This window comes from Lacisediminihabitans profunda (assembly GCF_008040105.1).
In the GTDB taxonomy this organism is placed as follows: Bacteria; Actinomycetota; Actinomycetes; order Actinomycetales; family Microbacteriaceae; genus Lacisediminihabitans; species Lacisediminihabitans profunda.
The window spans coordinates 344244-401914 of record NZ_VRMG01000004.1 but is presented as its reverse complement, the minus strand read 5'-3'; the positions used below and the strand labels follow the sequence as shown (position 1 = coordinate 401914).

The window sequence follows — 57671 nt, the reverse complement described above, 5'->3', positions numbered from 1 at the left end:
GGGCTGCGCACAACCTCCACCCTTGCCGCCCTCGACGTCGCACGCCGGGAGGGCTTCCTGACGGATGCCGAGGCCGACAAGCTGCGGGACGCGTGGGTGCTCGCCTCCCGGGTGCGCTCAGCGATGACGCTGTGGACCGCACGCACGGCGGATGTGCTGCCCACCGACCGCAGACAACTCGACGGGGTCGCGCGCCTGCTCGAATACCCGCCGGGCTCGGCGTCGGCCCTCGAGGAGGACTACCTCCGGGTGACCCGGCTGGCACGGGCAGTCTTCGAGCGGCGCTTCTACGGCGTGGAGGCGCGCCAAGAACCCACCACCGGCTAGACCGGTTCCGGAAGTGACTCCCGGCATCGGGCAGGGACTTGGCCTTCGCGATGTGGTCCGCCGGGCCCTGGCCGGCCACGAACTTGATGTACGACTCCGTGGCGTCCCGGGGACGCCCACGCGTGGCGCTCGGGCCGGCTGGAAGCTCACCGGTCTGGGCACGTCACCCGCGCCGCTCCTGGCCTACCCGGCCTCTCTCGTGCTTCGCAACTGGGGCACGCTCGTCGGAGCCTGACCACTGGGCGGACGACAAAGGGCCGCACCCCCGAGGGGATGCGGCCCGTGTCTACGCCGAACGACTACACGCTGTAGTACAGCTCGTACTCGAACGGGGTGGGGCGCTGGGCGGCCGGGATGATTTCCTTGTCGCGCTTGTACGAGATCCAGGTCTGGATCAGGTCGGGCGTGAACACGTTTCCTGCGGTGAGGAAGTCGTGGTCGGCCTCGAGGGCGCGCAGGGCCTCCTCGAGAGACGCGGGAACCTGCGGGATGTTCTTCGCCTCCTCTGGCGGGAGCTCGTACAGGTCCTTGTCGACCGGCTCGTGCGGCTCGATGCGGTTCTTGATTCCGTCGAGGCCGGCCATGAGCTGCGCGGCGAAGGCGAGGTACGGGTTACCCGAGGCGTCCGGCGCGCGGAACTCGATGCGCTTCGCCTTGGGGTTGGTGCCTGTGATCGGGATGCGGATCGACGCCGACCGGTTGCCGGCCGAGTAGACCAGGTTGACCGGGGCCTCGAAGCCGGGGATCAGTCGACGGTACGAGTTGAGCGTCGGGTTGGTGAACGCGAGCACTGCCGGGGCGTGCTTGAGCAGGCCTCCGATGTACCAGCGCGCGATGTCGCTGAGCCCGCCGTAGCCCTTCTCGTCATAGAACAGCGGCACGCCGTCGTTCCAGAGGGACTGGTGGGTGTGCATGCCCGATCCGTTGTCGCCGAAGAGCGGCTTCGGCATGAACGTCGCGGTCTTGCCCCACTGCTCCGCGGTGTTCTTGATGATGTATTTGAACTTGAGCAGGTCGTCCGCCGCGTTCACCATGGTGTTGAAGCGGTAGTTGATCTCCGCCTGGCCGCCGGTGCCGACCTCGTGGTGGGCGCGCTCGAGGATGAGGCCGGCGTCGATGAGCTTGAGGCTCATGTCGTCGCGAAGGTCGGCCTGCTTGTCGATCGGGCTCACCGGGAAGTAGCCGCCCTTGTATGGCGTCTTGTTGGCGAGGTTTCCGCCGTCTTCCTCGCGGCCGGAGTTCCAGGCGCCCTCGTCGGAGTCGACCTTCCAGAACGAACCGTTCTGCTTGACCTCGTAGCGCACGTCGTCGAAGACGTAGAACTCGGCCTCGGGGGCGAAGAAGGCGGTGTCGGCGATGCCCGTGGAGGCGAGGTACTTCTCCGCCTTTTTGGCCACCTGGCGCGGGTCGCGGCCGTAGATCTCGCCGTTGCGCGGGTTGTAGATGTCGAAGACCATGATCAGCGTGCGCTCGACGCGGAACGGGTCGATGTAGGCCGTGGTCACGTCGGGGATGAGCTGCATGTCCGACTCGTGGATGGATGCGAATCCACGGATGGATGAACCATCGAACATCTGCCCGACCGAGAAGAACTCCTCATCGACGGTCGAGGCGGGGATATTGAAATGCTGCTGCACACCGGGGAGATCGGTGAAACGAAGATCAAGGAACTTGACGTCAGTGTCCTTGATGAACTTGAGCACTTCTGAAGAATCACTGAACATGTGAAGGACTCCAATGAGCTTGGTACGGGTCGGCGGCAAATACAGCCATAGCGAGGCTAGGCCGACGGGGTTTCGCCATGGTGTCGCTATTGTTTCCGGCATGTTACGGCTGGGCGCTGGCCGTAGGATTAAGCCATGGCATCCCCCCTTTCGCCCGATTCGAAAAGCGCCGATCGGGAAGCGGGGGACTGGCCGGGACGTCGCCTCGGTCTACCGGAATCCGGGCCGAGATCCGTCGCCCGGCTCGGCCGCCGCGTCGCCGCCCTGGTGATCGACTGGGGTCTCGCCTATCTGCTCGCGTGGGTGTTCTTCAGCACGCCGGGAGCCTCGCCGGACCCCTTCACGATCCTGGCGATCTTCGCGATTCTGCAGATCGTGTTCCTCGCGCTGCTCGGCGGAAGCGTCGGACACCTCCTGCTCGGGATGCGGCTGGTTCCGCTGGTGCCCGGCTGGATCGGGGTGTGGAGGCCGGCCGTGCGCACGGTCTTCCTGTGCATCGGCATCCCCGCGCTCATCTGGGACCGAGACCAGCGTGGATTCCACGACCGCCTCGCCGGAACGGTGCTCGTTCGCCGCTAGTTGGCGCTGCCCACCGCACCGTCGCACGCGATGCCCTTTGTCGCGATTGTGGCGCGGCGACCGGGCACGATCGCGTCGAACGGGCACAATTGCGGCTGCCCGCCGCGGTGCGCCCGGCGAACAGAGGCTAGCGCGGGCGGGGAGCCCTGGCGCGCATCGGGTCGACGCCCTTGGGAATCGGAAGCTGGTTCTTGCCGAGCGAGCTCAGTCGGTTGCTCACGGCGTAGATCTCGGCCTTGTTGAGCGTCCGCTTGAACCTTGCCATCCGGCCGGCGAGCTTGTGCAGCGGCACCGCGTCTTCATCGGGGCCGACATGCAGGAAATTGACCGCGACGTTCGGCAGGATGCGGGTGATGCGGCGCCGTTCCTCGTCGAGCATCTTCTGGGTGCGCGACTTCGGACCCTCTCCGATCAGCACCACCCCGCCGTTGCCGACGGCGCGATAGACCGCGTCCTGGGTCTTCGGGCTCACCGCGACCGGCATTTCGCTCGCGGTCCAGCCGCGCCGCAGCGAGCTCTTCAGCACGGCGCCCACGGCTCCTGGCTGGCCCTCGATCTGTGAGTACGCGGCCTTCTCGGCGCGACGGCCGAGCACGATCAGGAAGAGCAGCACGCCGCCGAGCACCCCGGCCACGATCCACAGCACGAAGCCGAACGTGGAGTCGGGGGAGAGGATGAAGCCGGCCACGATTCCGACGAGGATCGGCGCGAGCACGGCGAGGGCCATCCACCAGACCGCGTTCGAGTCGTACCGTCGGGTCATCTGGAAGACCTGGTACATCTGCTTCAGACGGCCGGGCTCTTTCGCCGGCTTGGGAGCGGAGTCTTTCGTGCGTGCCATGTTCCTAGGATACGGCCTGAGCAAAGCCAAGGGACGCATCGGAAAGGTGACGCAGCTGCTCCGGCACCTCGCGGCCCTTGCTCCGCATCGACTGGGCCCACAGGCGGCCGGCGCGGTAGGACGAGCGCACGAGCGGCCCGGCGAGCACGCCGAGGAATCCGATGGCCTCGGCCTCTTCCTTCATCTCCACGAATTCCTCCGGCCGCACCCAGCGGGCAACCGGAAGGTGTCTGGGAGAGGGCCGTAGGTACTGGGTGATGGTGATGATGTCGGTGCCGGCGTCGTGAAGATCCTGCAGCGCCTGGCTGACTTCGGCGCGCTCCTCGCCCATGCCGAGAATGAGGTTCGACTTGGTGATGAGACCGGCCGCGCGGCCCTGGGTGAGCACGTCGAGCGATCGCTCGTAGCGGAATGCCGGGCGGATGCGCTTGAAGATCCTGGGCACCGTCTCCACGTTGTGCGCGAAGACCTCCGGGCGGGAGGAGAACACCTCGCCGAGCAGGTCGGGGTTGCCGGAGAAGTCGGTCGCGAGGATCTCGACCCCGGTTCCCGGCGACTGGGAGTGGATCTGTCGCACCGTCTCGGCGTGCAGCCACGCGCCCTCGTCTGGCAGGTCATCCCGGGCCACGCCCGTGACGGTGGCGTATCGGAGGTTCATCGCGACGACCGACTCGGCCACTCGTCGCGGCTCGTCGGTGTCGTAGTCGGCCGGCTTTCCGGTGTCGATCTGGCAGAAGTCGCAGCGACGCGTGCACTGCGAGCCTCCGATCAGGAACGTGGCCTCACGGTCTTCCCAGCACTCGAAGATGTTGGGGCAGCCGGCCTCCTGGCACACGGTGTGCAGGTTCTCGCTCTTCACCAGCTGCTGCAGCTGCAGGTATTCGGGGCCCATCCTGGCGCGGGTCTTGATCCACTCCGGCTTGCGCTCGATCGGGGTCTCGGCGTTTCGCACCTCGAGGCGCAGAAGCTTGCGGCCCTCGGTCGGCGCGCTCACGCGGTCACTCCGGCCACGATCGAGAAGTGGCGCTGGATGATCGGAACAACGTCGGCGGGGTCGACCCGGCGACCGAGGATGCGGGAAATCGAGGTGACCCCGGCGTCGGCGAGACCGCACGCGACGATCGAATCGTAGGCGGCGAAGTCGTTGCTGCAGTTGAGCGAGAAGCCGTGCATCGTCACGCCCTCGGCGACCCGGATGCCGATCGCGGCGATCTTGTCGTTGCCGTCGATCCACACCCCGGAGCGACCCTCGACCCGGCCCGACTCGACGCCGAGTTCGGCCAGCACATCGATGAGCATCGCCTCGAGGCGGCGCACGTAGCCGACGACGTCGATCGGGTTGGGCAGCCGGAGGATGGGATACCCGACGAGCTGTCCTGGCCCGTGCCAGGTGATCTTGCCTCCCCGGTCCACGTCGATCACCGGAGTGCCGTCTGACGGCCGCTCGGAGTCCTCGGTGCGCTTGCCGGCCGTGTAGACCGACGGATGCTCCAGGAAGATGACCGTGTCTGGGGATGTCCCGTCGACGACGGAACGATGGGTTGCGCGTTGAAGCTCGAGGGCTTCCAAGTACGGCACGGAGTTGGCGCTTAGCCCCGCGACGACATAGTCGATCACGCGACAAGCCTATCCCGCGATCGGGCACCGCTCCTCTCCCGGCACCTTCCTCCTCCGGTTGTCCACCTCGCGCGCGCCACCGGCCGTCTCGCTCGGCCCCGCGATCATCATTGCAGCGTGGAATCCGTCGGCGGCTATCGGCTCGTGCGCAAGCTCGGTGAGGGCGAGCGCGCCGAGGTGTTCCTCGGCCACGCGGGGTCGGATGCCGCGCCGCGTCCCGACCGCACGGCCGCGATCAAGCTCTACCGGTCCACGACGCCGCTGCAGAGCATCGACACCGAGATCGAGGCTCTCGCGCGAGTCTCGGCGCGCCACATCGTCGAGCTGAGGGATCTGGCCATCGTCGGCGACGGCAGGCCGTGCCTGATTCTCCCGCGCCTCGGGGCGTCGAGCCTGGGCCGGGTGCTCGCCGAGCGGTCGACGATTGACGAGGGCGAGGCCGTGACGGCCCTCGTGCCCGTGGTCGAGGCGGTGGGGGAACTCCACCGCCTCGGGGTGGCGCACGGGGCGCTGCGACTCTCGTCGGTGCTGCTCGACCACGTGGGCGCCCCGGTCGTGGCGGGATTCGGCAGCGCGCACCTCATCGGTTCGCTGCCCGCCGACCCGCGCGGGCGCAGCCTGACCCCGGCACAACTCTCCGACGATCCGTGGGTGGCGCGAGACCTCGACGCCCTCGTCGATCTGGTGCACACCGTGCTCGCCCGGGTCGCACCGGCCGGCCACCGCCCGGCACACGTCGCCCTGCTCGACTGGCTGCAGTCCTTCGACCGCGTCGAGAACGCCCATGACTTTCCGCGGCAACTCGCCGAACGGGTCTTCGCCGTCGCCCCGGCGCTCCCGCTCGACCTCGACGGCCCGGCCGCCGAGCGCCGTCCACCGCGCCTTCCCGGGCGGCTGGACGCCGTGCAGGGGGATGCCTGGCGGCAATCCCGACCGGACGACGGAGCGGGGGCACCGAGCTCGTTCCCCCCGGCGACCTCGAGGTCGGCGACCATCCGGCGACGGGTGCACCGGTCGTCGGCGGGGAACGGGAGTGAAGGCGCGCGAGATCAGCCGAACCTCGGGTTCCCGGCCGGCGATCTCGAGCGACTCCGGGAGCGGCTACGGCGCTCCCTTGCCGGGGTCCGTCGACCGGTCTGGGTGGGCGGAGCGGCCGGGCTGGTCGCACTCGTGCTGGCGGTAGCGCTTCTCGCACCCGCCGGTTCGGCGACCCCGGCGCGGGGACGGGTAGCCGAGCCGTCGGGCGCCGCGACGCCGGCCAGGAGCGGGGCGGCCGGCACCTCCGCGTCGCCGTCGGCGGGTGACTCGGCGGCGATCGGGTCGGATGACCCGGCGGCGGCCTCGATGGCTCTCCTGGCCGCGCGTGCCGCGTGCATCGAGGGTCTGTCTGTGCAGTGTCTCGACTCGGTGGACCAGGCCGGCTCAGCGGCCATCGAGGCGGACGAGAATCTGATTCGCACCGCCCAGCAGGACCGGCGGACGCCGGCGCCGATGGCGGCCGACCACGCCGAACTCGTCCAGCGCTTGGGGGACTCGGCGATGGTCAGGATCGTTGGTTCGAGCGGATCGCCCCCGGCGTCGCTGCTGCTGGTGCGGGGCTCCGCCGGCTGGCGGATACGCGACATCGCCCCCGGCTAGCCTTTCGGCCGGTCGGGGGCGACGGTCAGGTCACACGATCGAAGAGTGCCTAGACGCCGAGGTTTCCGGCGAAGTCGCCGCCCTCGAGTCTGTTCTTCACCGCGACAAGGAAGCGGGCGGCATCCGCGCCATCCACGATCCGGTGATCGTAGGAGAGGGCCAGATAGACCGTCGACCGGATGGCGATCGCGTCGAGTCCACCGCTCGTCACCACGACGGGCTTCTTGGCCACGATGCCCGTGCCGAGGATCGCGGACTGCGGCAGGAACACGATCGGCGTGTCGAACAGGGCACCACGCGATCCGGTGTTCGTGAGCGTGAAGGTGCCTCCGGCGAGCTCGTCCGGCTTCAGCTTGTTGTCGCGCGTGCGGGCCGCCAGGTCGGCGATCTGGGCGGCGAGGCCGGCCAGATCGAGGGCGCCCGCGTCACGGATCACCGGTGTGAGAAGGCCGCGCTCGGTGTCGACGGCGATGGAGATGTTCTCCTGCGCCGGGTAGACGATGGTGTCGCCATCGATCGTCGCGTTGATGATCGGGTATGCCTTGAGCGCCTCGGCCGCGGCGAGTGCGAAGAACGGCAGGAAGGTGAGCTTGAGGCCCGTCTTCTGCTGGAACTCGGCCTTCACTCGGTCGCGATAGTTGGCGACGAGCGTCACGTCGACCTCGACGACCGAGGTGAGCTGGGCTGACGACTGCATCGAGATGACCGCGCGCTCGGCGATCACCTTGCGGAGCCGCGACATGGGGACGCTCGTGCCACGAAGCGGGGACGTCTCGAGCGCGGCGGGCGCGACCGGCGTCGGTGCCGCCTCGGGCGCGGGAGCCGCAGCCACGACGAGGTCCTCCTTGCGGATACGACCGCCGACACCCGTGCCGGACACCGTGGCGAGGTCGATTCCCTTTTCGTTGGCGAGCTTGCGAACGAGCGGGGTGACGTAGCCGGAGTTCGACACGGTGGAGACCGACGGCGTGGTCTCGGCGGCGGGAGCCGGCGCGGCCTCGACCGGCGCGGCCTCGACCGGCGCGGCCTCGACCGGCGCGGCCTCAACCGGTGCTGTCTCGACCGGTGCTGTCTCGACCGGCGCTGTCTCGACCGGCGCGGCGACGGGAGCGGGCTGGACCGGCGCGGCCGGCTGCGCGACCGGCGCCTGGGGGGCGGCGGGCGCCTCCACGGGGGCGGGGGCCTCCGTCGACGGCACCTCGGCAATGGGCGCCTCGGCCGGCACGGCCGGTGCGGCGACCGAGGCCGCGTTCGGAGCGTACGCCGGCGCCGGCGCGAAGGCCGGGGTCGGCGCGGGGGCGTAGGCGGGCGTGGGCTCCGGTGCGAAGGCCGGGGCGGGGGATTCGGCTGCCGGTGCCGCGGCGGGCGCGGCGACCGGGGCGGCCTCCGCCGGCACTGGCTCCTGCGCGGGGGCGGCGGGCGCCTCCGCTGCCGGGGCGGTTCCGTCTCCGATGGTCACGAGCGGGGTGCCGACCTCCACCGTCTCATCCTCCGCGACGAGGATCGCTTCGATCACTCCGGCGATGGGTGAGGGGATCTCGGTGTCGACCTTGTCGGTCGACACTTCGAGCAGCGGCTCGTCGACCTCCACGCGGTCGCCCACGTTCTTCAACCAGCGGGTAACCGTACCCTCGGTGACACTCTCACCGAGTGCCGGGAGGTTGACGGATTCGCTCATCAGTGATGCTCCTTTAGACCAGTTCTGTTGTTCTAGCTTAGTTTGGTGACGCGAACTCAGACGTGCAATGGCTTGCCGGCGAGGGCCATGAAGGCCTCACCCAGCGCTTCGTTCTGTGTCGGGTGGGCGTGGAGCAGAGGGGCGATGTCCTCGGGGTATGCCTCCCAGTTGACCACGAGCTGCGCCTCACCGATGAGCTCGCCGACGCGGGCACCGATCATGTGCACTCCGACGACAGGGCCGTCATTGACGCGAATGACCTTGACGATACCGGAGGTGCCGATGATGTGGCTCTTGCCGTTTCCGGCGAGGTTGTAGTCGTAGCTGGTCACCTTGTCGGCGCCGTACTTCTCCTGCGCCCTGACCTCGGAGAGGCCGATGGAAGCGACCTCGGGGTCGGAGTAGGTGACCTTGGGGATGTTCAGGTCGTCGATCACGATCGGGTTGAGCCCGGCGATCTCCTCGGCGACGAAGATTCCCTGCTGGAATCCGCGGTGCGCGAGTTGGAGACCGGGCACGATGTCGCCGACCGCGTACACGCCGGGGATGTTGGTGAGCAGTCGCTCGTTGGTGAGCACGAAGCCGCGATCCATGGCCACTCCCACCTCCTCGAAGCCGAGGCCGGCCGTCGACGGGCCGCGACCGACGGCGACGAGCAGAAGCTCGGCCTCCACGGTCTCGCCGGTTTCGAGGGTCACGACGACACCGTTCTCGTCCTGGGTCACCGACTGGAAGCGGGTGCCGAGTTTGAACTGGATGCCGCGGCGGCGGAAGGCGCGCTCGAACTGCTTGCTGATCGTCTCGTCCTCGTTGGGCACGAGGTGGGGGAGTGCCTCGATGATCGTGACCTCGGCTCCCCAGGAGCGCCAGACGCTCGAGAATTCGACTCCGATGACTCCGCCGCCGAGAACGACGACCTTCTTCGGCACGAAGTCGAGCTCGAGGGCCTGCTCGGACGCGATGATGCGGCCGCCGAGTTCGAGCCCCGGCAGTGAGCGTGAGTACGAGCCGGTGGCGAGGATCACGTTCTTGCCGACGAGGGTGTCCTCGCCGACCTTGACGGTGTTGGCGGCGACGAGGCGGCCCTCGCCCTCGATCACGGTGATGCCGCGGGCCTTGATGTGCCCGACGAGTCCCTTGAACTTGCCGGCGACGATCCCCTCGCGGTACGCGGTCACGGCGGCGATGTCGATCCCGCCGAAGGTGGAGGTCACGCCGTACTTGGCAGACTCACGAGTGACGTCCGCGACCTCGGCCGAATGGAGCAGTGCCTTGGTCGGAATGCAACCGATGTGGAGACACGTACCGCCGATCTTGCCCTTCTCCACGAGCGCCACCGAGAAACCCAGTTGGCTCGCTCGCAGGGCTGCGGCGTAGCCGCCGCTCCCTGCTCCGAGGATCACAATGTCAAAAGTCTGCTCAGACAACCAGGGGCTCCCTTGGATCTCAGGATTAGTGCTTGAGCCCGATCAGCCGTGTCGGCCGGCGGGCAGCATTGGCTCGATTTTTGCAGCCATAAAGACCTTACTACGCATGGGAAAACTCCTCGGCCAGTGCGAGCAGGGTGCGCACGCTCATGCCGGTCGGGCCCTTGGCGTTGAAGCCGAACCCTCCGCCCGGGTTGGTACCGGATCCGGCGATGTCGAGGTGCGCCCAGGGGATGCGGCCCTCGGCCGGCTCCCGGCGCGTGCCCACGAACTCCTGCAGGAACACTCCGGCGATGAGCATGCCGGCCGCGGTGTTACCGATGCGGGCGTTCGCGATGTCGGCGACATCCGAGTTCAGCGCAGAGCGCAACTCCGCCGGCAGCGGCATCGGCCAGAACGATTCGCCGGCGATGGCCGCCGCGGCGATGATCGCCGCCACGAAGTCGTCGTCGCCCATGATCCCGGCGTAACGGTCGCCGAGCGCCACCCGCGCGGCGCCGGTGAGGGTGGCCACGTCCACGATTGCGTCCGGAAACTCCTCGCTCGCCGCCACGAGGCCGTCCGCCATCACGAGTCGGCCCTCCGCGTCGGTGTTGAGTACCTCCACGGTCTTGCCTCCGCGCATCCGCAGGACGTCGTTCGGCCGGATCGCCGACCCGGACGGCATGTTCTCGGCGATGCAGAGCCAGGCGGTGATGCGCACGTCGATGCCGAGTTCGGCGGCGGCAAGCACGACGGCCATCACGGTCGCCGCACCGGCCATGTCGTACTTCATGCCCACCATGGAGGCAGCCGGCTTGATCGAGAGGCCGCCGGTGTCGAAGGTGATTCCCTTGCCGACCAGGGCGAGATGTTTTGTCGCTCCGTGCGGCGCGTAGCTGATCTTGACCAGGCGCGGCGAGCGGGTCGACCCGGCTCCGACGCCCACGATGCCGCCGAAACCACCGGCGGCGAGCTCCTCGTCGGCGAGGATCGTCACCTCCACGGGGAGACCGTCGGCGAATTCGGTGACAGCGTTGGCGAAGGACTCCGGGTAGAGGTCGGACGGCGGCGCGTTGACGAGGTCGCGCACGCGGTGGATGGCGGTCGCGACGATGGCGGCCCGCTTCGCGAGGTCTGTCTCGGGCGCGGTGGCCGTCACGACGGTGACGTCGCTCGCGGGTCGCTTGGTGGACTCGAGGGAGCTGGACCGGTATTCGGTGTACGAGTAGGCGCCGATCGCCGCACCCTCGAGCACGGCGAGCACCTCGGCATCCGTCGTTGCCGGCAGGTCGATCACGATCGACTCGACGCCGATCAGCCGACGGGCCGCCGTGCCGGCCGCGTAGCGCAGCGCGTGGGCATCCGGTTGCCCGCTTCCGAGCCCGACGAGGGCGATGCTGCGCGCCTCCCCGGCCGCGACGGGCACCCGCACCAGTTCGTCCTTGCCGCCGGTCATGCCGATCGCCGCGAGGTTCGACACCAGGGCGGGAAAGGCGGCGGCGTTGGCGTGCAGCACGGGTCCGTCATCCGACGATCCGACCCCGATCACGAGCACGTCGGAGCTGAGCGAATGGGCGATGTCGGTGCTGACGCGCACGGCGGGGACTGTCATGCCGCAATGCTAGCCGGATGGCCCGACCGGCCCGCTCGGCCCGATTCGGCCTGTTCGCTCACGGCATGAAGCCTCTCGGCCAGATCTCGAGTTCGCGGTCCGGTGCCGCGGTTAGAGTGAAACTATGCGCGACCCAGAAGGCCTCTACGAATTGACCCCGGACGTCATCGACGTGCCGGAAGGCCTGCATTTGGTGGCCGGACTCACCGGTTTCGCCGACGCCGGGGCCGCCGTCACCCAGTTGGGTGAGTATCTCGTCGACTCGATAGACCAGCGGCTCATCGCGAGCTTCGATGCGGACGAACTGCTCGACTTCCGTGCCCGCCGCCCGGTGATCTACTTCGACCAGGACCACCTCACCGACTACCGGCCGCCGAGACTCGGGCTCTACCTCGGCACCGACGAGATAGGCCAGCGGTTCCTCTTCCTCACCGGTTTCGAGCCGGACTTCCAGTGGGAGAGGTTCTCCGCCGCGGTGCTTCAACTCATCACTCGGTTCAAGGTGAAGACCACGACGTGGGTGCACGCCATCCCGATGCCGACGCCGCACACCCGCCCGATCGGCGTGACCGTCAGCGGCAACCGCGTCGAACTGATCGATGCCATGTCGGTGTGGAAGCCGCGCACCCAGGTGCCAGCCAACGCCCTTCACCTGGTGGAGTACCGACTGCAGCAACTCGACCATCCCACGGTCGGTTTCGTGCTCCTCGTGCCCCACTACCTCGCGGACACCGAGTACCCGGATGCCGCGGTGAAGGCACTCGAGAGCATCAGCGCCGCGACCGGACTGATCTTCCCCACCGACCGGCTGCGCGACGAGGGGCGGGACTTCCTCTCCAAGATCGACAGCCAGATCGAGACGAACCAGGAGCTCGCGAAGCTCGTGGGGGCGCTCGAGGAGCGTCACGACTCCTACATGGAAGGCAACCCCCTGCGGTCGCCGCTCACCGACCAGGACGGCGAGCTCCCGTCGGCCGACGAAATCGCCGCCGAGCTCGAGAATTTCCTCGCGACGCGCCGCAAGGGCGAGAGCGATCCGCCGACCCTCGCCTGATCGCCACTGACCGAATCGCCACTGCCTGACGCGGGTCGGATGTCGATGGCGTTCCGCCGGTCTACTGTTGACTAGTGAATTCTCGGCGATCCTGGCTCATCTGGGCGATCGCCATCTTCGCCTATATCGTCGGCGTGCTGCAGCGGTCGTCGCTCGGTGTCTCGGGCATCGAGGCCGCCCATCGCTTCGAGGTGTCGGCGTCGGTGCTCTCCAGCCTCGCCGTCGTGCAGATCATCGTCTACGCGGCGCTGCAGATTCCGGTGGGGGTCGTGCTCGACAGGGTCGGCCCGAAGGCGCTCGTCGCCGCCGGGGCCCTCCTCATGCTCGTGGGACAGGTCGTGCTGGCACTGGCTCCGTCGATCGGCATCGCGATCGTCGGCCGCGTGCTCGTCGGTGCCGGCGATGCGATGACCTTCATCTCGGTGATCCGGCTCCTGGCGTCCTGGTTCAACGGGCGGCTCCTTCCGCAGGTCTCGCAGTGGACGGGCAACCTCGGCCAACTCGGCCAGGTGCTGTCCGCCCTCCCGCTCTCCTTCCTGCTCCATACCTATGGGTGGACTCCGGCCTTCCTCTCCGCCGCGTCGATGTCCGCCCTCGCCCTCGTGCTGGTGCTCGTGCTCCTTTCCAACGGAGCGGCGGATGCCGCGCGGGCGGACCGGGTCACGACCTGGCGCCACGCGATGCACCAGTTGCGGGAGGCGCTCGCCCGGCCGGGAACCCGGCTCGGCTTCTGGTCTCACTTCACCACCCAGTCGTCTGGCACCGTCTTCAGTCTGCTCTGGGGGTTTCCGATGCTCACCGCCGGGCTCGGCTACAGCCCCGCGACGGCCTCCGGGCTGCTCACCCTGATCGTGGGCGCCGGCGTTGTGAGCGGACCGATCCTTGGCCTGCTCACCGCCCGCTTCCCCCTGCGCCGGTCGAATCTCGTGCTGGCGATCGTGACCATGATCGGGATCGCGTGGACGGTGCTGCTGCTCTGGCCGGGGCGTCCGCCGTTCGTCGTCGTGGTCATCCTGATCATCGTGCTCGGAATCGGAGGCCCCGGGTCGCTCATCAGCTTCGACTTCGCCCGCACCTTCAACCCGATGCGCAGCCTCGGCTCGGCGAACGGGGTCGTGAACGTGGGGGGCTTTCTCGCGAGCTTCGTGATGATGTACCTCATCGGACTGGTTCTCGACGTGCTCAACCGGCTTCGTATGGACAGCGGGGCGGCGAGCGACGTCTTCGCCTGGGAGTCGTTCCGCGTCGCCCTCACTGTGCAGTACGCGGTGGTGGGAGCCGGCGTGATCTTCCTGCTGCTGGCACGGAGGAGCACCCGCCGACGCCTGCACGAAGACGAGGGAATACGGGTGGCACCGCTCTGGGTTGCACTCTCCAGAGCGCTACGACGGCACAAGATATAGCGAATGCGCCGAATTGGCAAGGGGTGCCGGCAAAGCGTGCAATAATTGACGTAAGACCCGTTCTAGTTGACGGGGCGTATTTGCTCATTCGTTGTGCAACGGCCCAGGACTTGACATGGGTCTTAGTGCTGCCCACAATTCGTGCGACATCGCGTAGCGTGCTCAACCGCACAGCGTGCCAAGCGTGCGTGCTGCTCGATCCGGTCGGCACTACACACACAGCAGTTTGTTCTCGATCCGATGCGAAAGGTGTCCGAATGGCCACCACCACCAAATCCACCACTCTCGCCGACACGGCGGCAGTAGAAGAGGTCACTGCCGACCAGACCGCGACGGCGCCGAAGACCACGGCCAAGAAGGCCACGACAAAGACCCCGGCGAAGGCTCCGGCGAAGGCTGCCGCGGCCAAGAAGGCCCCGGCCAAGAAATCCACCAAGTCGAAGTCCGACGACGCCGAGGAGGCGATCGACGTCGAGGAGATCGACGAGGACGTCGACGTCGACGTGGTCGTCGTGGTCGAAGACGTGAAGGATGTCGAGGACGTCAAGGAAGACGCCACCGACGATTCAGACGACGACAAGGATGAGAAGGACGAGAAGGAAGAGTCGCTGCCCAGCGGCGCGCTCGTGCTGTCGCTCGTCGACGACGAAGACGAGGTCCCGGTCTACTCGTCGGCCATCACCGGCGCCACGGCAGACCCGGTCAAGGACTACCTGAAGCAGATCGGCAAGGTCGCGCTGCTCAACGCCGCAGAAGAGGTCGAGCTCGCGATGCGCATCGAGGCCGGCCTGTTCGCGGAGGACAAGCTCTCGCAGATGACTCCCGCCGAGCTCAAGTCCCAGCTGGGCCGCGAGCTCTCCTGGGTGGCGAAGGACGGGCAGCGGGCCAAGAGCCACCTGCTCGGAGCGAACCTCCGACTCGTCGTCTCCCTTGCCAAGCGCTACACGGGTCGCGGGATGCAGTTTCTCGACCTGATCCAGGAAGGAAACCTGGGCCTCATCCGTGCGGTCGAGAAGTTCGACTACACCAAGGGTTTCAAGTTCTCCACCTATGCCACCTGGTGGATCCGCCAGGCGATCACGCGCGCCATGGCCGACCAGGCCCGCACCATCCGCATCCCGGTGCACATGGTCGAGGTCATCAACAAGCTCGCCCGCGTGCAGCGACAGATGCTGCAGGACCTCGGTCGCGAACCGACTCCGGAGGAGCTGAGCCGCGAGCTCGACATGACGCCGGAGAAGGTCATCGAGGTGCAGAAGTACGGCCGAGAGCCGATTTCGCTGCACACGCCCCTCGGTGAGGACGGCGACAGCGAGTTCGGCGACCTCATCGAAGACACCGAGGCCGTCGTCCCCGCGGATGCGGTGGGCTTCACGATGCTGCAGAAGCAGCTCGAGTCGCTTCTCGACTCCCTGTCCGAGCGCGAGGCCGGAGTGATCCGGATGAGGTTCGGCCTGGGCGACGGAATGCCGAAGACCCTCGACCAGATCGGCGACACCTTCGGCGTGACGCGCGAGCGCATCCGCCAGATCGAGTCCAAGACGATGGCGAAGCTTCGTCACCCGTCCCGGTCGCAGTCGCTGCGCGACTATCTTGAGTAAACCGACCGGCAGGGGTAAGCCCAGCGGTCTGAAGTACTTCGTGCCCGTGGTGCTGGGCAAGACCGTGCGCGCCTTCGCGAAGCTTCGCGGCGGCGGCTCGGCCTTCCCGGGCTACGTCACCACGAAGCTCGCGCCCGGTTTTCTCGAAGACGTCACCGGGCAGTTCGAGTATGGAATCGTGTACGTTCTCGGCTCCAACGGCAAGTCGACGACCACGCACATGCTTACCGAGGTGCTGCGCGGCCACGGCCTCCGGGTGTTCACCAACCCGTCGGGTGCCAACCTTCCGCAGGGGATCGCCTCGTCGATCCTCGCCGAGTCGAGCGTTCTCGGACGCCTCGATGCCGACATCGGGGTGCTCGAGGTGGATGAGGCGTTCGCGCTCGAGTTCGCGGCGACCGTGCCGCCCTCGACCGTCCTCGTGCTCAACACCCAGGTCGACCAGCTCTACCGTTTCTACGAGACGGAGCGGGTCGCGGACATGATGCTCGACACCGCGCAACAGGCGCGACAGCACATCGTGACCAACCGCGAGGACCCGTACCTCTCGAAGATCGCTCGACGCTACCCGGACGGGGACGCGACGACGGCTCCGGACATCAGCTACTTCGGGGCCTCCGCCGAGCTCATCGCGGGCGCACCGCACGGTCTGTTCAACGCGAAGGACTATCGAGACGCGGCGATCGAGCCCGAGCACCACGACGCCCTCGCCGAGCTCGTCGCGACGGATCGCGCCGGCGCGACGATCGACGTCGCGGGCGCGACGATCGACGTCACCCTGCCGGCGAAGGGCCTGCACTACGCCATCGACGCCGCGGCGGCGCTCGCGACCGCGGCCGTCATCCTCGGCGACCGGTTCGATGCGGCATCCTCGGCGGCCGCCTTCGCCGCCATGAAGCCCGCCTATGGTCGAGGCGAGCTGCTCGACTTCGGAAACGAACAGGTCGAGTTCGTCATGTTCAAGAACGCGGCGAGCCTCCAACTCAACCTCGACGCGCTCCCCGAGCCTCCGGAGCAGGTGCTGCTCGCGATCGACGAGGGCACCCCGGACATCTCCTGGATCTACGACATCGACTTCGCCGCCCTCGACCACGTGGACGTCGTCACCGGTGCCAAGGCCTGGCAGATCGCCCTGCGGCTCGAGCACGAGGGGATCGCCATCGGCGCCGTCGAGCCCGACCTGAAGAAGGCGATCGAGCTCATGCGCGCCCTCCCGAAGCCGTCCACCGGCCTCAAGACCTGGATCGTCAACTACGAGATCATGATGCTCGCGCGAAAGCAGATCGGCTTCCTCGAGCTGGAGAACCAGCGATGAACACCACGGTCACGATCGTTCAGTTGTATCCCGACGAGCTCGGTGTCGCCGGCGACCGCGGAAACGTGATGGCGCTTCGCGCCCGCCTCGAGCACGCCGGCCTGACCGTGTCCGTGGTGGAACACCACATCGGCAACGAGCTTCCGACCGACGTCGACCTCGTCGTGGTCGGGAACGGCCCGCTCTCGGCGATGCGCAACGTCTACGACGATCTCGTGTCCCTCGGCGACCGACTCCGGGCCTACCGCGCGGCCGACGTTCCCGTGTTCGCCTACGGGTCCGGGGCCGAACTGCTCGGCCGCTCGATCACGCTGCTGGACGGCAGCACGCTCGACGGCCTCGGGATCCTGCCGTTCCGGGCCACCCGCATCCCGGAGCGTTCGGTCGGCTATGTGATCGTCGACACCCCCTTCGGACAGGTCGTCGGTTTCGAGGACAACGCCTCGCGCTGGTCGCTCGACTCGAAGGCCAAACCGCTCGGGATCCTCGAGGCGGGCACCGGCAACAGCGAGGGAGCGGTCGAGGGGGTTCTCGACGGCACGAGCATCGGCACGCAGGTCGGTGGTCCGGTGCTTCCCCTCAACCCGCTGCTCACGGATGCGATCATCGCCTCGATCGCGGCGCGTCGCGGCTTCGACTACGCGCCGGCGCAGACCAACGCCGACCTCGATCGTTTCGCCGCGCGGGCGCGTGAAGTGATCGCGGCGAACGCGAAGCACGTATTCTCGAGGATCTAGGCTCTCCAGGCCTTTCGAAGACCACGAGGTGATGACGGTGAGCGACGCCCGGATGCCCGGTTCCGCCGTGTGCAGCGCGCAGGTCGACCTCTCCGCCATCAGCGACAACGCCGCGGTGCTGGCCGCCCGGGTCTGGCCGCGCCTGCTCGCCGCGGATCTCGCGGCGGACGGCTACGGTCACGGTGCCGTCGAGTCCGCCCTGGCCGCCCTCCGGGGTGGCGCTGCCACCCTCGCGGTGAGCGAACTCGACGACGCGCGCGCGCTGAGGGACGCGGGCATCACCGTGGACATCGTCGCGCGGCGCGGGCTCCCGAGCACGGGGGTGCCCCTCGCCGGGCAGGACCACGAGGTGTACTCCGCGGGCGCGGCGCTCTACGGCCTCGTCGAGGACGCCGAACTGCGCCCGGCGATGCGGGTGAGCGCGCTCGTGGTGGGGACGAAGACGATCGAGGCGGGGGAGGGCGTGTCGTATGGCTACACCTACCGCGCCACGACGCGCACCAACCTCGCCCTCGTCGGCATCGGCTACGCGGACGGCCTCGACCGCATAGCCAGCAACATCGGAACCCTCTTGCTCGGCGGAAGGGCCCGCACGATCGCCGGCCGCGTGGCCATGAACGCGCTCGTGCTCGACCTCGGGGGAGACACGGTGCGCGTGGGGGACGAGGCGGTCGTGTTCGGCGACGAAAGCCAGGGTGAGCCGACGGCGGCGGCGTGGGCGGCGGCGATCGGCAGGTCGGCGGCCGAGGTGGCCTCGGTCTTCGGGCGACACCTGCCGAGGGTGACGTCGTGACCGGGGCCGAGGTGACGGTCGACCTCGCGGCGTACCGCCGAAACCTCGACCGCATCCGCACCCGTGTGGCCCCCGCGGGCCTCATGGCCATCGTCAAGGCGGACGCCTACGGGCACGGGTTGCTCCCCATCGCGCGGGTTGCCGTGGAGGCGGGAGTCGGCTGGATCGGCAGCCTCGATATCGCCACGGGGCTGCGCCTGCGGGAGGCGGGCATCCACGACGATGTCGCGATCTTCGCCTGGCTGCTCGGGCCGGTCGAGGACTACGCCGCCGCGATCGGGGCCGGAATCGACCTCGGAGTCTCGACCGCCGACCAGCTCGACCAGCTTGCGACGGCCGGCGCGGCGGGCCGGGCGCGCGTGCATCTCAAGATCGACACCGGGCTGCACCGCAACGGGGCTGACGCCGCGGAGTGGCCGTCGCTGGTGCGGCGGGCCCTCGAGCTCGAAGACCGCGTGGAACTCGTGGGGGTGTGGACCCACATCGCTGAGGCGTCGGACGCCGAAGACAGCGAGGCCATCGAGCAGTTTCACGCTGCCATAGCGATGGCCCAGGGGCTCGGGGCGGCATTCTCGGTGCGACACCTTGCCGCGAGTGCCGCGTCGTTCGCCCGCGCCGACGCCCGCTTCGACCTCGTACGGGTGGGCGCCTTCTCCTACGGCATCTCGCCGGGCGGGGGAGTGACCGCGGCCTCGCTCGGCTTGGAGCCGGTGCTGACCCTCGCCGCGCCGGTGATCGCCGTGAACGACGGCCTCGCCACGGTGGCCACCGGATTCGGCGACGGGATTCCGGGGTCGGCGGCAGGGGCCATGGAGCTCGCGATCGGCGGAGAGCGTTATCTCATCGTGTCGGTCGACGTTGACAGCCTCGAGGTGGCGGTCGGCGCCGCGCCGGTGGGAACCGGAGACATCGCCGTGCTGGTGGGCCCAGGCACGCGTGGTGAGCCCACCCTGCAGGAGTGGGGGGACGCGCTCGGCACCATCGGCGAGGAGATCGTCACTCGGTTGAGTCCGCGCATCCCGCGGCGCTACGTCGGGGTCTAACGAGGGCGCTTAACCACGCAGCGCCCCCGGCACGAGGCCGGAGGCGCTGGGGTGAAGCGTCGTTGGCTTAGGAGCGGTGGTCCTGCAGCAGGCGAGCCGACTCGTCGTGCCAGTCACTCGCGACCGCGGCGAGCTTCTCCTGGTACTTCTTGCCGTGGTGGGCACAGAAGAACAGTTCGCTCGAACCGATGGCCACTCGAATGTACGCCTGGGCGCCGCAGCTGTCGCAGCGGTCGGACGCGGTGAGCTGGTGGCTGGAGTCGACCTCGTCCAGTGCAGTTGTTTCGGGTGCAATCTGTGACATGAGATGCTCCTCCAGTTCCCTAATCGAAAAATTTCTTACCCCTATACAAACACGCCCATGTTACAAAGGGGCGACAAAAGGCCTGTATTTCGCTGAACGCGTAGACCCAGTTCTAGGGGGGTGTCGTGCGGCGGCGGTGTCATCCGCTGTCGTTAAGCTAGAACACGGTCCGGCTCCCATCCATTCCTTGATGCCCTGGAGACGGGCCGGGCGTGAGGAGACATTCGTGGCGAGTTCCGATTACTCGGCGAGGCACCTGTCGGTGTTGGAGGGCCTCGAGGCCGTACGCAAGCGGCCCGGAATGTACATCGGCTCCACGGACTCTCGCGGTCTCATGCACTGCCTCTGGGAGATCATCGACAACTCCGTCGACGAGGCACTCGGCGGGCACGGCGGAGAGATTTCCGTGATCCTGCACAAGGACAACAGCGTCGAGGTTCGGGACACGGCCCGCGGGATCCCGGTGGACATCGAGCCGAAGACCGGCCTCTCCGGCGTGGAAGTGGTCTTCACCAAGCTGCACGCCGGCGGAAAGTTCGGCAGCGGATCGTATGCCGCCTCCGGGGGACTGCACGGCGTGGGCGCCTCCGTCGTCAACGCCCTCTCCGAGCGGCTCGACGTCGAGGTCGACCGGGACGGCAAGACCTGGGCGATGTCGTTTCACCGGGGAGAGCCCGGCATCTTCACCGACCTCGGCGAGCCGACGCCGAGCGCGGTCTTCACCCCGTTCGAGAGTCGTAGCGAGCTGCGGGTCGTCGGCAAGGTGGCGAAGGGGGTCACCGGCACGCGCGTTCGGTACTGGGCCGATCCGCAGATCTTCAGCCGCGGCACCACCTTCCAGACCGAGGAGCTGGTCACCCGGGCGCGGCAGACCGCCTTCCTCGTGCGCGGCCTGGGGATCGACATCCGAGACGAGCGCGGCGATGAGCCGACGCGGGAGACCTTCCGCTTCGAGGGTGGCATCGCCGAATACGTCGACTTCCTCGCCCCGGACACGGCCCTCACCGACACCTGGCGCATGAGCGGTGCCGGCACCTTCACCGAGACGGTCCCCGTGCTCGACGACAAGGGCCACATGGTTGCGACCGAGCTCTCGCGCGAGTGCGAGGTGGACATCGCGCTGCGCTGGGGCACCGGCTACGACACGGTTTTCCGCAGCTACGTCAACATCATCGCCACCCCGAAGGGCGGAACGCACCAGGCCGGTTTCGAGGCGGGAATGCTCAAGTTCCTGCGTTCCCAGGTCGAGCAGAACGCCCGCCGGTTGAAGGTCGGCACTGGAGCGAACAGCGTCGAGAAGATCGAGAAGGACGACATCCTGGCCGGCCTCACCGCGGTGCTGACGGTTCGGCTTCCCGAACCGCAGTTCGAGGGCCAGACCAAGGAGATCCTCGGCACCCCGGCGGTACGCAATATCGTGGCGAACGTGGTCGCGAAGACGATGGCCGAACGGTTCGGATCGAGCAAGCGCGACGACAAGACCCAGTCCGCCCTCGTGCTCGACAAGATCGTCGCCGAGATGAAGTCGCGCATCTCCGCTCGTGCCCACAAGGAGACCCAGCGCCGCAAGAACGCGCTCGAGAACTCGTCGCTGCCCGCGAAGCTCGTGGACTGCCGATCGAACGACGTCGCCAACAGCGAGCTGTTCATCGTGGAGGGCGACTCCGCCCTCGGCACCGCCAAGCTCGCGCGGGACAGCGAGTACCAGGCGCTGCTGCCGATCCGCGGCAAGATCCTCAACGTGCAGAAGGCCTCCGTTTCGGACATGCTGTCGAACTCGGAGTGCGCGTCGATCATCCAGGTGATCGGAGCCGGGTCCGGCCGCAGCTTCGACCTCTCCTCCGCCCGCTACGGCAAGGTCATCATCATGAGCGACGCGGATGTCGACGGCGCGCACATCCGCACCCTCCTGCTCACGCTGTTCTTCCGCTACATGCCGGACATGATCCGCGACGGGCGGGTCTACGCGGCCGTGCCGCCGTTGCACCGGGTGATCGTGATGAACCCTGGCACCAAGCCGAACGAGACCATCTACACGTACTCCGAGGCGGAACTGAACGGGGTGCTGGCCGGGCTCAAGCGCAGCAACAAGCGCTACCAGGACCCCATCCAGCGCTACAAGGGCCTCGGCGAGATGGATGCCGACCAGCTCGCGAACACCACGATGGACCGCAGACACCGCACCCTCCGTCGAGTGCAGATCACGGATGCCGTCAACGCCGAGCGGGTCTTCGAGCTGCTCATGGGCAACGACGTGGCCCCGCGCAAGGACTTCATCATCGCCGGCTCGGACGCGCTCTCCCGCGAGCGTATCGACGTCTAGGGTTACGCCGGCACGGTGGCCAAGGCATCGCCGTGCCGCCAGGGATCCGTCACGCCATCATGCTCTTCGCCGGTTCGCTCGGCGAGAGAGGAGGCGGTAGGCCACCCCGGCGAGGATCACGATCACGCCGACGACGATGCCCGCGGCCGGCAGGGTGACGACCAGGGTCAGGCAGGCGAGGGCGCCGACCACCTGAACTGCGCGGGGGTAGCGTCTCTGCTCTCGCGGCTGGCTGAGGGCCGCGACGTTGGCCACGAAATAGTAGAGCAGTACCCCGAACGAGGAGAAGCCGATGGCCCCGCGGAGGTCGATGGTGAGTACGAGCGTGACGACCACGACCGCGATCGCCACCTCGGCGCGGTGCGGCACCCGGTAGCGCGGATGCACGGCCGCGAGCCAGCGGGGCAGGTCGCCCTCGCGCGCCATGGCCAGGGTCGTGCGGCCGATCCCGGCGATGAGGGCGAGCAGGGCGCCGAGCGAGGCCGCCGCGGCGCCGACCCGCACCACGAGGCCGGCCCACGCCCATCCGCTGGCCCGCACGGTGTCGGCGAGCGGGGTGGTCGACGCGGCGACGCCCGGAGCGCCGAGGGCACCCAGGGTGGTCACCGCGATCGCTCCGTAGACGACGACGGTGATGGCGAGGGCGATGGTGATGGCCAGCGGGATCGTCCGCGACGGGTCGCGCACCTCCTCGCCCATGGTCGCGATGCGCGCGTAGCCGGCGAAGGCGAAGAAGAGAAGACCGGCCGACTGCAGGATGCCGTACCAGCCGTGCGAGACGAGGGCTCCGCCGGTCCAGGCGCCGGCGCCCGGCCCCTCGGTCGCCCCGGCCGCGACGACGACCGCGAGGGCGAGCAGGGAGATCACGACGATGACCCTCGTGACGAGGGCGGTGCGGGTGACGCCGACGTAGTTGACCGCGGCGAGTCCCACGACGGCGGCGACGGCGACGGGGCGTTCCCAGCCGGCCGGCGCGGCGTACGCGGCGAAGGTGAGCGCCATGGCGGCACAGCTCGCGATCTTGCCGATGACGAAGCTCCACCCGGCGAGAAAACCCCACCACGGTCCGAGCCGCTCCCGGCCGTAGACGTAGGTGCCGCCGGAGGAGGGATACACGGCGGCAAGCTGAGCCGAGGAGGTCGCGTTGCAGAAGGCCACGATCGCGGCTACGACCAGTCCGATGAGGAGGCCGTTGCCCGCCGCGCGGGCCGCCGGGGTGAAGGCGGCGAAGACTCCGGCGCCGATCATCGACCCGAGCCCGATGAAGACCGCGTCGGACAGGCCGAGGCGACGGGACAGGGCTGGCTGGGAGGTCACTCGCGAAGCCTAGGACACCCGCGTGGCTAGATGGTGACGCCTAGGCTCGGGGCGTGACCATCTTCCACATCGCCCACGCCGCCGACTGGGCCGCCGCACTGCGGGATGGCGCGTACCGCGTGTCGAGCCGCGGCGCGACTCTCGAGTCGACCGGGTTCATCCACGCCTCGACCGCGGCGCAGCTCGGCGCCGTCGCGACACGGTTCTACGCCGACGACTCCGAGCCCCTCGTCGTGCTCGAGATCGACGAGGCCGCCGCCAGCGAGTCCGGCGTCGAGGTCAGGCTCGAGGACGGCGGCGGCGAACTTTTCCCGCATCTCTACGGGCCGATCCTGCCGGTCTTCGTCACGCGGGTCTCCGCAGCCCGCTTCGACGCCGACGGGCGGTTCACCGTCGAGGGTGCCATGGTCTGAGCGGTCAGGCTAGAGCTTCGCATGCCGGAACGCGAGCGTAGGCCGTCACCGCTCCGCCGAAAGAGTTCGCAAGCCTGCTGATGTTGGACACTTCCTCATGTTACTAGGTCACTCATCCCTGTGGAGGTGCCTCACCCGCGGAGGGAGTCGTGCGCGCTCACGGCGGGGATATATTGTCGCGGCGGGACTTGTAACCCCCGCCCCGACAACTCATCTCCCGCCGCGAGAAGTGGCAACGCCTCCCGCGGCCGGGAACTCAGGACGGTGCTGCCACCGGTTCGAGCACCACCACCGCGGTCTCGGCCGGGCGCCGGCGGGCATACCCGTCGAGATCCTTGTCGAGCGCGCGCCAGCGATCCCACAGCCGCACACGTTCCTCTCCGATGGCCGCGTGAGCGACGACCTCACGGGTGCCCTCGGCCAGTCGTACCCGCGCCCGTGGGTTCGCCTGAAGGTTCAGCCACCAGGCGGGCTCTGCCTCGCCCCACCCGTTCATCGCCATGGTCACGAGGTTCGGGCCATCCTCGAGGTAGCCGACGATCACCGACCTTTCCTGGCCGCTTCGGCGTCCCGTCGTGGTCAGCCACAGGGTTCCCCAGCGTTCGGGCCTGGCCGCCCACAGGCCACGACGGCCCCCGGTGATCCGGAACGCGGCTCGGTGCGCCTTCCAGAAGAGCTTGATGAACCATCGTGGCTGAAGCCGTGGGGTGCTCGCCGTCACTTGCGGTGTGCCGCCGGGGATCGTCATGAGTGCATCCTTTCGCCGCGGAGGCGTCCGTCTCCAGACGCACGCACTCACAAATGAAGCTGCTGTGCGCGACTGTACAACCGTCGCCAGCACCCCGACGTGACCTTCGTCCCGGCGGCGAAGGCCGCCGGATCATCCCCGGGTCGGTCACGCCCCGGATCGCCTGGGCAGCTTAAGCTGACCTCGTGCTCCACCCGAACAGTCGCGCTGCCAAGGCGGCCCGTCGCCGCAAACGGCGTATGGCCCTGGTCGAGCACGATCTCACCCCGGCCCAATGGTCGACGCTGCAACGGCTGTGGGGAGGCTGTGCATACTGCGGGGCGAGCGATCGTCCGTTGCAGCGCGACTGCGTGCAGCCCATCTCTCGAGGCGGTCGCTACACGCTCGACAACATCGTTCCGGCCTGCGGGGCGTGCAATGCGAGCAAGAGCAACGACGAGGTGACGAGCTGGATGCGGCGGAAGAAGCTGGACGAGCGCCGCTTCCTCGTGCGGTTCGTCGAGGTGCGCGCCGCGCTCGCGACGCCCGATGAGATCGTCGTCGACGACATTCGGGGGTAGGGCGGCGCCGGCACCTCGCGGCGGGACTTGCGTCCGGCCTCGGCGGGGAGAAGTGCTGGCGGAGGGAGTCGTAACCCCCGCCGCCGAGGCGCCTCTCCCGCCGCGAGTCGGGCAGCCGCTCCCGTTCGGCTATTCGACGGCTTCCGCGTCGGGCGCGATGGAGGTGCCGATGGAGCCGATGACGCCGTCGAGTGGCGTGCCGGACGCATCCCGCTTCGCCCCGGCATCCGGGAGCGCGCGCACCGACCCGTCCGGGCCGACCGCGAGGGCGGGGGATGGACCGGCCCACGCGACCGAGAGCACGTCCTCGCCCTTGAGGAAGGAGTGCGCCCGCACGCCGCCGGTCGCCCGACCCTTGCCGGGGAACTCGGAGAGCAGCGACACCTTCGCTCGCCCGGGGTCGGTGCCGGCGATTGTCGACGTGCTGCCCGACACGGTGGCGACGACGGGATCGGCGGCCGGATCGATCGCACCGAAGAAGACCACCTCGGCCTTGGCGGAGAGGTTGATGCCCGCCATGCCCCCCGCGGTGCGGCCCTGCGGGCGCACGGCGGAGGCGGGGAAGTGCAGCAGCTGGGCGTCCGAGGTGATGAAGAGCAGTTCATCCGACTCGCCGGACTGCCTGACCCCCACGACCTGGTCGCCCGGTTTGAGGGCGATGACCTCGAAGTCCGGTCGGTTCGGGTGGTCGCCGGGCGCGAGACGCTTCACCACGCCCTGGCGGGTTCCGATCGCGATCGGCTGCTCGGAGGTGAGCGAGACGAGGGAGAGCACCCGCTCCCGCTTGCCGTCGATGGCGAGGTAGTCCGCGATGCGCACCCCGGCGGCGAGCTGCACGGAGTTCTCCGGCACCACCGGCAGGTCCACGGGGGTGAGGCGGATGAGCCGGCCGAGCGAGGTGATCGCCCCGATCTCTGCGCGGCTCGTCGTGACGATGGAGGAGAGGATCGCGTCGTGCTTGCTGCGCCTCGCGGCCCGGGGCGGGGCATCCGACGGGCTCTCCGGCAGGTCGACCCGGATGGCGCGGCCGGTCGTGGAGAGCAGGACCAGGCACGGAGTGTCCGCGATTTCGAGCACGGGGGCCGACCGCGAACTGGACGATGTCGCGACGCTGGGGCGGGCCTCGGTGAGCAGCGTGCGCCTCGGGGTGCCGAACTGCTCGGCCACCTGCTCCAGCTCATCGGACACGAGCTGCCGCACCCGTTGCGGCACCGAGAGCAGCTCCTCCAGCACGGCGATGGCGGCCATCAGCTCGTCACGCTCGGCCTCGAGCTCGATCCGGGAGAACTTGGTCAGTCGGCGAAGCCGGAGCTCGAGGATGTATTCGGCCTGGATCTGGCTGAGGTCGAACACGTCGATGAGGCGGGTGCGGGCCTCCTCCGAGTCGTCGCTCGTGCGGATGACCTGGATCACCTCGTCGATGTCGAGGATCGCGACGAGGAGGCCCTCCACGAGGTGCAGGCGGTCCTTCTTGCGCGCGAGGCGGAACTGGCTGCGGCGGGTGACGACCGAGATGCGATGGTCGATGTACACCTGCAGCAGCTCGCGCAGGCCGAGCGTCTTCGGGCCGCCGTTGACGAGCGCCACGTTGTTGATGTTGAACGAGTCCTCGAGCGGCGTGTAGCGGTACAGCTGCTCGAGCACGGCAGCCGGACTGAACCCCGTCTTGATGCCGACGACGAGCCGCGTGCCGTGCAGTCGGTCGGTGAGGTCGGTGACGTCGGAGATGCCGCTGAGCTTCTTCGAGTTGACGCCGTCCTTGATCTTCTCGATCACCTTCTCCGCGCCGACCATGTACGGCAGCTCGGTGATCACGAGGCCCACCTTGCGCGCCGTGAGGTTCTCCACCGAGACCCTGGCGCGGGTGCGGAAGCTGCCCCGGCCGGTCTCGTAGGCGTCACGGATTCCGGCGAGCCCGATGATGGTGCCGCCGGTGGGGAGGTCGGGGCCCGGCACGAACGACATGAGGTCGTCGAGCGAGGCGTTCGGGTTGTCGATGAGGTGCCGGGCGGCGCCCACGACCTCGATCAGGTTGTGCGGCGCCATGTTCGTGGCCATGCCGACCGCGATACCGGCCGCGCCGTTCACCAGCAGGTTGGGGAAGGCGGAGGGGAGAACCTCCGGCTGGGTCAGCTGGTTGTCGTAGTTGGGAACGAAGTCGACGACGTCCTCGTCGAGGTTCTCGGTCATCGCCATCGCGGCCGGGGCGAGCCTCGCCTCGGTGTAGCGGGCGGCGGCCGGACCGTCGTCGAGGGATCCGAAGTTGCCGTGCCCGTCGATCAGGGGCACCCGCAGGATGAAACTCTGGGCGAGGCGCACCATCGCGTCGTAGATCGAGGAGTCGCCGTGCGGGTGGAGCTTGCCCATCACCTCGCCGGTGACGCGCGCGGACTTCACGTGTCCGCGATCCGGGCGCAGGCCCATTTCGGTCATCTGGTAGAGGATGCGGCGCTGCACCGGCTTGAGGCCGTCCCGGGCGTCAGGAAGGGCCCGGGAGTAGATGACCGAGTATGCGTACTCGAGGAACGAGCCTTCCATCTCGGCGGAGACGTCGACATTGTCGATTCGTTCGCCGGCGGGCTGTGCGGTGGGGATTTCGGGAGTAGTCATAGGATTGCCCCCATGTTACCGGCCACGAAATCGCACCGGTTTAGCCTTGCCGATGTCGTGCCAAGTTGCATGAAATCCCTCGCGGGCGAACCGAACGTGCTCGACCTCCCGGGGGTCGACTCCGCGATCGTGCTGCTCGTGGACGGTCTCGGGGCATCGGTTCTCAAGGCCCGTGCCGGTCACTCGCGCACCCTCGCCCCGCTGCTCTCGCCGTCGAGCACCATCGGCGCCCGCTTTCCGACCACGACGGCGTCGGCCCTCGCCACCCTCACGACGGGGGAGCCACCCGGTGTTCACGGGCTCGTCGGCTATACGGTGCTCGACGCGGCGAACGACCGCGTCGTCAACCAGCTCAGCGGCTGGGACGACCGCCTCGATCCGGAGACCTGGCAGCGAGTGCCCACCCTTTTCGAACGGGCTCGGGATCGCGGCGTGCGGTCGTTCGCGATCGGCACGGAACGCTACCGCTCGTCCGGTTTCACCCGGGCGGTGCTGCGGGGCGCGGAATACCGCGGCGGCGCGACGATGACGGATCGCTTCGAGGAGGCCAGGCGCGTTCTCGACTCCGTGGACCGGGCACTGCTCTACGTCTACGTTCCCGAGCTCGACCAGGCCGCGCACTCGCACGGCTGGCAGTCGCCGCTGTGGACCTCGGTGCTCGAGGAGCTCGACTCCACAGTGCGTGCCTTCGCCGCCGACCTCGGCGCCCGGGAGGGCCTCGTGCTCACGGCGGACCACGGCGTGCTCGACGTGCCGCAGAGCTCCCACATCCTGTTCGACACCGATCCGGGGCTCGTGGACGGCATCCGCTTCGTCGCCGGTGAGCCTCGGGCGCTGCAACTGCACTTCGAACCGGACGCGAGCCTCGGCCACCGTCAGGCCGTGCTCGAGCGGTGGCGCGCGGCGGAGGGGAGCCGGTCGTGGATAGTCTCCCGCGACGAGGCGATCGAGTCCGGCTGGTTCGGGCCGCGCGTCGACCGGGAGGTCGTGCCGCGGATCGGGGACATCATCGTCGCCGCCCGCAAGGGCATCGCCTACTACGACTCGCGGCCGGTCGCCCAGCATGGCCGGTCCATGGTCGGCCAGCACGGGTCATGGTCGCCGGAGGAGACGGCAATTCCGCTGTTGCGGTTCGGGGCCTTCGCAATTCGGGACTAGGTGTGCTGCCCAGGGACGTTGGTTAACCGGCTGATGGGTGGGCGGGCTCCGATCGCGGTGTGGGGCCCGCCTGTCCCCGCCGCTGTGCGGCACTCCCTTGCCCCTGGCACGAGTTGTGCGGGACGGCTCGGGCGTCCACGGGTGCCCGCCCCGCAGACTCCAGTTGTGCAGGACGGGTTGTGCAGGACGGCAGGACGGGTTGTGCAGGACGGCAGGACGGGTTGTGCAGGACGGCTCGGGCGGATGGCGAGGACGATTGGTGCAGAACCGACGGGAGCGTCCTGCAGACCGGGACCGTTCGGGTCGCCACACCCCAACCGTGTCCTGCACAAGCTGTCCTGCATAACCAGATTCTGTGGGGTAGGCATCCGCGCCTCCGGGGCCCGTCCTGCAGAACACGGCCCGACCGACGCGGGCGGCACCGCCAGAGGGCCGAGAAGGTTCAGCCTGCCTGGGCAGTAAAACTAGCGGCGGCTAAGGCGCCGGATCAGTGGTCTTCGTCCGAGCGGGCGCCGAACACGATCTCGTCCCAGCTCGGCATCGTGGCCCGGCCCTTCTTCGCGGACTTCGGATGCAGCACCGTCGGCTGCGGTGCCGTGTCTCGTGACGAATCGTCGTCGTCGAAGTCAAGCGGGATGTCGACGAGGCGGATTCCGCCGGACGGATGCGAGGCCTTGACGTCGTCCTCTTCCGGGAAATTGGCGAGCTCGCGCTCTCCACGCCGTCGCCGGAGCGCCTCGAGGAGATCGGCGGTCTGGTTCGACTCTGACTCTTCGGCCGCCGGCGCGCGGTTGATCGCGGCATCCGACACGGCGGTCGGCGCGTCGTCCAGGCGCCCGTACGACACCGGCTCGAGGTACGCGACGGGCTCGGGTCGGCCGAGGTCGTTGTCGGTGAAGGCGCCGCTATCGAAGCGGGACTGGTCGGGCCGGCGTTCCTCGTCGTTCACGGCGCGAAGGCGCGGCACGAGGGGGCTCACCATCTCGCCCTGCTGGGACAGCGCGACGGCCTCGCTGTTGAGCGGGGCCAGGGCGGCCTTCTTGGGGTCGAAGCGCCAGCGGGCGTCGTGGTCGATCTGCTCGGCGGTGAAGGCGAGCTTCACGACCCAGCCGCTGCCCACCTCTTTCCAGCTCGCCCAGCGTTCGTTGATTGCGCCCAGGTCGTAGAGGCGTTCGCGGATGACGGTGCCGAAGGTCGAACCTTCGCCGAGCGGGTCGGTCTCCATGGCGGTGTGCACGGGCACCGCGAGGGCCGAGGTGACGACATATTCGCGTTCGGCGAGCACCGGACCCTCGAACTTCTGGATGTAGTCGAGCGGCACGCCGGTGATGGATGCCACGTCCTGGGCGGACATCCCGGACCGGATGTGGGCCTGGATCTCCTTCGGCGCGAGCTTGCGCCCGACGCCGGGCTCGTGAATTGTCTGGCGGAGCTTCGACTGCAGCACCTCGTCGATCGCTACCCGAAAACGGGTCCCCTCATGGGACGCGACGAGGAGTGCGCCGTTCTCCACTCCGATAACTTTCAGGTCTTGCATGCTGAACGCCTCTCGCGGTCACTGGTTCTCATAGGGTGTCACGCCCGACCCTGATTTCGCGGGAATATACCGGGCGTGCCGGAAGTTCAACAGGCGTCGGATTCACGGTCTTTTTGCAGTGGTTTGCTATTCGCGAGCCGATGATGCAAACTGTGGCCGCCGATTGAGATCAATTGACGCATAAAGAAGTGGATGGGCATGGCAACCGACTACGACGCACCTCGTAAGACCGACGACGACTCCGAGTCGATCGAGGCTCTTAAAGAGCGCGTTCCGGACAAAATGTCAGGTGTCGTTGACGTCGATGACGCCGACAACCCTGGCGGGTTCGAGCTCCCAGGAGCCGACCTTTCAGACCTCGACCTCGACGTCGTCGTGCTGCCGCCCCAGGCAGATGAGTTCACCTGTGTGAACTGCTTCCTCGTGAAGCACCGCTCGCAACTCGATCATGAAGAGAAGCTCGGTCCGATCTGCCAGGAGTGCGCGGCCTAGGGCAGTAACTGCTCAGGGCAGCAATTGTTTAGGAACGTAACTGTTGGGCCTTGGCTTCGGCCAGGGCCCTTATCAGTTCCCCCGGTCGGCGAGTCGAGACCAGCCAATACGGCGTCGGATCGTTCGCGTCGGTCACCTGCACGGTGACCACGGAGGAGACCCAGCCTCGGATCAGGAGCCAGGCCCGGGCATCCAGTCTCTGGCCGCGCTCGAGCGTGGCCTCCTCGCCCTCGAAGCCCTTGGCCTCTCCCGCGAAGGCCAGAGGAAGGGTCGCGCTTCCGGCCGAGAGGTGGTCGCTCGTGACCTCGATCAACGGAGAGGTCGCCACGAGAACGACCACACAGGCGGCGTACAGCGCGATGGAGACGACCACCCCGACGAAGAAGTTGATCGGCAGGAAGACCAGCAGACTCGCCGGGATCACCAGTGCGGTCGAAATGAACACCCAGGGTGAGGCCCAGAGGCGTTCTCGGTAAATCGTCATGGTGCTATTCGATCAGACTTTGCTGTGCCCGCCCGCCCTGCTGGCCCCGGCGCGTTCTGCACTACCCTCGTGACGTGGCAGAAACTGTGGAGATACTCATCGTCGCCGACACCGTTCCGGGATACGCACACCCGGGAGATGCCGGCGCCGATCTGTCGGCGGCGGAGGCAGTGTCCCTCGAACCCGGCGAGAGGGCGACCGTGGGCACCGGAGTCTCCATCGCGCTGCCCGACGGCTATGTCGCCTTCGTCGTGCCGCGCAGTGGGCTCGCGTCAAAACACGGCATCACCATCGTCAACAGCCCCGGGACCGTCGATGCCGGATATCGCGGCGAGATCCGGGTCACCCTGCTGAACACTGACAGATCGGTGCCGTATTCTGTCGCAGTCGGTGACCGGATCGCGCAACTCGTCATCATGCCGGTGACCAAGGCCCGTTTCGTGCCGGTCGATGAGCTTCCCGGAAGCCATCGAGGAGATTCGGGCTTCGGCTCGACCGGTTACCGCGTCAAGACCCAAGGAGACGGCTCGTGAGCGACACCAGTTCAGCAGAAATCGATGGCGGCGAGGAGCAGCCCAAGTCTGCGCCTGCCGATCGCGCGACCGAAGGTCCTCTGGACGAGGCCGAGGCCAACCCGGTGCGTCCCTACGTCGACCTCGGCGGGGTGAAGATCCTTCCCCGCGAGGGACTCCAGCTCCGCCTCGAGGTGGAGGAGGGAAGCCAGCGCGTCGTCGCCGTCGGACTGGACTTCGCCGGCTCCACGCTGCAGGTGCAGCCGTTCGCCGCGCCCCGCACCACGGGACTCTGGCACGAGATCCGCGAGCAGATCACCGAGCAGATCGCCAAGCAGGGGGGCAAGACCACCCTCACGGTCGGTCCGTTCGGCCCGGAACTGCTTGCCGAGATCCCGGCCGCGACGGCCGGCCAGCCCAACTCCACCAGGCTCGCGCGCTTCATCGGCGTTGACGGACCGCGTTGGTTCCTGCGCGGGGTGATCGCCGGCGAGGGTGCAGTGGATGCCGAGGCGGCCGCCAAGATCGAGGAACTGTTCCGCAGCGTCGTGGTGGTGCGCGGCAAGACGCCGATGCCGCCCCGCGACCTGATTCCCCTGCACATGCCCAAGAGTGCGGGGACGGCAGAGGACAACGAGGCGTCGACGCTCTGATGTCCGCCCGGGCCGACGACGAGAACGACAGGGACACCGAGCTCCCGAGCTTTCGGCAGAGTCTCGGCGACGCCCTCCGCAAGAGCGGCCTCGGCCAGGTGACGCCGGGGGAGGTGCCGACCGCCCGATCGCTCCTCGCGGCGATCGGCGGGGTTCGCGGGCTCGTCGAGTCGATCCTGCCGGGCCTCGGCTTTCTCGTCATCTACACCCTGACCAGGGACGTGACCCTCGCGGTGCTGGCTCCAGTAGCACTCGCCGTGGTCTTCGTCGTCGTGCGCCTTGTTACTCGCAGCCCGGTCTCGCAGGCCCTCGCTGGCATCATCGGCATCGGTGTTTCGGCCGCGCTGGCGCTGCTGTCCGGGCGCGCGGAGCAGAATTTCCTGCCGGGCATCGTCATCAACGTCGCAAGCGTCAGCGTGCTCCTCGTGAGCATCGCGGTGCGCTGGCCGCTCATCGGCGTGATCGTCGGCTTCCTCACCAACGAGGGATTCGAGTGGCGGCAGAACCGGTCGAAGCGGCGCGTGCTTTACCTCGCCACGTGGCTCTGGGCCGGCCTCTTCGCCCTGCGCCTCGTCGTGGAGCTTCCGCTCTACTGGGCGCGCAACGTGGAGTGGCTCGCGGCGATGAAGCTCCTGCTGGGGGTTCCGCTCTACGCCGGCCTGCTCTGGGTCACCTGGCTCCTCGTCCGGGCCGTCTACGCGAAGGCCGGCGAGCGAAGCGCCGAGTGAGCCGAGCGAAGGGTCGCTGCGGCCCGCGGCGTCCATTCCGTGTACTATTTATCTTGACATCAAGATAGTTTTGCACCGAACGCCCTCGCTGAACTGACCGACGAGACTTAGGCTTGCCTTGCTGGCAGGCGGTCTGGTCGAAAGCAAGGATTGGCACCGGTAGCAGGCAGGGCTCAGTAAGGGAGACGCGCAATGTCGCAGGTCAACAGCTTCGGTTCGAAAGACACCCTCGCGGTCGGTTCGACCGAGTATCAGGTGTTCCGCGTCGATCGGGTTCCCGGTTACGAGAAACTGCCGTTCAGCCTCAAGGTGCTGCTCGAGAACCTCCTTCGCACGGAGGACGGCGCGAACGTCACGCGATCCCAGATCGAGGCCCTCGGGTCCTGGGTTCCCACCGCGGAGCCCGACACCGAGATCCAGTTCACGCCGGCTCGTGTCGTGATGCAGGACTTCACCGGTGTCCCGTGCATCGTCGACCTCGCCACGATGCGCGAGGCCGTCGCCGCGCTCGGCGGCGATCCGAAGAAGATCAACCCGCTCGCCCCCGCCGAGATGGTGATCGACCACTCCGTGATCGCCGACCTCTTCGGCACCGAGAACGCCTTCGAGCGCAACGTCGAGATCGAGTACGAGCGCAACGGCGAGCGCTACCAGTTCCTGCGCTGGGGCCAGACGGCCTTCGACGACTTCAAGGTCGTTCCGCCCGGAACCGGCATCGTGCACCAGGTCAACATCGAGTACCTCGCCCGCGTCACCATGACCCGGGAGGTCGACGGCGTGCTGCAGGCCTACCCGGACACCTGCGTCGGGACCGACTCGCACACCACCATGGTCAACGGCCTGGGTGTGCTCGGCTGGGGCGTCGGCGGCATCGAGGCCGAGGCGGCCATGCTCGGCCAGCCCGTCTCCATGCTCATCCCCAAGGTGGTCGGCTTCAAGCTCGCCGGCACCATCCCGACCGGCGTCACGGCCACCGACGTCGTGCTCACCATCACGCAGATGTTGCGCAAGCACGGTGTCGTCGGCAAGTTCGTGGAATTCTACGGCGCGGGAGTGGCGGCGGTCCCGCTCGCCAACCGCGCGACCATCGGCAACATGAGCCCCGAGTTCGGCTCCACGGCCGCGATGTTCCCGATCGACGACGTCACCCTCGACTACCTGCGCCTCACCGGCCGCAGCGAGGAGCAGGTCGCCCTCGTCGAGGCCTACGCGAAGCTGCAGACCCTGTGGCACGATGCAGACTCCGAGCCCGTGTTCAGCGAGTACCTCGAACTCGACCTCGGCACGGTCGTACCCTCGATCGCCGGACCGAAGCGCCCCCAGGACCGCGTCGAACTCAGCCGCGCGAAGACCCAGTTCGAGCTCGACCTCGGTGCGTACGCCGAGACCAGCCACTCGGAGATGGACGCCGCCCTGGAGGGCACGTTCCCGGCATCCGATCCGGTCGGATTCACCTCGCAGGATGAGGAGACGGCGCACCGCCAGGCCGGCAACGGCCACACCAGCCCGAGCCCGTCGCACGCGTCGAAGCCCTCGGAGGTCACGCTGCACAACGGTGACCACTTCACCCTCGACCACGGCGCGGTCGCCATCGCGGCGATCACCTCGTGCACCAACACCTCGAACCCGTCGGTGATGCTCGCGGCGGGCCTCCTCGCCCGCAACGCCAGCAAGAAGGGCCTCAAGTCCAAGCCGTGGGTCAAGACCACCCTCGCACCGGGCTCGAAGGTCGTCACCGACTACTACGAGAAGGCGGGCCTCAATGGTTATCTCGAGGACCTCGGCTTCTACCTCGTCGGCTACGGCTGCACCACCTGCATCGGCAACTCCGGCCCGCTCGAGGAGGAGATCTCCAAGGCGGTTCAGGACAACGACCTCGCCGTGACCGCCGTGCTCTCGGGCAACCGCAACTTCGAGGGTCGCATCAACCCCGACGTGAAGATGAACTACCTTGCGAGCCCGCCCCTCGTGATCGCCTACGCCCTCGCCGGTTCGATGAACTTCGACTTCGAGGTCGACTCGCTCGGCAAGGACACCGAGGGCAACGACGTCTTCCTCAAGGACATCTGGCCGGACGCCGCCGAGGTCCAGGCGACCATCGACTCCTCCATCGACACGGAGATGTTCACCCACGAGTACGCGGGCGTCTTCGACGGCGACGAGCGCTGGCGTTCGCTGCCTACCCCCACCGGGTCGACCTTCGAATGGGACGAGAACTCCACCTACGTGCGCAAGCCCCCGTACTTCGACGGCATGACGATGGAGACCACCCCGGTCTCCGACATCGTGGGCGCGCGGGTGCTGGCCAAGCTTGCCGACTCCGTCACGACCGACCACATCAGCCCCGCCGGCAACATCAAGGCCGACAGCCCGGCCGGAAAGTACCTCGACGAGCATGGCATCGACCGCAAGGATTACAACTCCTACGGGTCGCGTCGCGGCAACCACGAGGTGATGATCCGCGGGACGTTCGCGAACATCCGCCTGCGCAACCAGCTGCTGGACGGCGTGGAGGGCGGGTACACCCGCGACTTCACCAAGCCGGATGCCCCGCAGTCGTTCATCTACGACGCGAGCCAGAACTACCAGGCCGCTGGCACGCCGCTGGTGATCTTCGCCGGCAAGGAGTACGGATCGGGCTCCTCGCGCGACTGGGCCGCGAAGGGAACGAGCCTGCTCGGTGTGAAGGCCGTCATCACCGAGAGCTTCGAGCGAATTCACCGCTCGAACCTCATCGGAATGGGCGTCGTTCCGCTCCAGTTCCCGGCCGGCGAGAGCTGGGCGAGTCTCGGCCTCGACGGCACCGAGATCGTCAGCATCTCGGGACTCGAGGCGCTCAACTCCGGCACGACACCCAAGACCGTGCACGTGACCGCGGCACCGAGCGAGCACTCCCCGGCGGGCAAGCCGACCGTGGAGTTCGACGCGGTGGTGCGCATCGATACGCCGGGTGAAGCCGACTACTACCGCAACGGAGGCATCCTCCAGTACGTTTTGAGGTCGCTGGTTTAGGCTGACCGGATGAGCCTTCTCGAGAGCATCCACGGTCCCCGTGACCTGGACGCGCTGAGCACGGAACAACTCGTCGAACTGGCCGCCGAGATCAGGGAATTCCTCATCGCGGAGGTCTCCAAGACCGGGGGCCACCTCGGTCCGAACCTCGGCGTCGTCGAGTTGACGATGGCTGTTCATTCGGTGTTCGACTCGCCGAATGACGCCATCGTCTTCGACACCGGACACCAGTCCTACGTGCACAAGCTGCTCACCGGTCGGCAGGACTTCTCGCGCCTTCGGGAGCGGGGAGGGCTCGCGGGGTATCCGCAACGCTCGGAGTCCGTGCACGACATCGTGGAGAGTTCACACGCGTCCAGTTCGCTCAGTTGGGCCGACGGCATCTCACGCGCCTTCCAGATGACCGGTCAGAAGGATCGCCATGTCGTCGCGATCGTCGGCGACGGCGCCCTCACCGGTGGGATGACGTGGGAGGCCCTCAACAACATCAGCGACGACAACAGCCGCAACCTCGTGATCGTCGTGAACGACAACGGCCGCTCCTACGCGCCCACCATCGGCGGCATGGCCCGGTTCCTCAACGACGTGCGCACCCGCCGCTCCTACCGGGACCTCTACGTCTCCAGCCGCAGGCTCTTCGATCGTTTCGGCAAACCAGGGCAGGCCATCTACCGCGGGGTGCGTGGGGGACTGCACGGCTTTCTCAGCCGGTTCTCGAACAACGAGGCGCTGTATTCCAACCTCGACATCAAGTACATCGGTCCGGTGCACGGCCACGACATCCATGCGCTGCAGGAGGCCCTCCGTCAGGCCAAGAACTACGGTGCTCCGGTGATCGTGCACGCGATCACGCAGAAGGGCAAGGGCTACCAGCCCGCGCTGCTCGACGCGGCCGACCAGTTCCACGCCGTCGGGCACATCGACCCGGAGACGGGGGAGCCCATCGGAGGCAGCGACCGGCCGTCCTGGACTTCGGTGTTCTCCGAGGAGATCGTCAGGCTCGCGGATGCCGATCCCACCATCGTGGGGATCACGGCCGCCATGCTGCGGCCGACCGGGCTCGACAAGCTCGCCGCCAAGTATCCCGACCGCGTCTTCGACGTCGGCATCGCCGAGCAGCACGCGGTCACCTCCGCCGCGGGGCTCGCCTTCGGCGGCCTGCACCCGGTGGTCGCGCTCTACGCGACCTTCATCAACCGGGCCTTCGACCAGGTGCTCATGGATGTGGCCCTGCACAAGGCGGGAGTCACCTTCGTGCTCGACCGCGCGGGCGTGACCGGCCCGGACGGACCGAGCCACCACGGAATGTGGGACCTCGCCATCCTGCAGGTGATCCCCAACATCAGGCTGAGCGCGCCCCGGGACGCGACTCGTCTTCGCGAGGAACTCGGCGAGGCGGTGGCGGTGAAGGATGCGCCGACCGTCGTTCGATTCTCGAAGGGAAATGTCGGCAACGAGCTCACGGCCGTGCGCCGCACCGCCGACGGGGTGGATGTCCTCGTGGAGGCGGCCCATCGGGACGTGCTGATCGTGACGGTCGGCCCGATGGCGGAGTTGGGACTGCAGGTGGCGGAGCGGCTCGCGGCGCAGGGGATCGGCGCCACCGTGATCGACCCGCGCTGGGTCGTGCCGGTTCCGCGCAGCGTCGTCGATCTCGCCGCGGAACACCGCCTGGTCGTGACGATCGAGGACGGCATCCGAGTGGGGGGAATCGGCACACGCATCCGCCAGGACCTGCGCGAGGCGGGGGTCGACACGGCCCTCAACGAGCTCGGGCTGCCCGACGAGTTCCTCGAGCACGGCTCCCGGGCCGAGATACTCGAGGAGGTCGGCCTCACCCCGCAGCGCATCGCGCGGGACGTGGTGGCCCAGGTGCTCGGCAGCAAGATCCCTGTGGCACGCCCGCTGCCCGACTCGGTCGAGGAGCAACGTCGGCTCGGCTCGGAACGCCCCAACTGAGCCCGGTTTGACTTAGAGTGCGCTCTAAGTTCTAGCCTTGGGGCATGACGGTAACCGAATCGACCCACTCGATCTCCGAGGCCGCCGAGCTCACCGGTCTCTCGACCCACACGCTCCGCTACTACGAGCGCACCGGCCTCATGCTCACGCCAGTCGACCGCGCGTCCTCGACCCATCGACGCTACTCCGAGGCCGACGTGCGCTGGGTGGGCTTCCTCACCAAGCTGCGGTCCACGGGACTGCCCATCGCCCGTGTGCGGCAATACGTCGAGCTCGTGCGAACCGGCGAGTCGACGGTCGCCGACCGACTGGAACTTCTGCTCATCCATCGCATCAACGTCGCGGCGCAGCTCGACGAGATGACCAACAGCCTGGCCGCGATCGATTTCAAGATCGCGACCTATCAGGGAAGGACCCCCACCGAATGAAGAAAATCACCCTCGGAACCAACGGCCTCGAAGTGGGCCGCATCGGCCTCGGCTGCATGGGCATGTCAGCGTTCTACAGCGGTGCCGGGCAGGACGATGCCGGATCGATCGCCACGATCCATCGGGCCATCGAGCTCGGCGTCACGTTCTTCGACACCGCCGAGATGTACGGGCCGTACATCAACGAGGAACTCGTCGGAGCGGCGGTCGCCGGTCGCCGGGACCAGGTCGTGATCGCGACCAAGTTCGGCACCATCCTGCACCGGGGCGACGGCAGCCGAGGCCTGGACGGCAGCCGTGAGAACGTGCGCATCTCGGTCGAAGGCTCGCTCGCCCGGCTCGGCACCGACTACATCGACCTGTACTACCAGCACCGCATGGACCCTGGCACCCCGATCGAGGAGACCGTCGGAGCGCTGGCGGAGCTGATCACCGAGGGCAAGATCCGCGGGTACGGGCTGTCGGAGGCGGCGCCGGCCACGATCCGTCGGGCCCACGCCGTTCATCCAGTCACCGCGCTGCAGACCGAGTACTCGCTGTGGAGCCGCGACCCCGAGGCGGAGATCCTGCCGGTCGTGCGGGAGCTGGGCATCGGCTTCGTTCCGTACTCGCCGCTCGGCCGGGGTTTCCTGACCGGCACGATCCGCTCGCTGGACCAGCTCGAGGAGACCGACTTCCGCCGCACCAACCCGCGGTTCGCCGGCGACAATCTCGAGGCGAACATCCGCATCGTCGAGCAGGTGGATGCCGTGGCCGCCGAACTCGGAGCCAAGCCGGGCCAGGTCGCGCTCGCCTGGCTCCTCGCGCAGGGCGACGACATCGCGCCCATCCCCGGCACCAAGCGGGTGTCCTACCTCGAGGAGAATGTGGCGGCGGATGCCCTCGAGCTCTCGGCCGACCAGCTCGAGGCCCTCGACGCCGTCGCCGCCCCGGTGGGCGACCGCTACGCCGACATGTCCCCGGTCAACCGCTAGCCCCCTCATCGCGCCGCCCCCCTTAGCGCCGCCCGCCTGGCCCTTCCGAAATCCATGCAATCCTTCGCCCACCCCGGTGTGTCTGTGTCAACACGCCGGGTGACGGCGAAGAATGCATGGATTTCGGAAGGCGGCGGGCGGCGCACGGCATCTCCTCCACAGGCCGGTCGCGCTGGCGTCCACTCACGGATGAGGGGAGACGGAGGACCGAGGCGGCACGCATTCGCACACTGGGGGAATGCGCTCGCTGCCCGAAGTCATCCGTCGACACGGCGGAGTGATGGCCACGCGAGAGCTCCTCGCCCTCGGGGCGTCTAGCCACGCGTTGACGGCGGCGGTTCGTTCGGGCGTGCTGCTCCGCCCCCGCCAGGGCTGGTACGCGCTCCCGAGCACGCGGGAGGAATACATTCGCGCCCTGAGGGTGGGCGGGCGCCTGGCGTCGGTGTCAGCCGCGACGACCTATGGCCTTTCTGTGCCGCACGAGTTTCCCCTGCACGTCCACGTCGCGCACGAGTCGAGCCGCCTGAGGACGGAGGAGGATTGCTATCGGCGCCTGAGCGAGGCGGTGGGGGAGACAACTGTCGTTCACCGTGGCCGGGTCCAGGCGCCGACCCTCGCCACACGACTTCGGGTGGGGCTGCTCGACTGCCTGCTCCAGGTGGCGACGACGGAGTCCGAGGAAGACGCCGTCGCCTGCGTCGATTCGGCCCTGCGCCTCGGGACTCTCGACTCCGAGGGCATCGCGTGGCTGCGCGCACGGCTGCCGGCGCGACGGCAGTGCATTCTGGATCGCGCCGACGGAAAGAGCGATAGCTACCCGGAAAGCATTTGCCGATGCAGGCTGGCGACGGTCGGAATCGCAACCAGGCTGCAGGTTCCCGTGCTGGGCGAGCGATGGATAGACCTCCTGATCGGAGACCGTCTCGCCATCGAGGTGGATGGCGCAGCGAAGTACACCCAAGACATGACGCCCGCGCAGGTTGCGAAGACGATGAATGCCGACCGGCTGCGCGACGCGTTCCTGGAGGCGCTCGGCTACCACGTGATCCGGATCAGCTACTTCATGGTGATGTTCGACTGGCCGGCCACCCTGAGCATGATCCAGGCCGTCATGGCGCGCGGCGAGCACCTGTCTCGCCGCCGCTGACGTCCCGCCCCGCGTCCCCGCCCGCCGCCTCAGCCGCGCCGCCCTCGTCCACTCCGCCCTTTCCGAAATCCATGCAATCCTTCGGCGAGTCCGGTGTGTCTGTGTCAACACGCCGGGTGACGGCGAAGAATGCATGGATTTCGGAAGGCTGGGACTTCGGAGGGGTGGGTTCGGCGGGGGAGTGAGGCTACTCGGCGCCGCGGATCGGCGGGTGGTGGAAGGTGTCGCCGAAGACCCGTTCCGAGGCCCCCACCCGGTCGAGGTACGGCGTCGCGCCGCCCATCTGGAAGGGGTAACGGGCCCCGAGGATGAGGCAGAGGTCGATGTCCTCCGGTGCGGCCACGACATTCGACTCCAGCATCCGATGGATCTCGTCCGCCAGGCCGTCCTCGATGCGCGTCTGCAGCTCGACCGCCGTCATCGGGGTCGTGCCGCCGGCCACGATGTCGCGGGCCTTCTTGTCGATGCCCTTCACCTTGCCCTTGGAGTCCCGCTCGAAGATATGGCCGAGCTCCGCGAGCTTGTGAAGGTTCTGGCTCTCGAAGAACCTGTCGGGGAACGCCGCGTGATGCGTGTCGAGCACATGCGCCCCCACCTTGAGCCCCACGAGCTCGAGCAACTGGAACGGGGTCATCGGGAGCCCGAATGGCTTCGTCGACTCCTCCACGACCTCGAATGGCGTGCCGGTGTCCACCGCGTGCATCGCCTCGCCGAGAACCTTGGCGAGGATGCGGTTGACGACGAAACCGGGAGTGTCCGTGGTGATGACAGCATTCTTGTAGAGCCCGGCGGCCGTCACCATGGCCGTGCTGAGCGTCGCGACATCAGTGCTCGGCGCCTTGACGACCTCGACGAGCGGCATCACGGCCACCGGATTGAAGAAGTGGAACCCGACGAGACGTTCCGGATGGTCGAGTTTCGCGCCGATCTGTTCGACCGAGAGCGACGAGGTGTTGGTGGCGAGCACCGCGGTCTCGGAGATGTATTTTTCGACATCCGCGAACACCTGCTGCTTCACCTCGAGCTCCTCGAACACGGCTTCGATGACCCAGTCGCAGTCGGCGAATTCGGCCTTGTCCGTGGTGCCGGTGACGAGCGCCTTCAGGCGGTTCGCCTCGTCCGGCGAGATGCGCTTCTTGCCGAGGAGAGTGTCGATCTCGTTGTGGATGTACTCCACCCCCTTGTCGACGCGAGCCTGGTCGAGGTCGGTGATGATCACCGGCACCTTGAGGCGACGCACGAAGAGCAGCGCGAACTGGCTGGCCATGAGGCCGGCGCCGATCACGCCGACCTTGGTGACCGGTCGGGCGAGTGCCTTGTCGGGGGCACCGGCCGGACGCTTGGCCCGCTTCTGCACGAGGTTGAAGGCGTAGATGCTCGCCTGGAACTGGTCCCCGGAGACCAGGTTGGCGAGGGCCTCGTCCTCGGCGGCGAATCCGGTGGCCTTGTCGGTGTTCTTGGCCGCCTTGATGAGGTCGAGCGCGGCGTACGGCGACTTGGCGACCGTGCCGATCTTGCTCTCGAGCGACTTGCGGGCGATGCCGACCGCGACATCCCACTTGACCGCGCGCTCGATCTTGCCCGGCTCGTTCGGCCGCTTGACCTTGATCTCGCCGGAAAGCACATCGTCGGCCCAGGCGATGGAGTCCTCGAGGAAGTTCACCGAGTCGAAGATCGCGTCCGCGATGCCGAGATCGAAGGCGTCCTGGCCCTTGAGCATGCGGTTCTTCAGCGGGTTCTCCACGATCACCTTGAGCGCGTTCTCGATCCCGATCAGATTGGGCAGCAGCCAGGCGCCGCCCCAGCCGGGAATCATGCCGAGGGAGACCTCGGGCAGCGCGATTCCGGCAACGCTTCGGTCAACGGTGCGGTAGTCGGCGTTGAGGCCGATCTCGAGCCCTCCGCCGAGGGCGAGGCCGTTGATGAAGACGAACGACGGCACGCCAAGGTCGCCGAGGGCGCCGAGCGCCTGGTGGCCGAGCTGGGCGAGGTGTTTCGCCGTCGCCCGGTCCGGGATGTCGCCGACCTTGCTCAGGTCGGCGCCCGCCGCGAGGACGAATGGCTTGCCGGTGACCGCGACCGCCGCGATCTCGCCCTCAGCCGCACGATCCTTCAGGGCGGCGAGCGTCTCGCCGAACTCGAGCAGGGTGAGCGGACCGAGGGTGCTCGGGCGCGTGTGGTCCCTGCCGTTGTCGAGGGTGATGAGCGCGAGTGTCTTTCCGCCCGAGAGGGGAACGTCACGCACGAGGGAGTGCGTGACAACCTCGTCCTGCGACAGGGCCCGGAGGTCGTCGAACTGCGCCATTACTTCTTCTTCTTTCCGTTGTAGAACGGGTTCTCCCAGATGACCGAGCCGCCCTGGCCGAGGCCGATGCACATGGCGGTGAGGCCGTAGCGGACATCCGGTCGCTCCGCGAACTGGGCGGCGAGCTGGATCATGAGTCGAACACCGGATGACGCGAGCGGGTGGCCGATCGCGATCGCGCCGCCCCACTGGTTGACCCGGGGGTCATCATCGTCGATGCCGAAGTGGTCGAGCAGCGAGAGCACCTGTACCGCGAACGCCTCGTTGAGCTCGAACAGCCCGATGTCCGTGATGTCGAGTCCGGCCTTCTTGAGGGCCTTCTCGGTGGATGGCACGGGGCCGATGCCCATGATCTCCGGTTCGACACCGGCGAAGGCGAAGCTCACGAGCTTCATCTTGGCCGAGAGGCCGAGTTCCTTCGCGGCCGCCTCGCTCGCGAGCAGGCTGATGGTCGCACCGTCGTTGAGCCCGGACGAGTTGCCGGCCGTGACCCGGCCGTGCGGGCGGAACGGCGTCTTGAGGGCGGCGAGGCCCTCCATGGTGGTGCCCGGGCGAAGCGCCTCGTCGCGCGTGGCGAGGCCCCAGCCGCTCTCGCTGCGGGTGGCGACCGGGATGAGATCCGGCTGGATCTTGCCCGCCTCGTAGGCCGCCGCTGCCTTCTGCTGGCTGCGCATCGCGAAGGTGTCCGCGCGCTCCTTGGTGAGCTGCGGGAAGCGGTCGTGGATCCGCTCGGCGGTGGAGCCCATGTTGAGGGCCTCCTCGCTCACGAGCTTCTCGGCGAGGAATCGGGGGTTCGGGTCGGCGCCGAAGCCCATCGGATGGCGTCCCATGTGTTCGACTCCACCGGCGAGGGCGAGGTCGTAGGCTCCGAAGGCGATCCCGCCGGCGAGGGTCGTGACCGAGGTCATCGCGCCGGCGCACATGCGATCGATCGCGAAACCGGGCACGGACTTGGGCAGTCCGGCGAGGAGGGCCGCGGTGCGTCCGAGGGTGAGGCCCTGGTCGCCCTGCTGGGTCGTGGCCGCGATGGCGACGTCGTCGATGCGATCCTTGGGAACGTCCGGGTTGCGGTCCAGCAACCCGACCATCGCCTTCACGACCAGGTCATCCGCCCTGGTGTTCCAGTACATTCCCTTTTCGCCGGCGCGTCCGAACGGGGTGCGAACCCCATCGACGAACACAACTTCATGTCTCTCGGCCACTATGCCTCCACTGTCTTGGGTCTCCTTCGATCCTAGGCTGGCCGATTTTTCGACAGGAATCGTTTGCTTGTTCCTACGAATCCGATTCGTCAGTCTGGAGCGGAGTTTGGTTGGCTTCGACAAAGGCATCGAGAACTACCTGTGCGATTGCGTCAATCTGCCAGGGGCGCGCGCCGAGGTCCACGAGCCGCTCCTGCACGGCGGCGAGGTCCAGCGGCGAGGGCGGGGCCCAGGCGAGGCGGCGCAGCAGCTCCGGGGTGAGGAGGTTCTCGACGGGGATGCTGAGGTCGGTCGACGCCTCGGTCACCGCGGCACGGGCGGTCTTGAGTCGCTTGTCGGCCTCCGGGTTGCGATCCGACCAGATCCTGGGCGGTGGCATCGTCTCTCCGGGCACCCGTAGCGCGGGGAGGTCCTCGCTGATCCGGCCGGCCTCGATGGCCGCCCACCAGCGGGACAGTTCGGATCGGCTGGCCCGGCCGTTGAATTCCCGCATTGCCGCGAGGGCCTGCTTCGACTCGGGCATGGCCTTCGCCACCGCGATCAGCGACGAGTCCGGCACGAGTCGTCCGGGGGCGATGTCGGTCTCCCGGGCGAACGCGTCGCGTGCCTCCCAGAGTTCCCGGGCGACGGCGAGGTTGCGCGGGCCCCGCACGGTGTGCAGTCCGGAGAGTCGACGCCAGCCCTCGCCCTTGGACGGCTTGGCCTCCCGGGTGAGCACCGCGGCGAACTCCTGGGCGGCGATCGCGGTCTTGCCCGCCTCATCGAGCAGGCCGGCCATGGCATCCCGCAGATCGACGAGAAGTTCAACGTCGAGAGCGGCGTACACGAGCCAGGACTGGGGGAGCGGCCGCGTCGACCAGTCGGCCGCCGAGTGCTCCTTGGCGAGGTGGATGCCGAGCAGCTCGTCCACGACCGTGCCGAGTCCCACCCTGGGCAGTCCGGCCAGGCGTGCACCGAGTTCGGTGTCGAAGATGTGCGTGGGGTCGAGTCCCACCTCGCGCAGGCAGGCGAGGTCCTGGCTTGCCGCGTGCAGCACCCACTCCTCGTCGGCGATCACGTCGTTGAGCTCGGCGAAGTCCCCAATGGCCGGCGGGTCGAAGAGGAACACCCCGGCCCCGCGGCGGAACACCTGGATCAGGTACGCGCGCTGCGAGTACCGGAACCCGGATGCCCGCTCGGCATCGATGGCGATCGGCCCGTGACCGGCCGCGATCGTCTCCACCGCGCGCAGGTACTCCTCCCGCGATTCGATCGCGGAGACGAGTGCATGGGCTGCCTGTTCGACCGCCACGGCCTCCGGTGGGGTGGGGTCGTGTTCGGTGTCACTCACGTGCAGCTCGACGCGCCGCTAACAAACTGACTCCTTCGACGGCCGGCGGGAGGCCCGCCAGCATGCACAACAACTCACCCCAGCCTTCCACATGTGCGGTGATGTCGTGGTCGAGTGGGCTCCAGGAGGCCCGGAGTTCGATCTGGGCACCGTCGCCCTGGCTGGCGAGCTCGCCGTAGCCGGTCGAGAGGATCTTGGTGGCGGTGCCGGCGGCTGCCATGTATTTGGCGCCCCTCGCATCGAGCGCGTCCACGAGCCAGGACCACGCGACGTCCGCGAGGAACGGGTCGAGTCCGATGTCGGTCTCGAGCGGTGCCTGGGCGAAGCAGACGATGCGGAAGGGGCCGCCCCACGCCTCGGGCTCGCTCGGGTCGTAGAGCAGGATGAACCGGCCAGTGCCGAGGTCGGAGTCTGCCTCGTGGCGGGCTGGCGTCACGTCCGCCGCGAGCGCGATGCTGTACGGCGCGAGATTGCCGGGCGCGGGGATCTCGGTGAGGGTGAGCTCGGAGCGCAGCCGGGCGCGGCGAACAGAGTGGAGCGCGGCGGTGAAGACGGCCGGCACCGATTGTCCTGCGGGTTTTTCGGGCACGACTGAAGACTAAAGTTCGACTGTGGCAGATTCTCGAAGGCACGCCGTCCGGGGCTTCCCTTGGTTGACCGCGAGCCTGCTGGCCGCCGGAGCAGCAGTGAGCCTCGGTGCCGTCGCATCGAGCGTGCTCACGGTGGTGGTCGCCCGCACGGTGGTGACGCCACCGCGGCGTCGTCCGGAGGACGTCGTGGTGCTGTCGGTGGATCTCGAGGCCGCGACGATCACCCTCAGTGACACGCCGGATGCCCTGCTTCCCGGCGAATACAGCTTCTGGTTCGCTGACGGAGCCGGACATGCCAAGCTCGGCGAGATCATCCGCCGGTCGGATCACACGGTCACCCGCCGAGTGATCTCGGTCGATTCCGGAGAGTTGGCGAAGGCAACCCGCGGACGGATCAGCGGCTGGTTCTTCCTCACCCCGGCCGAACTGGGGGTGCCCTTCGAGGACGTCGACATCGCGACGGAGTTCGGACCGGCACCGGCCTGGCTCGTTCCGGCCGCCGGGCCGAGCACGCGCTGGGTGATCCAGGTGCACGGGCGCGCGGTGCGTCGTGCGGAGGCGATCCGGGCGATCCCGGTCTTCCGCGACGCCGGCTACACCTCGCTGCTCATCTCGTACCGGAACGATGGAGAGGCGCCGCCGAGCCTCGACGGTCGCTACGGCCTCGGCGACACGGAATGGCGTGACGTGGAGGCCGCGATCCAGTACGCCGTCGACCACGGGGCGACCGATGTCGTGCTGATGGGCTGGTCGATGGGCGGGGCGACGGTGCTGCAGGCGGTCTCCCGGTCCGCTCTGACGGGTGTCGTGCGTGGCCTCGTGCTCGACTCTCCGGTCGTGGACTGGGTGACGGCCCTCCGCTTCCAGGGCACGCTTCTGCGGTTGCCCGGGCCGGTGTGGTCCGGGGTGATCGCTCTCATCGGGGCCGAGTGGGCGAGGCGCCTCACCGGGCAGGGTGCCGCGATCGACATCGGCCGGCTCGACTTCGTTAGACGGTCAGACGAACTCGACCTGCCGATCCTGCTCATGCACAGCGAGGACGACGGGTTCGTCCCGCCGACCGCGTCTCGAGCCCTCGCCGAGGCGAGGCCCGACATCGTGACCTTCGAGTCGTTCAGCGGGGCGCGTCACACCAAGCTGTGGAACTACGACCCGCCGCGGTGGAATGCCGCGATCGCGCACTGGCTGGCAACTGCGCCGCTGGCGGCTCCCGGCGACTGACCGCGATTCAGCTCCCGCGAAGCAACCAGCGCGCGTAGAGCCCGCCGCCGTCGTCGACCAGCAACTGCCTGAGCTCGAGGGGCCTCTCCTCGATCGGGCGGTCGCCCAGCAGTCGCAGGCGGCCGGCGCCGATCCTCGGGCTCGTCGAGAGGCAGAGCTCGTCCACGAGCCCGGCGTCGAGAAGCTGGGCGGCGAGGGTCGGACCGCCCTCGCAGACGATGCGGTTGAAGCCGAGGGCGGCCAGCGAGCCGACGACGGATGTCGCCGCGAGCCGACCGTCGAGGTCCGGGATGGTGACGATGCGGGCGGCGATGCCGCCGAGGGACTCGTGAACGGCGGGTTCGGCACTCGCCGGGCACAGGACGATCAGTCGATCGGGCGCGAGCTCCGGCTCAAGGCGATGGCCAGTGAGGTCGCCGCTGCCCGTCAGCACGGCGAGCGGCACGGTGCGCGGGAGCTGGTAGCCCTCCGCGCGCACGCTCGCGGCGCCGACCAGCACGACTTGGCTGTGGCGCCGGATCACGCCGAGAATCTTGCGGTCCGCGCGATTGCTCAGGGACTCCGAGGTGCCGTCGGCTCCCGCCGCGCTGCCGTCGACGCTCGCCACGAGGTTGAGGCGCAGCCAGCGGTCGGCGCCGGGCTCGTACAGCCCGGCGAGGCGCGCCCGCGCATCCTCCGCATCCGTGTCGATCGGTTCGCCCGGCCCGGGGAAGACGCGCGTGAGGATCACGCGGCGATCTTCTCCCGGATCTGTCGCTTGGTGCGCCCGAGCATCGCGGTCATGCCGCGGATGCGAAGCGGACTGACCGCCTCGGTGAGCCCGATCGTGTTCGGGAAGTCGTCCGGCACGTCGAGCACCTGCTCGACGGTGAGACCGCTCAGGCCCTGAGCCAGGATGGAAGCGAACCCGCGAGTGGTCGGAGCCTCCTTGGGCGCCGTCGCAAACAGGTGCACGATCCGGTCGTCGTCCACCTCCACGAAGATGTAGACGGGCGACTGGCACTCCTCCACCCGCTCGAACAGGTCGGGGTGCTCGGCGTAACGCGGCGGGAGTTCGGGGAGTTCGTTGGCGAACTCCAGCAGCAGCACGAGGCGGTCCCGCTGGTCGAGTTCGAGGAAGTCGTCCTGAATCTGGATGAGAGAGTCGGGGAGATCGCGTTCTGTCATGGCTCTCCAGTATCCCACCGCGCTGTCCCGCTGCCGCGTGACCGGGAGGACTAGCGACCGACGGGTACCGCTCCCGGCTCCGTGCCCTTGACGATCGGCACGCGCACCGCGGAACCCCACTCGGTCCAGGATCCGTCGTAGTTGCGCACCCCTTCGAAGCCGAGCAGGTGGGTGAGCACGAACCAGGTGTGGCTCGACCGCTCGCCGATGCGGCAGTAGGCGATCACGTCATCGCCGTCCCGCAGCCCCGCACCGTCCCGATAGATGGAGTTGAGCTCCGCCAGCGGCTTGAAGCCGCCGTCCTCGGCGACGGCCTTCGCCCACGGCACGTTCTGCGCGGTGGGGATGTGGCCGGCGCGCAGGGCGCCCTCCTCGGGGTAGGCCGGCATGGTTGTGCGCTGCCCGGTGTACTCCTCCACGGATCGCACGTCGATGAGCGGGCGGCCGAAGTGCGCGAGCACGTCGTCCTTGAAGGCGCGGATGGCCGCGTCGTCGCGCTCGACGACGGGGTAGTCCACGGGGGCGACGGCCGGGGCATCCGTCGTGTATTCGCGGCCCTCCGCCTCCCACTTGGCGCGGCCGCCGTCGAGAAGCCGCACATCTTCGTGGCCGAACAGGGTGAACACCCACAGCGCATAGGCGGCCCACCAGTTGTTCTTGTCTCCGTATATCACGACGGTCGTGTCGCGGGCGATGCCCCTCGATCCGACCAGTTTCGCGAATTGTTCGCCGTTGATGTAGTCGCGTTCGATCGGGTCGTTGAGGTCGGTGTGCCAGTCGATCTTGACGGAGCCGGGAATGTGGCCGGTCTCGTAGAGCAACACGTCCTCATCTGATTCGACGACGACGAGGCCGGGGGTGCCGAGCCGCGCCTGGAGCCACTCGGTGCTCACGAGCCGCTCCGGGTGGGCGTACTCGGCGAATTTCGGGGATGGATCGACCTCGACGGTCATGAAGAACCTCCAGTTGACGCCTCGTGCGGGCGACGGTGTGCGTGTTTGCGGGCAGCTAGGGTTGAGAAGTACCCGTAACGAATCTACGCACTGCGCGAGGCTTCAGGTGGCCCCCCGTAAGAGTTCGACACATTTTCGGGACCGGATCTTCAAGGCAGGGGCGAGGCACGAGTGAGCGCTGACCAGGATTTCTTCGGCCTGTCGAATCCGGAGAGTCTGCTGGATCGCCGGCCGACGCTCAGCGGCACCGAGATCGTCGAGCAACTCGTCCCGCCGCGGCAGTTCCAGTCGGCCACGCTCGACTCCTACCGGCCCGACCGCGACTTTCCGTCACAGGGGGCGGCAGTCGCGGCCATCCGCAATTTCGCGCATGCGAATTCCGGACGATCGGGTGGCCTCTTCTCCCGTCGCCGCGCACCGGCCTCGCTCCCGGGGGTCTACCTCGACGGTGGCTTCGGCGTGGGCAAGACCCACCTCCTTGCCGCCCTCTGGCACCTCATGCCCGGACGCAAATACTTTGGGACCTTCATCGAATACACCGCGCTGGTGGGGGCGCTCGGCTACGCGCCCACGGTGGCCCTGCTCAAGGGTGCCTCCATCATCTGCATCGACGAATTCGAACTCGACGACCCGGGGGACACGCGCCTGATGTCGCGGCTACTGTCCGACCTGGTGGCATCCGGATCGAGGATCGCCGCGACATCGAATACCCCGCCGAATGCCCTCGGCGAGGGCCGGTTCGCCGCACAGGACTTCCTGCGGGAGATCGATGCCCTCGCCGCCCGCTTCACCACCCTCCGCATCGACGGCCTCGACTACCGCCGCCGTCACTTCGAGGGGCACGCCGCCACGGTGGCCGAGGGTGACCTCGACGCCGCGATCGCCGCGGTGGAGGGCGAGATCACCGTCGACAGTTTCGACGATGCGGTGCGGTACCTCGCCTCGGTGCACCCTTCCCGCTATTTCAAGCTCGTCGATGGACTAGACGCGATCGCCCTCACCGACGTTCACGAACTCGCCAACCAGACGGATGCGCTCCGGTTCGTCGCCTTTGTCGACCGCCTCTACGACGCCCAGGTGCGCATCATCGCGACGGGAACACCGCTCGACGAGATCTTCCCCGAAGAGATGCTGGCCGGCGGCTATCGCAAGAAGTACCTGCGCGCGACGTCACGACTCATCGCCCTCACCGCCGGCCACATCTAGCTGCATTGCCCAGGGACGCTGGTTAACCAGCTGATGGGTGGGCCGGCTCCGATCGCGGTGTGGGGCCTGCGTCCCCGCCACTGTGCGGCATTCCCCGGTCGCTGGCACGGGTTGTGCAGGACGGCTCGGGCGTCCACGGGTGCCCGCCCCGCCAGACTCCAGTTCTGCAGGACGGGTGGTGCAGGACGGCAGGACCGGTTGTGCAGGACGCCTCGGGCGGACAGCGAGGACGGCAGGTGCAGAACCGACGGGAGCGTCCTGCAGACCGGGACCCTTCCGGTCGCCACACCCCTGCCGTGTCCTGCACAAACTGTCTTGCACAAGCTGTCCTGCCCGAGCTGTCCTGCACAACCTGTCCTGCATAACTGGAGTCTGTGGGGTAGGCACCCACACCACCGGGACCCGTCCTGCAGAACACGGCCCGACCGACGCGGGCGGCAACGCCAGAGGGCCGAGAAGGTCCAGCCTCCGGCATCGCGGCGACCGGCGTGCGGCGGAGCAGCATCAGCGTGGGACAGGAGGACCTCGCTCACGTTCACCGACTGAAGCGAGTCGTCACACCCAACCAACCTGCCTGGGCAGCACACCTTGCGAACGGGGTCAGGCCTTGGCGCGCCCCGAGCGGTAGTGGCGGGAGCGCGCCGCCGTGAGCGAGACGCCGATCACGGCCGCGATCACCGAGGCGACCAGCACCGCCAGGGTGCCCTGCACGGCGATCTCGTGGTCGTGGGCATAGGCGAGTTCGTTCATGAGCAGGGAGACGGTAAATCCGATTCCCCCGAGGCCGGCCACCGCCACGATGTCTCCGAGCGGGATGCCCTTCGGGCCTCCGCGGCCGGCAATGGCAGTGGCGATCACCGCCCCGCCGGTGATGCCGATGAGCTTGCCGACAGGCAGGGCGATGACGATCGCCCAGAACACGGGGCTCAGGTCGGCGATGCCCACCGCAGGCAGCGCGACGAACGCCGCCGCAAACGCGAAGACCGGCAGGATGAAGCCGTTGCTCACCGGTTCGAGGGCGTGACGGGTCTTGCCAGCGCTCTTCCCCGCCATGATGAGTCCCAGGGCGACGCCGGCGATCGTCGCGTGGATGCCCGACAGGTGCACGAGCACCCATGTGGTGATCCCGAGCACGATGAGCAGCGCGACGATCGGTGCGGAGCGCGCCCGGCCGCTCAGCCAGCCGAAGAGCAGCACGACCGGAACGGCCACGAGCAGGGGAATTGGCTGCAGGTCGCTGGTGAAGAAGGCCGCGATGATGATGATCGCGATCAGGTCGTCGATCACGGCGAGTGCGAGCAACAGGGCGCGCACCCGGGAAGGAAGTGCGCGGCCGACGAGGGCGAGCGCCCCGAGGGCGAAGGCGATGTCGGTCGCGGTGGGAATCGGCCAGCCGACGGACAGCGCCGGGTCGCGCACCACGATCAGGAAGATGATGGCCGGCACGATCACGCCGCCGACCGCCGCGACGGTGGGGACGAGGGCCTTCCGTGCGCTGTCGAGCTCGCCGTGCGCGAGTTCGTGGCGCAGTTCGATCGCGGCGATGAAGAAGAAGACGGCGAGCAATCCGTCTTTGACCCAGTCCCCGGCCGTGAGGTGGAGTCCCAGCCAGGGGATGTCGAGGGGAAAGTCCTTGGCGTTCTGAAGCGCGGGTCCCCAGGCGGTGTTCGCCAGAATCACTCCGAGAATTGCAGCGCCGAGGAGCAGGAAGGCCGCATAGCGCTCACTTCTCAGGATTTTCACTGGCCTCCGGTCGACGCATTCGAGTCTACGGCGGTCGCCCCGCCGCCCCGGACTCGCTCGTGAGGCGGATCCACGGAATGGCGAAACACGATGTTTACATTCACGCCACGGGCGTAACAGGGGTGAAACACGGTGACAGTGCTTCGGAAATGTCGGCCCACCAAACTAGCCCCATCCCGAGGCGGATCGGATCGGCGGCCCGTTGAACCGATCGAGAGCAGACGCCGACGGGAGCCCTGTGAAATAGAGAGAGGCAACCCCAACCCATGGTCGCATTGTCGGTCCTAACGAATGCCACTACTGACGGCATCACACTCAACTTGAATTCGCTGTGGCTCCTCGTGGCCGCCGCCCTCGTCCTGGTCATGACCCCCGGTGTCGCCTTCTTCTACGGCGGCATGGTGCGGGCCAAGAGCGTCATCAGCATGATGATGATGAGCTTCGGCGCCATGGGCCTCATCGGAGTGCTCTGGGTGCTCTACGGCTACGGTCTTTCCTTCGGGCCGCCGCTCATCTCCGGCTGGCTCGGAAACCCCTCTGGCCTGTTCGGTCTCGGCAAGCTCGTCGGAATCGGCAAGGGCGGCGCCATGTCGGCCGACCTCAACGGTCTCGCCTTCGCCGGCTTCCAGGCCACCTTCGCCATCATCACCGTGGCCCTCATCTCCGGCGCGATCGCCGACCGCGCGAAGTTCGGTGCGTGGATGGTGTTCGCCGGTGTCTGGGCGACCGTCGTGTACTTCCCGGTCGCCTACTGGGTCTTCAACCTCACGGACGGCTGGGCGCCCCACATCCTCGGCGTGAATGACTTCGCCGGTGGCACCGCCGTTCACATCAACGCCGGCGCGGCTGGTCTTGCCCTGGCGCTCGTGCTCGGCAAGCGCGTCGGCTTCAAGAAGGGCCTGTCCAAGCCGCACAACGTGCCCCTCACCCTCCTCGGCGCCGCGCTGCTCTGGTTCGGCTGGTTCGGATTCAACGCCGGCTCCGAGGCCGCTGTCGACGGTGTCGCCGCCATCGCCTGGATCAACACCCTCGCGGCCCCCGCCGCCGCCATCCTCGGCTGGCTCATCGTGGAGAAGATCAAGGACGGCAAGCCGACCTCGATCGGTGCCGCGTCGGGAGCCGTCGCCGGTCTCGTCGCCATCACCCCGGCCTGCAACATCCTGACCCCGGGTTGGGCAATCGTTCTCGGACTGCTCGCCGGTGCGGTGTGTGCCTTCGCGATCGACCTCAAGTTCAAGCTCGGGTTCGATGACTCGCTCGACGTCGTGGGTATCCACCTCGTCGGCGGTCTGCTCGGCACGCTCTACATCGGCATCTTCGGAAGCGGAATCGGCCTGATCGACACGGGCAGCTTGAAGCAGCTCGGGGTGCAGGCCCTCGCCGGATTCGGCATCCTGATCTACTCCTTCGTGCTGGCCTACGCGATCGGCTGGATCATCCAGAAGACGATGGGCTTCCGCATCACCAACGAGGATGAGGTCGCCGGAGTCGACACCATCGTGCACGGCGAAGAGGGCTACGCGCTCGAAACGGTCTGACCCACAGAATCACAGCACGCGGGGTGCCGTCCTTTCGGGGCGGCACCCCTCGCTGTGTCACGGGCCGTGTGAGACTGGCCCGGTGACGATCCAGGGGGCCGGCCGCGGGAGGATGCCATGACCGCGACCAGCGTGTGGCTGAGCGTGCTCGGTGCTGCCGCCGTTCTCGCGTCCGCATCGTTCTTCACGCTCGTGCAGAACCGGCTCGCCGGCCGGAGTTCTCGCGGCGCCTGGTCGGCTCTCGCCGCGATCGCGGCGGTCGGCGCCGCCATGGGGCTCGTGCTCGTCGCCCTGAGACCGCCCGGGTTCGCCCCGCTGTTCATCGCCCCGATCGCGGCACTCTGCGCATTCTTCGCCGTGGTCGTTACCTCGCCGGTCCGCGCTCCGGGCCGCCGCCTGCCCGTGCTGGTCTTCGGCGCCCTCGCGACAGCCTTCGTGGCACTTCCGGCGCTCGCAACGGTGTTCGGCACCTGGTTCGATCCCTTCGGCACCGGCCTCGGTTTCATCGACATCGGGGCGGCCCTGCCGGCGCTCGTGGCGGCCGGTAGCGGCGGGGGAGCCGTGCTGTGGATCGAGCGGCGGTCACAGGTGTGGGTCGTTGCTCCGGTCGAATCGTGGGGGCGGGTGCTCTGGCCGACGCTAGCGATGTGGGCCGCGTGGTTGGGCTGGCTCGTCGCACTCGAGCTTGCCATCGACTCGCACACCTCACTCATCGTGCTCAATGCGGTGCTGATGCCGCTGGCCGGGGCCCTCGCGGGCGCCCTGGTCGAGAGGGTGCGGGATCGCGCGAACACCCCGCTGGGCGTCGTGACGGGCCTGATCGGCGGGCTCGCGGCCGCGACTCCCGCGTGCGCGAACCTCGAACCGGCCATCGGAGTGCTGGTGGGCGCGCTGAGCGGGGCGGTGTGCCTGCTGCTTCCGCGGCGCGGGTCCGCCAGCCTCCTGCCGACCGTGAGCGTGGGCGCGGGGATCGGCCTCGTGCTGATCGGAGGGCTCGCCACCGACGTCAGCTTCATCTACACCGGCCAGCCCGAGGTGTTGATGGGGCAGGCGCTGGCGGTGATCGCCGCAGCGGTCTGGTCATTCGCCGTCTGCGCGATCCTCTGGGCCACTCTCCGCCGGATCGGACGGTCGCGGCCCACCGAACCCCTGAGAGGCCGGGCCGGCGACCGCCAGGCCTAGTCTGGGCGGGTCCTGGGCGCATGTTGGCGGCTCCTTGTACGGCGCTGCCGCCGGACGCTCGTGACGGCCACCGGCATCCGCCCTGGCCGCTCTTCGAGGCCGAACCGGTGTCCATGCACGAAGAGTTGCTCGCCGCGAACGGTCTGCCGGGCATCTACTCGCCCGTCGTGTTCACCCAGTTCGGCGGCCCGGAGGTCGAGCCGGCCTGAGCAAGCGATGGTGGCCGCACTGCGCGGGCTGTGATGTGGGCGATACCGGACTCGAACCGATGACCTCTTCCGTGTGAAGGAAGCGCGCTACCAACTGCGCCAATCGCCCGCCGTGGACAATCCTGCCATATCCGCGGCCCTGTTCAGAAACACGACCGCCGGCAACCCCGGAATGTGGCCGAAATGACCTCGGTTGGGCGACACGCACCAATCTGGATTGGCTCTCTCCCGCAGCATCAGATAGAGTCTTCCAAGCACGCAGGAATGCGTGCAAGTGCGGATGTGGCGCAGTGGTAGCGCATCACCTTGCCAAGGTGAGGGTCGCGAGTTCGAATCTCGTCATCCGCTCGAGTGAAGTTCCATGGTGGCTGAATATTAGGGCAGTATGGGGAACCACACATGGTGGCGTGGCCGAGAGGCGAGGCAGCGGCCTGCAAAGCCGTCCACACGGGTTCAAATCCCGTCGCCACCTCGGAGATAGACCGCACGAGATAGAATAGAAAAGAAGCTTGAGCGATTGGCGCAGCGGTAGCGCGCTTCCCTGACACGGAAGAGGTCGCTGGTTCGATCCCAGTATCGCTCACAAAAGAAACCCCCGGAATCATTGAGATTCCGGGGGTTTTCTAGGTCCGAGGGCTCTACGTAATAACTACGCAATATCGAATTGTGGCCGTCACGTCCGATACGGTTCACGACAACCGCGTAGACGGCAGCGCGTACCGCGACGCCGGTCCATGCAACTAAAACGCTGATGGCACCCGCCAGCACCGATAGCGGGTTGAAAATGACATCCGCGCCCGTCTGGAACTGACGAATTTCCGACCGTCAACCGCCACGATGGCCACGGTCGGCTTTGCCTCTTTCGCCCGCGTCTGGGGGAGGTCTACACTCGGCCCCACCTGCTCGATGTCGCGTCACCCGAAGATAGCCGAGGTGGGTCATGAGTGCTCCACGGTTCGTCGTAATCGCCGCCGCGGGGGGAGTGTTGTTGCCCGCCACCGCCTGGTCGTCCGGCGGTCCGACCTCCAGTCGGTCACGGTGTTCACTATGAGACGCTGGATGTCGAGTCGCTGGGCTGTTGTAATCACGGTCTGTGTCGCGGTCATCGCGGTTTCGGCGGCGGTGATCGTGGTTGTCGGGTCGCAGGCCGTGGCCCCGGTGACGTTGGTGCCGGCGTCATCCCCGGGTCCCAACCCATTCACGGATTCGGTCGCAACCGGTCCCGCGGTGAATGTTGCGGCCAATACGCTCGCCGAAAACAACGCGTTGCGCAAGACGTTGCCGTCCGATCAGAGGGCCCACATGCTCGTAGCCACGGGGACCGCTCCTGGGCTGTACGGCGGCAGCGGCGACCAGCACGTGTGTGACCCTCAGAAACTGGTCGCTTTCCTGGCCCAGCATCACGTGAAGGCCGTGGCGTGGGCCGGCGTTCTGGGCATCGCAGTCAAAGACATCGCGTCCTATGTCACGAAGCTGACGCCGGTGTTGTTGACGAGCGACACGCTAGTGGAGAACCATGGTTTTCGGGGTGGTGTGGCCTTCTCTGAGCTGTCGGTGCTCCAGGCCGGCACCGCCGTGATGGTCGATTCGACCGGCACGCCGCGGGTGAAGTGCAACTGCGGGAACCCGCTCACGCCACCTACGCTCATCACACTGTCCACGGCCACCATCCGGGGCACGGTGTGGCCTGGTTACGCACCGGCGGGCGTGACCGCGGTTCGGCCCGGGCGGCCGGCATCCACGCTGACCCTGGTGGATGTGGGGACCGGTCGAACGTACGAACAATCCACCGAAGCCGGAGCGGGACTGTGGGTCGCCGCCGAGAACGCCAACGAGCAGCAGACCACGATCGTTACCAGTAGCGACGGCCGCCTCTGGAACCCCGCAGGTGTCATACCGTCCCATGGCGATGGCGTCCCGGTCCTGGCTTGGGGGAACGGAACATGGATCGCCGAGGTTGGCAGCCTTTCAGGCTCCACCCTGCTGGAGAGCACGGACCTGCACGCATGGAACCTGGCGGCGACAGTGCCCGACCCCATTTCCGCTGTCGCCTATGGTAACGGCCGCTGGACCGCCGTGGGCGCACTGGCATCGAGCCCGGGCATCCCGGCCGCCGTTGTGTGGGGGAGCGCTGACGGGGTGCACTGGGATCAGGTTGCCTCATCCAGCGTCAGCAATTCGGTATTCACCGGCTCTCTGGGGTCGGTGGCCTATGGGGACGGTCAATGGATTGCCGTGGGCAGCCCCGCGATGAACACCAGCGGCCTCACGACGTACACCAGTAGCGATGGCATC

The 57671-nt window shown here is 68.0% G+C and carries 51 protein-coding genes and 4 tRNA genes (2 of these 55 cut by a window edge); 33 read left to right on the top strand and 22 right to left on the bottom strand.

What is annotated here, in order from left to right:
- Together FVP33_RS04460 and FVP33_RS04455 are read left to right on the top strand one after the other, a co-directional pair.
- Nucleotides 1-327: the final stretch of a bifunctional [glutamine synthetase] adenylyltransferase/[glutamine synthetase]-adenylyl-L-tyrosine phosphorylase gene (locus FVP33_RS04460; protein ID WP_147782417.1), read on the top strand. It extends 2631 nt beyond the left edge of the window; only the last 327 of its 2958 coding nucleotides appear in the window; its start codon lies beyond the left edge, outside the window; it ends in the stop codon at nt 325-327.
- A gap of 13 nt (nt 328-340) precedes the next feature.
- A complete protein-coding gene (locus tag FVP33_RS04455; protein WP_147782416.1) occupies nt 341-562 on the top strand; it encodes a hypothetical protein in 222 nt (73 codons plus the stop codon).
- A 64-nt stretch (nt 563-626) separates the two neighbouring features.
- Here the strand turns inward: FVP33_RS04455 and glnA are convergent, their stop codons facing one another.
- Nucleotides 627-2051, bottom strand: a complete 1425-nt coding sequence (gene glnA / locus FVP33_RS04450) for a type I glutamate--ammonia ligase (protein ID WP_147782415.1) — start codon at nt 2049-2051, stop codon at nt 627-629.
- A gap of 135 nt (nt 2052-2186) precedes the next feature.
- On the opposite strand from glnA, the gene FVP33_RS04445 reads away from it, so the two are divergent.
- Nucleotides 2187-2630, top strand: a complete 444-nt coding sequence (locus tag FVP33_RS04445; RefSeq protein WP_147782414.1) for an RDD family protein — start codon at nt 2187-2189, stop codon at nt 2628-2630.
- A gap of 127 nt (nt 2631-2757) precedes the next feature.
- On the opposite strand, the gene FVP33_RS04440 is transcribed toward FVP33_RS04445, so the two are convergent.
- Genes FVP33_RS04440 through lipB form a run of 3 tightly spaced genes read right to left on the bottom strand, consistent with a single transcriptional unit; the run spans nt 2758 to nt 5088 of the window.
- Nucleotides 2758-3471: a DUF4191 domain-containing protein gene (locus tag FVP33_RS04440; RefSeq protein WP_147782413.1), complete on the bottom strand. Its 714-nt coding sequence runs from the start codon at nt 3469-3471 to the stop codon at nt 2758-2760.
- 4 nt (nt 3472-3475) lie between these two features.
- Complete coding sequence (lipA, locus tag FVP33_RS04435; protein ID WP_147782412.1) at nt 3476-4465, bottom strand: lipoyl synthase; 990 nt, start codon at nt 4463-4465, stop codon at nt 3476-3478.
- Nucleotides 4462-5088 (bottom strand): lipoyl(octanoyl) transferase LipB, encoded by a 627-nt coding sequence (gene lipB / locus FVP33_RS04430; RefSeq protein ID WP_147782411.1) that lies wholly within the window; start codon nt 5086-5088, stop codon nt 4462-4464. The genes lipA and lipB overlap by 4 nt, the downstream gene beginning before the upstream one ends.
- A gap of 117 nt (nt 5089-5205) precedes the next feature.
- Here lipB and FVP33_RS04425 point away from each other — a divergent pair, with 117 nt between their 5' ends.
- On the top strand, nt 5206-6726 hold the full coding sequence (locus FVP33_RS04425; RefSeq protein WP_147782410.1) for a protein kinase domain-containing protein: 1521 nt from the start codon (nt 5206-5208) through the stop codon (nt 6724-6726).
- A gap of 49 nt (nt 6727-6775) precedes the next feature.
- On the opposite strand, the gene FVP33_RS04420 is transcribed toward FVP33_RS04425, so the two are convergent.
- From FVP33_RS04420 to FVP33_RS04410, 3 genes are all read right to left on the bottom strand, one after another.
- Nucleotides 6776-8404, bottom strand: a complete 1629-nt coding sequence (locus FVP33_RS04420) for a 2-oxo acid dehydrogenase subunit E2 (RefSeq protein ID WP_147782409.1) — start codon at nt 8402-8404, stop codon at nt 6776-6778.
- 56 nt (nt 8405-8460) lie between these two features.
- A complete protein-coding gene (lpdA, locus tag FVP33_RS04415; RefSeq protein ID WP_147782408.1) occupies nt 8461-9831 on the bottom strand; it encodes a dihydrolipoyl dehydrogenase in 1371 nt (456 codons plus the stop codon).
- Between the two features lie 100 nt (nt 9832-9931).
- Nucleotides 9932-11425, bottom strand: coding sequence for a leucyl aminopeptidase (locus FVP33_RS04410; RefSeq protein WP_147782407.1), 1494 nt, complete (start codon nt 11423-11425; stop codon nt 9932-9934).
- 124 nt (nt 11426-11549) lie between these two features.
- Between FVP33_RS04410 and FVP33_RS04405 the strand changes: the two genes are divergently transcribed.
- From FVP33_RS04405 to FVP33_RS04375, 7 genes are all read left to right on the top strand, one after another.
- The gene (locus FVP33_RS04405; protein WP_147782406.1) at nt 11550-12479 is read left to right on the top strand and encodes a proteasome assembly chaperone family protein; all 930 of its coding nucleotides are present in this window, start codon (nt 11550-11552) and stop codon (nt 12477-12479) included.
- A 74-nt stretch (nt 12480-12553) separates the two neighbouring features.
- On the top strand, nt 12554-13882 hold the full coding sequence (locus FVP33_RS04400; RefSeq protein WP_147782405.1) for an MFS transporter: 1329 nt from the start codon (nt 12554-12556) through the stop codon (nt 13880-13882).
- 257 nt (nt 13883-14139) lie between these two features.
- Nucleotides 14140-15483: an RNA polymerase sigma factor gene (locus FVP33_RS04395; RefSeq protein WP_147782404.1), complete on the top strand. Its 1344-nt coding sequence runs from the start codon at nt 14140-14142 to the stop codon at nt 15481-15483.
- Entirely contained in the window at nt 15476-16798 is a 1323-nt protein-coding gene (locus FVP33_RS04390; protein ID WP_246142165.1) for a MurT ligase domain-containing protein, read from the top strand. The genes FVP33_RS04395 and FVP33_RS04390 overlap by 8 nt, the downstream gene beginning before the upstream one ends.
- Nucleotides 16795-17535 (top strand): type 1 glutamine amidotransferase, encoded by a 741-nt coding sequence (locus FVP33_RS04385; protein WP_147782403.1) that lies wholly within the window; start codon nt 16795-16797, stop codon nt 17533-17535. The genes FVP33_RS04390 and FVP33_RS04385 overlap by 4 nt, the downstream gene beginning before the upstream one ends.
- Nucleotides 17536-17572: 37 nt before the next feature.
- Complete coding sequence (locus FVP33_RS04380) at nt 17573-18328, top strand: alanine racemase (RefSeq protein ID WP_187270568.1); 756 nt, start codon at nt 17573-17575, stop codon at nt 18326-18328.
- Nucleotides 18325-19371, top strand: a complete 1047-nt coding sequence (locus FVP33_RS04375) for an alanine racemase (RefSeq protein ID WP_147782401.1) — start codon at nt 18325-18327, stop codon at nt 19369-19371. Before FVP33_RS04380 ends, FVP33_RS04375 begins: the two co-directional genes overlap by 4 nt.
- Nucleotides 19372-19438: 67 nt before the next feature.
- Here FVP33_RS04375 and FVP33_RS04370 read toward each other — a convergent pair whose 3' ends face one another.
- Nucleotides 19439-19675: a DUF7455 domain-containing protein gene (locus FVP33_RS04370; RefSeq protein ID WP_147782400.1), complete on the bottom strand. Its 237-nt coding sequence runs from the start codon at nt 19673-19675 to the stop codon at nt 19439-19441.
- A gap of 226 nt (nt 19676-19901) precedes the next feature.
- Between FVP33_RS04370 and FVP33_RS04365 the strand changes: the two genes are divergently transcribed.
- Nucleotides 19902-21998, top strand: a complete 2097-nt coding sequence (locus FVP33_RS04365; protein WP_147782399.1) for a DNA gyrase/topoisomerase IV subunit B — start codon at nt 19902-19904, stop codon at nt 21996-21998.
- A 57-nt stretch (nt 21999-22055) separates the two neighbouring features.
- On the opposite strand, the gene FVP33_RS04360 is transcribed toward FVP33_RS04365, so the two are convergent.
- The gene (locus FVP33_RS04360; protein WP_147782398.1) at nt 22056-23315 is read right to left on the bottom strand and encodes an APC family permease; all 1260 of its coding nucleotides are present in this window, start codon (nt 23313-23315) and stop codon (nt 22056-22058) included.
- 53 nt (nt 23316-23368) lie between these two features.
- Here FVP33_RS04360 and FVP33_RS04355 point away from each other — a divergent pair, with 53 nt between their 5' ends.
- On the top strand, nt 23369-23728 hold the full coding sequence (locus FVP33_RS04355; protein WP_147782397.1) for a DUF952 domain-containing protein: 360 nt from the start codon (nt 23369-23371) through the stop codon (nt 23726-23728).
- Nucleotides 23729-23984: 256 nt separating this feature from the next.
- Here FVP33_RS04355 and FVP33_RS04350 read toward each other — a convergent pair whose 3' ends face one another.
- Nucleotides 23985-24476: a nitroreductase/quinone reductase family protein gene (locus FVP33_RS04350; protein ID WP_147782396.1), complete on the bottom strand. Its 492-nt coding sequence runs from the start codon at nt 24474-24476 to the stop codon at nt 23985-23987.
- A 185-nt stretch (nt 24477-24661) separates the two neighbouring features.
- Between FVP33_RS04350 and FVP33_RS04345 the strand changes: the two genes are divergently transcribed.
- Entirely contained in the window at nt 24662-25036 is a 375-nt protein-coding gene (locus FVP33_RS04345) for an HNH endonuclease (RefSeq protein WP_342779842.1), read from the top strand.
- Nucleotides 25037-25165: 129 nt separating this feature from the next.
- Here FVP33_RS04345 and FVP33_RS04340 read toward each other — a convergent pair whose 3' ends face one another.
- Nucleotides 25166-27646: a DNA gyrase/topoisomerase IV subunit A gene (locus FVP33_RS04340; RefSeq protein ID WP_147782395.1), complete on the bottom strand. Its 2481-nt coding sequence runs from the start codon at nt 27644-27646 to the stop codon at nt 25166-25168.
- A gap of 69 nt (nt 27647-27715) precedes the next feature.
- Between FVP33_RS04340 and FVP33_RS04335 the strand changes: the two genes are divergently transcribed.
- The gene (locus FVP33_RS04335; protein WP_246142164.1) at nt 27716-28804 is read left to right on the top strand and encodes an alkaline phosphatase family protein; all 1089 of its coding nucleotides are present in this window, start codon (nt 27716-27718) and stop codon (nt 28802-28804) included.
- Between the two features lie 487 nt (nt 28805-29291).
- On the opposite strand, the gene sepH is transcribed toward FVP33_RS04335, so the two are convergent.
- Nucleotides 29292-30341, bottom strand: a complete 1050-nt coding sequence (gene sepH / locus FVP33_RS04330; RefSeq protein ID WP_147782393.1) for a septation protein SepH — start codon at nt 30339-30341, stop codon at nt 29292-29294.
- 198 nt (nt 30342-30539) lie between these two features.
- Between sepH and FVP33_RS04325 the strand changes: the two genes are divergently transcribed.
- Nucleotides 30540-30833: a DUF4193 domain-containing protein gene (locus FVP33_RS04325; protein WP_147782392.1), complete on the top strand. Its 294-nt coding sequence runs from the start codon at nt 30540-30542 to the stop codon at nt 30831-30833.
- A 28-nt stretch (nt 30834-30861) separates the two neighbouring features.
- On the opposite strand, the gene FVP33_RS04320 is transcribed toward FVP33_RS04325, so the two are convergent.
- Entirely contained in the window at nt 30862-31317 is a 456-nt protein-coding gene (locus FVP33_RS04320) for a DUF3093 domain-containing protein (RefSeq protein WP_147782391.1), read from the bottom strand.
- Between the two features lie 74 nt (nt 31318-31391).
- On the opposite strand from FVP33_RS04320, the gene dut reads away from it, so the two are divergent.
- The 8 genes from dut to FVP33_RS04280 all read left to right on the top strand — a co-directional run bounded on the left by dut (nt 31392) and on the right by FVP33_RS04280 (nt 40730).
- Nucleotides 31392-31850, top strand: a complete 459-nt coding sequence (gene dut, locus FVP33_RS04315) for a dUTP diphosphatase (protein ID WP_147782390.1) — start codon at nt 31392-31394, stop codon at nt 31848-31850.
- Nucleotides 31847-32482, top strand: coding sequence for a DUF3710 domain-containing protein (locus FVP33_RS04310; protein WP_147782389.1), 636 nt, complete (start codon nt 31847-31849; stop codon nt 32480-32482). The genes dut and FVP33_RS04310 overlap by 4 nt, the downstream gene beginning before the upstream one ends.
- The gene (locus tag FVP33_RS04305; protein WP_147782388.1) at nt 32482-33210 is read left to right on the top strand and encodes a DUF3159 domain-containing protein; all 729 of its coding nucleotides are present in this window, start codon (nt 32482-32484) and stop codon (nt 33208-33210) included. The genes FVP33_RS04310 and FVP33_RS04305 overlap by 1 nt, the downstream gene beginning before the upstream one ends.
- Nucleotides 33211-33402: 192 nt before the next feature.
- Nucleotides 33403-36222, top strand: a complete 2820-nt coding sequence (gene acnA, locus FVP33_RS04300) for an aconitate hydratase AcnA (protein ID WP_147782387.1) — start codon at nt 33403-33405, stop codon at nt 36220-36222.
- Between the two features lie 9 nt (nt 36223-36231).
- Nucleotides 36232-38181, top strand: coding sequence for a 1-deoxy-D-xylulose-5-phosphate synthase (gene dxs / locus FVP33_RS04295; protein ID WP_147782386.1), 1950 nt, complete (start codon nt 36232-36234; stop codon nt 38179-38181).
- 44 nt (nt 38182-38225) lie between these two features.
- Nucleotides 38226-38609 carry a MerR family transcriptional regulator gene (locus tag FVP33_RS04290; RefSeq protein WP_147782385.1) on the top strand — a complete coding sequence of 128 codons (384 nt, stop codon included), beginning with the start codon at nt 38226-38228 and terminating at the stop codon, nt 38607-38609.
- Nucleotides 38606-39583 (top strand): aldo/keto reductase, encoded by a 978-nt coding sequence (locus FVP33_RS04285; protein WP_147782384.1) that lies wholly within the window; start codon nt 38606-38608, stop codon nt 39581-39583. Before FVP33_RS04290 ends, FVP33_RS04285 begins: the two co-directional genes overlap by 4 nt.
- Nucleotides 39584-39821: 238 nt before the next feature.
- Complete coding sequence (locus FVP33_RS04280) at nt 39822-40730, top strand: type IV toxin-antitoxin system AbiEi family antitoxin domain-containing protein (RefSeq protein ID WP_147782383.1); 909 nt, start codon at nt 39822-39824, stop codon at nt 40728-40730.
- A 187-nt stretch (nt 40731-40917) separates the two neighbouring features.
- On the opposite strand, the gene FVP33_RS04275 is transcribed toward FVP33_RS04280, so the two are convergent.
- The 4 genes from FVP33_RS04275 to FVP33_RS04260 form a co-directional block, all read right to left on the bottom strand.
- Complete coding sequence (locus FVP33_RS04275; protein ID WP_147782382.1) at nt 40918-43035, bottom strand: 3-hydroxyacyl-CoA dehydrogenase NAD-binding domain-containing protein; 2118 nt, start codon at nt 43033-43035, stop codon at nt 40918-40920.
- Nucleotides 43035-44237: a thiolase family protein gene (locus tag FVP33_RS04270; RefSeq protein ID WP_147782381.1), complete on the bottom strand. Its 1203-nt coding sequence runs from the start codon at nt 44235-44237 to the stop codon at nt 43035-43037. The genes FVP33_RS04275 and FVP33_RS04270 overlap by 1 nt, the downstream gene beginning before the upstream one ends.
- Before the next feature lie 73 nt (nt 44238-44310).
- Nucleotides 44311-45528: a ribonuclease D gene (locus FVP33_RS04265; RefSeq protein WP_147782467.1), complete on the bottom strand. Its 1218-nt coding sequence runs from the start codon at nt 45526-45528 to the stop codon at nt 44311-44313.
- 31 nt (nt 45529-45559) lie between these two features.
- Nucleotides 45560-46156, bottom strand: a complete 597-nt coding sequence (locus FVP33_RS04260; protein WP_147782380.1) for a DUF3000 domain-containing protein — start codon at nt 46154-46156, stop codon at nt 45560-45562.
- A gap of 22 nt (nt 46157-46178) precedes the next feature.
- On the opposite strand from FVP33_RS04260, the gene FVP33_RS04255 reads away from it, so the two are divergent.
- Nucleotides 46179-47378, top strand: a complete 1200-nt coding sequence (locus FVP33_RS04255) for an alpha/beta hydrolase family protein (RefSeq protein WP_147782379.1) — start codon at nt 46179-46181, stop codon at nt 47376-47378.
- Between the two features lie 7 nt (nt 47379-47385).
- On the opposite strand, the gene FVP33_RS04250 is transcribed toward FVP33_RS04255, so the two are convergent.
- From FVP33_RS04250 to FVP33_RS04240, 3 genes are read right to left on the bottom strand one after another with little or no spacing between them, the layout of a single operon-like run.
- The gene (locus tag FVP33_RS04250) at nt 47386-48108 is read right to left on the bottom strand and encodes a dihydrofolate reductase family protein (protein WP_147782378.1); all 723 of its coding nucleotides are present in this window, start codon (nt 48106-48108) and stop codon (nt 47386-47388) included.
- Nucleotides 48105-48545, bottom strand: coding sequence for a SufE family protein (locus tag FVP33_RS04245; RefSeq protein WP_147782377.1), 441 nt, complete (start codon nt 48543-48545; stop codon nt 48105-48107). Before FVP33_RS04245 ends, FVP33_RS04250 begins: the two co-directional genes overlap by 4 nt.
- Nucleotides 48546-48595: 50 nt before the next feature.
- Nucleotides 48596-49498: a sulfurtransferase gene (locus FVP33_RS04240; RefSeq protein ID WP_147782376.1), complete on the bottom strand. Its 903-nt coding sequence runs from the start codon at nt 49496-49498 to the stop codon at nt 48596-48598.
- Nucleotides 49499-49669: 171 nt separating this feature from the next.
- On the opposite strand from FVP33_RS04240, the gene zapE reads away from it, so the two are divergent.
- Nucleotides 49670-50704 carry a cell division protein ZapE gene (zapE, locus tag FVP33_RS04235; protein WP_246142163.1) on the top strand — a complete coding sequence of 345 codons (1035 nt, stop codon included), beginning with the start codon at nt 49670-49672 and terminating at the stop codon, nt 50702-50704.
- A gap of 600 nt (nt 50705-51304) precedes the next feature.
- Here zapE and FVP33_RS04230 read toward each other — a convergent pair.
- Nucleotides 51305-52447: a Na+/H+ antiporter NhaA gene (locus FVP33_RS04230; protein ID WP_147782375.1), complete on the bottom strand. Its 1143-nt coding sequence runs from the start codon at nt 52445-52447 to the stop codon at nt 51305-51307.
- 266 nt (nt 52448-52713) lie between these two features.
- Here FVP33_RS04230 and FVP33_RS04225 point away from each other — a divergent pair, with 266 nt between their 5' ends.
- The 3 genes from FVP33_RS04225 to FVP33_RS04215 all read left to right on the top strand — a co-directional run bounded on the left by FVP33_RS04225 (nt 52714) and on the right by FVP33_RS04215 (nt 55376).
- Nucleotides 52714-53985, top strand: coding sequence for an ammonium transporter (locus FVP33_RS04225; protein WP_147782374.1), 1272 nt, complete (start codon nt 52714-52716; stop codon nt 53983-53985).
- Between the two features lie 117 nt (nt 53986-54102).
- A complete protein-coding gene (locus FVP33_RS04220) occupies nt 54103-55167 on the top strand; it encodes an ammonium transporter family protein (RefSeq protein ID WP_147782373.1) in 1065 nt (354 codons plus the stop codon).
- A gap of 20 nt (nt 55168-55187) precedes the next feature.
- Nucleotides 55188-55376 carry a hypothetical protein gene (locus FVP33_RS04215; protein WP_147782372.1) on the top strand — a complete coding sequence of 63 codons (189 nt, stop codon included), beginning with the start codon at nt 55188-55190 and terminating at the stop codon, nt 55374-55376.
- 36 nt (nt 55377-55412) lie between these two features.
- On the opposite strand, the gene FVP33_RS04210 is transcribed toward FVP33_RS04215, so the two are convergent.
- Nucleotides 55413-55485, bottom strand: a tRNA-Val gene (locus tag FVP33_RS04210).
- Nucleotides 55486-55652: 167 nt separating this feature from the next.
- Here FVP33_RS04210 and FVP33_RS04205 point away from each other — a divergent pair.
- The 4 genes from FVP33_RS04205 to FVP33_RS04190 all read left to right on the top strand — a co-directional run.
- Nucleotides 55653-55724 (top strand) — tRNA-Gly (locus FVP33_RS04205).
- A 53-nt stretch (nt 55725-55777) separates the two neighbouring features.
- A tRNA-Cys gene (locus FVP33_RS04200) sits at nt 55778-55848 on the top strand.
- A 39-nt stretch (nt 55849-55887) separates the two neighbouring features.
- Nucleotides 55888-55959: transfer RNA gene (locus FVP33_RS04195), tRNA-Val, on the top strand.
- A 476-nt stretch (nt 55960-56435) separates the two neighbouring features.
- Nucleotides 56436-57671 carry the 5' portion of a DUF6777 domain-containing protein gene (locus FVP33_RS04190; protein ID WP_147782371.1) on the top strand. It continues 780 nt past the right edge of the window, so the window shows 1236 of its 2016 coding nt (coding positions 1-1236); its start codon is at nt 56436-56438; its stop codon lies beyond the right edge, outside the window.

Bases quoted from the DNA above. Each gene is read 5' to 3' on its own strand.
- FVP33_RS04445 (WP_147782414.1), top strand. From the start codon at position 2,187: ATGGCATCCCCCCTTTCGCCCGATTCGAAAAGCGCCGATCGGGAAGCG.
- FVP33_RS04370 (WP_147782400.1), bottom strand. From the start codon at position 19,675: ATGTCACAGATTGCACCCGAAACAACTGCACTGGACGAGGTCGACTCC.
- FVP33_RS04305 (WP_147782388.1), top strand. From the start codon at position 32,482: ATGTCCGCCCGGGCCGACGACGAGAACGACAGGGACACCGAGCTCCCG.
- acnA (WP_147782387.1), top strand. From the start codon at position 33,403: ATGTCGCAGGTCAACAGCTTCGGTTCGAAAGACACCCTCGCGGTCGGT.
- FVP33_RS04340 (WP_147782395.1), bottom strand. From the start codon at position 27,646: ATGACTACTCCCGAAATCCCCACCGCACAGCCCGCCGGCGAACGAATC.
- FVP33_RS04290 (WP_147782385.1), top strand. From the start codon at position 38,226: ATGACGGTAACCGAATCGACCCACTCGATCTCCGAGGCCGCCGAGCTC.
- FVP33_RS04245 (WP_147782377.1), bottom strand. From the start codon at position 48,545: ATGACAGAACGCGATCTCCCCGACTCTCTCATCCAGATTCAGGACGAC.
- FVP33_RS04220 (WP_147782373.1), top strand. From the start codon at position 54,103: ATGACCGCGACCAGCGTGTGGCTGAGCGTGCTCGGTGCTGCCGCCGTT.
- FVP33_RS04325 (WP_147782392.1), top strand. From the start codon at position 30,540: ATGGCAACCGACTACGACGCACCTCGTAAGACCGACGACGACTCCGAG.
- FVP33_RS04440 (WP_147782413.1), bottom strand. From the start codon at position 3,471: ATGGCACGCACGAAAGACTCCGCTCCCAAGCCGGCGAAAGAGCCCGGC.
- FVP33_RS04285 (WP_147782384.1), top strand. From the start codon at position 38,606: ATGAAGAAAATCACCCTCGGAACCAACGGCCTCGAAGTGGGCCGCATC.
- FVP33_RS04405 (WP_147782406.1), top strand. From the start codon at position 11,550: ATGCGCGACCCAGAAGGCCTCTACGAATTGACCCCGGACGTCATCGAC.
- glnA (WP_147782415.1), bottom strand. From the start codon at position 2,051: ATGTTCAGTGATTCTTCAGAAGTGCTCAAGTTCATCAAGGACACTGAC.
- FVP33_RS04320 (WP_147782391.1), bottom strand. From the start codon at position 31,317: ATGACGATTTACCGAGAACGCCTCTGGGCCTCACCCTGGGTGTTCATT.
- FVP33_RS04240 (WP_147782376.1), bottom strand. From the start codon at position 49,498: ATGACCGTCGAGGTCGATCCATCCCCGAAATTCGCCGAGTACGCCCAC.
- FVP33_RS04420 (WP_147782409.1), bottom strand. From the start codon at position 8,404: ATGAGCGAATCCGTCAACCTCCCGGCACTCGGTGAGAGTGTCACCGAG.
- FVP33_RS04225 (WP_147782374.1), top strand. From the start codon at position 52,714: ATGGTCGCATTGTCGGTCCTAACGAATGCCACTACTGACGGCATCACA.
- FVP33_RS04385 (WP_147782403.1), top strand. From the start codon at position 16,795: ATGAACACCACGGTCACGATCGTTCAGTTGTATCCCGACGAGCTCGGT.
- dxs (WP_147782386.1), top strand. From the start codon at position 36,232: ATGAGCCTTCTCGAGAGCATCCACGGTCCCCGTGACCTGGACGCGCTG.
- FVP33_RS04275 (WP_147782382.1), bottom strand. From the start codon at position 43,035: ATGGCGCAGTTCGACGACCTCCGGGCCCTGTCGCAGGACGAGGTTGTC.
- FVP33_RS04350 (WP_147782396.1), bottom strand. From the start codon at position 24,476: ATGACGATCCCCGGCGGCACACCGCAAGTGACGGCGAGCACCCCACGG.
- FVP33_RS04335 (WP_246142164.1), top strand. From the start codon at position 27,716: ATGAAATCCCTCGCGGGCGAACCGAACGTGCTCGACCTCCCGGGGGTC.
- FVP33_RS04215 (WP_147782372.1), top strand. From the start codon at position 55,188: ATGTTGGCGGCTCCTTGTACGGCGCTGCCGCCGGACGCTCGTGACGGC.
- sepH (WP_147782393.1), bottom strand. From the start codon at position 30,341: ATGCAAGACCTGAAAGTTATCGGAGTGGAGAACGGCGCACTCCTCGTC.
- FVP33_RS04410 (WP_147782407.1), bottom strand. From the start codon at position 11,425: ATGACAGTCCCCGCCGTGCGCGTCAGCACCGACATCGCCCATTCGCTC.
- FVP33_RS04395 (WP_147782404.1), top strand. From the start codon at position 14,140: ATGGCCACCACCACCAAATCCACCACTCTCGCCGACACGGCGGCAGTA.
- FVP33_RS04280 (WP_147782383.1), top strand. From the start codon at position 39,822: ATGCGCTCGCTGCCCGAAGTCATCCGTCGACACGGCGGAGTGATGGCC.